The sequence below is a fragment of the Oerskovia gallyi genome, from assembly GCF_014836745.1.
Classification (GTDB): domain Bacteria; phylum Actinomycetota; class Actinomycetes; order Actinomycetales; family Cellulomonadaceae; genus Oerskovia; species Oerskovia paurometabola.
This window is the reverse complement of the sequence record NZ_JACSQE010000005.1, coordinates 67,398-120,525: the sequence shown is the minus strand read 5'-3', so window position 1 is coordinate 120,525 and position 53,128 is coordinate 67,398. Positions and strand designations below refer to the sequence as shown.

At 73.0% G+C, this 53,128-nt stretch carries 44 protein-coding genes; 9 read left to right on the top strand and 35 right to left on the bottom strand.

Annotated features, from left to right (window positions below; all coding sequences use genetic code 11):
* Nucleotides 1-45: 45 nt before the first annotated feature.
* Both H9640_RS07755 and H9640_RS19430 read right to left on the bottom strand, forming a co-directional pair.
* Nucleotides 46-1,689, bottom strand: a complete 1,644-nt coding sequence (locus H9640_RS07755; protein ID WP_191790145.1) for an ABC transporter substrate-binding protein — start codon at nucleotides 1,687-1,689, stop codon at nucleotides 46-48.
* Nucleotides 1,690-1,973: 284 nt separating this feature from the next.
* Nucleotides 1,974-2,897, bottom strand: coding sequence for an HdeD family acid-resistance protein (locus H9640_RS19430; RefSeq protein WP_191790144.1), 924 nt, complete (start codon nucleotides 2,895-2,897; stop codon nucleotides 1,974-1,976).
* A 225-nt stretch (nucleotides 2,898-3,122) separates the two neighbouring features.
* On the opposite strand from H9640_RS19430, the gene H9640_RS07745 reads away from it, so the two are divergent.
* Nucleotides 3,123-5,990, top strand: a complete 2,868-nt coding sequence (locus H9640_RS07745; protein WP_225226861.1) for a lysylphosphatidylglycerol synthase transmembrane domain-containing protein — start codon at nucleotides 3,123-3,125, stop codon at nucleotides 5,988-5,990.
* Nucleotides 5,991-6,014: 24 nt separating this feature from the next.
* Here H9640_RS07745 and H9640_RS07740 read toward each other — a convergent pair whose 3' ends face one another.
* The 11 genes from H9640_RS07740 to pdhA all read right to left on the bottom strand — a co-directional run bounded on the left by H9640_RS07740 (nucleotide 6,015) and on the right by pdhA (nucleotide 19,556).
* Entirely contained in the window at nucleotides 6,015-7,175 is a 1,161-nt protein-coding gene (locus H9640_RS07740) for an acetyl-CoA C-acyltransferase (RefSeq protein ID WP_191790143.1), read from the bottom strand.
* The gene (locus H9640_RS07735; RefSeq protein WP_191790142.1) at nucleotides 7,172-7,888 is read right to left on the bottom strand and encodes a 3-oxoacid CoA-transferase subunit B; all 717 of its coding nucleotides are present in this window, start codon (nucleotides 7,886-7,888) and stop codon (nucleotides 7,172-7,174) included. Before H9640_RS07735 ends, H9640_RS07740 begins: the two co-directional genes overlap by 4 nt.
* Before the next feature lies 1 nt (nucleotide 7,889).
* Nucleotides 7,890-8,570, bottom strand: a complete 681-nt coding sequence (locus H9640_RS07730; RefSeq protein ID WP_404821891.1) for a CoA transferase subunit A — start codon at nucleotides 8,568-8,570, stop codon at nucleotides 7,890-7,892.
* Between the two features lie 116 nt (nucleotides 8,571-8,686).
* Nucleotides 8,687-9,589, bottom strand: coding sequence for an HpcH/HpaI aldolase/citrate lyase family protein (locus H9640_RS07725; protein ID WP_191790140.1), 903 nt, complete (start codon nucleotides 9,587-9,589; stop codon nucleotides 8,687-8,689).
* Nucleotides 9,586-10,140, bottom strand: coding sequence for a MaoC family dehydratase (locus tag H9640_RS07720; protein ID WP_191790139.1), 555 nt, complete (start codon nucleotides 10,138-10,140; stop codon nucleotides 9,586-9,588). Before H9640_RS07720 ends, H9640_RS07725 begins: the two co-directional genes overlap by 4 nt.
* Before the next feature lie 106 nt (nucleotides 10,141-10,246).
* Nucleotides 10,247-11,431 (bottom strand): acyl-CoA dehydrogenase family protein, encoded by a 1,185-nt coding sequence (locus tag H9640_RS07715; protein ID WP_191790138.1) that lies wholly within the window; start codon nucleotides 11,429-11,431, stop codon nucleotides 10,247-10,249.
* Nucleotides 11,428-13,617: an ATP-binding protein gene (locus H9640_RS07710; protein ID WP_191790137.1), complete on the bottom strand. Its 2,190-nt coding sequence runs from the start codon at nucleotides 13,615-13,617 to the stop codon at nucleotides 11,428-11,430. Before H9640_RS07710 ends, H9640_RS07715 begins: the two co-directional genes overlap by 4 nt.
* A 5-nt stretch (nucleotides 13,618-13,622) precedes the next feature.
* Nucleotides 13,623-15,278 carry a carboxyl transferase domain-containing protein gene (locus H9640_RS07705; RefSeq protein WP_191790136.1) on the bottom strand — a complete coding sequence of 552 codons (1,656 nt, stop codon included), beginning with the start codon at nucleotides 15,276-15,278 and terminating at the stop codon, nucleotides 13,623-13,625.
* 17 nt (nucleotides 15,279-15,295) lie between these two features.
* Nucleotides 15,296-17,305 carry a 2-oxo acid dehydrogenase subunit E2 gene (locus tag H9640_RS07700; RefSeq protein WP_191790135.1) on the bottom strand — a complete coding sequence of 670 codons (2,010 nt, stop codon included), beginning with the start codon at nucleotides 17,303-17,305 and terminating at the stop codon, nucleotides 15,296-15,298.
* Nucleotides 17,305-18,336 (bottom strand): alpha-ketoacid dehydrogenase subunit beta, encoded by a 1,032-nt coding sequence (locus H9640_RS07695; protein ID WP_191790134.1) that lies wholly within the window; start codon nucleotides 18,334-18,336, stop codon nucleotides 17,305-17,307. Before H9640_RS07695 ends, H9640_RS07700 begins: the two co-directional genes overlap by 1 nt.
* Nucleotides 18,333-19,556 carry a pyruvate dehydrogenase (acetyl-transferring) E1 component subunit alpha gene (gene pdhA / locus H9640_RS07690; RefSeq protein ID WP_191790133.1) on the bottom strand — a complete coding sequence of 408 codons (1,224 nt, stop codon included), beginning with the start codon at nucleotides 19,554-19,556 and terminating at the stop codon, nucleotides 18,333-18,335. Before pdhA ends, H9640_RS07695 begins: the two co-directional genes overlap by 4 nt.
* Nucleotides 19,557-19,715: 159 nt before the next feature.
* Here pdhA and H9640_RS07685 point away from each other — a divergent pair, with 159 nt between their 5' ends.
* Nucleotides 19,716-20,189, top strand: coding sequence for an Lrp/AsnC family transcriptional regulator (locus H9640_RS07685; protein WP_191790132.1), 474 nt, complete (start codon nucleotides 19,716-19,718; stop codon nucleotides 20,187-20,189).
* Nucleotides 20,190-20,309: 120 nt separating this feature from the next.
* Here H9640_RS07685 and H9640_RS07680 read toward each other — a convergent pair whose 3' ends face one another.
* The 12 genes from H9640_RS07680 to H9640_RS07625 all read right to left on the bottom strand — a co-directional run bounded on the left by H9640_RS07680 (nucleotide 20,310) and on the right by H9640_RS07625 (nucleotide 37,408).
* Nucleotides 20,310-24,362, bottom strand: coding sequence for an SCO7613 C-terminal domain-containing membrane protein (locus H9640_RS07680; protein WP_191790131.1), 4,053 nt, complete (start codon nucleotides 24,360-24,362; stop codon nucleotides 20,310-20,312).
* A 63-nt stretch (nucleotides 24,363-24,425) separates the two neighbouring features.
* Nucleotides 24,426-25,640 carry a YibE/F family protein gene (locus tag H9640_RS07675; RefSeq protein WP_191790130.1) on the bottom strand — a complete coding sequence of 405 codons (1,215 nt, stop codon included), beginning with the start codon at nucleotides 25,638-25,640 and terminating at the stop codon, nucleotides 24,426-24,428.
* 209 nt (nucleotides 25,641-25,849) lie between these two features.
* Nucleotides 25,850-26,131: an HU family DNA-binding protein gene (locus tag H9640_RS07670; protein WP_030150363.1), complete on the bottom strand. Its 282-nt coding sequence runs from the start codon at nucleotides 26,129-26,131 to the stop codon at nucleotides 25,850-25,852.
* Between the two features lie 301 nt (nucleotides 26,132-26,432).
* Nucleotides 26,433-26,738, bottom strand: a complete 306-nt coding sequence (locus H9640_RS07665) for a type B 50S ribosomal protein L31 (RefSeq protein WP_191790129.1) — start codon at nucleotides 26,736-26,738, stop codon at nucleotides 26,433-26,435.
* Between the two features lie 23 nt (nucleotides 26,739-26,761).
* Nucleotides 26,762-27,067, bottom strand: coding sequence for a 30S ribosomal protein S14 (rpsN, locus tag H9640_RS07660; protein ID WP_191790128.1), 306 nt, complete (start codon nucleotides 27,065-27,067; stop codon nucleotides 26,762-26,764).
* A 10-nt stretch (nucleotides 27,068-27,077) separates the two neighbouring features.
* A complete protein-coding gene (rpmG, locus tag H9640_RS07655; RefSeq protein WP_030150366.1) occupies nucleotides 27,078-27,245 on the bottom strand; it encodes a 50S ribosomal protein L33 in 168 nt (55 codons plus the stop codon).
* Nucleotides 27,245-27,481: a 50S ribosomal protein L28 gene (gene rpmB, locus H9640_RS07650; protein WP_191790127.1), complete on the bottom strand. Its 237-nt coding sequence runs from the start codon at nucleotides 27,479-27,481 to the stop codon at nucleotides 27,245-27,247. Before rpmB ends, rpmG begins: the two co-directional genes overlap by 1 nt.
* Nucleotides 27,482-27,771: 290 nt before the next feature.
* Nucleotides 27,772-32,100, bottom strand: coding sequence for an endo-alpha-N-acetylgalactosaminidase family protein (locus H9640_RS07645; RefSeq protein ID WP_191790126.1), 4,329 nt, complete (start codon nucleotides 32,098-32,100; stop codon nucleotides 27,772-27,774).
* Nucleotides 32,101-32,151: 51 nt separating this feature from the next.
* Complete coding sequence (locus tag H9640_RS07640; RefSeq protein WP_318243701.1) at nucleotides 32,152-34,053, bottom strand: glycoside hydrolase family 35 protein; 1,902 nt, start codon at nucleotides 34,051-34,053, stop codon at nucleotides 32,152-32,154.
* Nucleotides 34,050-35,006 (bottom strand): carbohydrate ABC transporter permease, encoded by a 957-nt coding sequence (locus H9640_RS07635; protein ID WP_318243700.1) that lies wholly within the window; start codon nucleotides 35,004-35,006, stop codon nucleotides 34,050-34,052. The genes H9640_RS07640 and H9640_RS07635 overlap by 4 nt, the downstream gene beginning before the upstream one ends.
* Nucleotides 35,003-35,956 carry a carbohydrate ABC transporter permease gene (locus H9640_RS07630; protein ID WP_191790125.1) on the bottom strand — a complete coding sequence of 318 codons (954 nt, stop codon included), beginning with the start codon at nucleotides 35,954-35,956 and terminating at the stop codon, nucleotides 35,003-35,005. The genes H9640_RS07635 and H9640_RS07630 overlap by 4 nt, the downstream gene beginning before the upstream one ends.
* A gap of 144 nt (nucleotides 35,957-36,100) precedes the next feature.
* Nucleotides 36,101-37,408, bottom strand: a complete 1,308-nt coding sequence (locus H9640_RS07625) for an ABC transporter substrate-binding protein (RefSeq protein WP_191790124.1) — start codon at nucleotides 37,406-37,408, stop codon at nucleotides 36,101-36,103.
* A 314-nt stretch (nucleotides 37,409-37,722) separates the two neighbouring features.
* Here H9640_RS07625 and H9640_RS07620 point away from each other — a divergent pair, with 314 nt between their 5' ends.
* The gene (locus H9640_RS07620) at nucleotides 37,723-38,787 is read left to right on the top strand and encodes a LacI family DNA-binding transcriptional regulator (protein ID WP_307824260.1); all 1,065 of its coding nucleotides are present in this window, start codon (nucleotides 37,723-37,725) and stop codon (nucleotides 38,785-38,787) included.
* Nucleotides 38,788-38,927: 140 nt separating this feature from the next.
* Here H9640_RS07620 and H9640_RS07615 read toward each other — a convergent pair whose 3' ends face one another.
* The 6 genes from H9640_RS07615 to H9640_RS07590 form a co-directional block, all read right to left on the bottom strand.
* Nucleotides 38,928-39,941 carry a nucleotidyl transferase AbiEii/AbiGii toxin family protein gene (locus H9640_RS07615; RefSeq protein WP_191790123.1) on the bottom strand — a complete coding sequence of 338 codons (1,014 nt, stop codon included), beginning with the start codon at nucleotides 39,939-39,941 and terminating at the stop codon, nucleotides 38,928-38,930.
* Nucleotides 39,922-40,488, bottom strand: coding sequence for a type IV toxin-antitoxin system AbiEi family antitoxin domain-containing protein (locus tag H9640_RS07610; protein ID WP_191790122.1), 567 nt, complete (start codon nucleotides 40,486-40,488; stop codon nucleotides 39,922-39,924). The genes H9640_RS07615 and H9640_RS07610 overlap by 20 nt, the downstream gene beginning before the upstream one ends.
* 352 nt (nucleotides 40,489-40,840) lie before the next feature.
* Nucleotides 40,841-42,133 (bottom strand): Dyp-type peroxidase, encoded by a 1,293-nt coding sequence (locus H9640_RS07605; protein ID WP_191790121.1) that lies wholly within the window; start codon nucleotides 42,131-42,133, stop codon nucleotides 40,841-40,843.
* A complete protein-coding gene (locus H9640_RS07600) occupies nucleotides 42,126-42,722 on the bottom strand; it encodes a copper chaperone PCu(A)C (protein ID WP_191790120.1) in 597 nt (198 codons plus the stop codon). The genes H9640_RS07605 and H9640_RS07600 overlap by 8 nt, the downstream gene beginning before the upstream one ends.
* Before the next feature lie 146 nt (nucleotides 42,723-42,868).
* On the bottom strand, nucleotides 42,869-43,576 hold the full coding sequence (locus tag H9640_RS07595; RefSeq protein WP_191790119.1) for a copper resistance CopC family protein: 708 nt from the start codon (nucleotides 43,574-43,576) through the stop codon (nucleotides 42,869-42,871).
* A gap of 100 nt (nucleotides 43,577-43,676) precedes the next feature.
* Nucleotides 43,677-44,318: a hypothetical protein gene (locus H9640_RS07590; protein WP_191790118.1), complete on the bottom strand. Its 642-nt coding sequence runs from the start codon at nucleotides 44,316-44,318 to the stop codon at nucleotides 43,677-43,679.
* Nucleotides 44,319-44,424: 106 nt separating this feature from the next.
* Here H9640_RS07590 and H9640_RS07585 point away from each other — a divergent pair, with 106 nt between their 5' ends.
* Nucleotides 44,425-45,663 (top strand): amidohydrolase, encoded by a 1,239-nt coding sequence (locus H9640_RS07585; protein ID WP_191790117.1) that lies wholly within the window; start codon nucleotides 44,425-44,427, stop codon nucleotides 45,661-45,663.
* A gap of 114 nt (nucleotides 45,664-45,777) precedes the next feature.
* Here the strand turns inward: H9640_RS07585 and H9640_RS07580 are convergent, their stop codons facing one another.
* Complete coding sequence (locus H9640_RS07580; RefSeq protein ID WP_191790116.1) at nucleotides 45,778-47,178, bottom strand: glutamate decarboxylase; 1,401 nt, start codon at nucleotides 47,176-47,178, stop codon at nucleotides 45,778-45,780.
* A gap of 352 nt (nucleotides 47,179-47,530) precedes the next feature.
* Here H9640_RS07580 and H9640_RS07575 point away from each other — a divergent pair, with 352 nt between their 5' ends.
* Entirely contained in the window at nucleotides 47,531-48,166 is a 636-nt protein-coding gene (locus H9640_RS07575; RefSeq protein ID WP_191790115.1) for a TetR/AcrR family transcriptional regulator, read from the top strand.
* A 109-nt stretch (nucleotides 48,167-48,275) separates the two neighbouring features.
* Nucleotides 48,276-49,010: a glucose 1-dehydrogenase gene (locus H9640_RS07570; RefSeq protein ID WP_191790114.1), complete on the top strand. Its 735-nt coding sequence runs from the start codon at nucleotides 48,276-48,278 to the stop codon at nucleotides 49,008-49,010.
* A 43-nt stretch (nucleotides 49,011-49,053) separates the two neighbouring features.
* On the opposite strand, the gene H9640_RS07565 is transcribed toward H9640_RS07570, so the two are convergent.
* On the bottom strand, nucleotides 49,054-49,482 hold the full coding sequence (locus H9640_RS07565; RefSeq protein ID WP_191790113.1) for a TraR/DksA family transcriptional regulator: 429 nt from the start codon (nucleotides 49,480-49,482) through the stop codon (nucleotides 49,054-49,056).
* A 112-nt stretch (nucleotides 49,483-49,594) separates the two neighbouring features.
* Between H9640_RS07565 and H9640_RS07560 the strand changes: the two genes are divergently transcribed.
* From H9640_RS07560 to H9640_RS07550, 3 genes are all read left to right on the top strand, one after another.
* Nucleotides 49,595-49,984 (top strand): hypothetical protein, encoded by a 390-nt coding sequence (locus tag H9640_RS07560; RefSeq protein ID WP_318243699.1) that lies wholly within the window; start codon nucleotides 49,595-49,597, stop codon nucleotides 49,982-49,984.
* 138 nt (nucleotides 49,985-50,122) lie between these two features.
* A complete protein-coding gene (locus H9640_RS07555; RefSeq protein WP_191790112.1) occupies nucleotides 50,123-51,049 on the top strand; it encodes a quinone oxidoreductase family protein in 927 nt (308 codons plus the stop codon).
* Nucleotides 51,050-51,104: 55 nt separating this feature from the next.
* Nucleotides 51,105-51,524 (top strand): MmcQ/YjbR family DNA-binding protein, encoded by a 420-nt coding sequence (locus H9640_RS07550; RefSeq protein ID WP_191790111.1) that lies wholly within the window; start codon nucleotides 51,105-51,107, stop codon nucleotides 51,522-51,524.
* 27 nt (nucleotides 51,525-51,551) lie between these two features.
* On the opposite strand, the gene H9640_RS07545 is transcribed toward H9640_RS07550, so the two are convergent.
* Together H9640_RS07545 and H9640_RS07540 are read right to left on the bottom strand one after the other, a co-directional pair.
* Nucleotides 51,552-52,475 carry a hypothetical protein gene (locus H9640_RS07545; protein WP_191790110.1) on the bottom strand — a complete coding sequence of 308 codons (924 nt, stop codon included), beginning with the start codon at nucleotides 52,473-52,475 and terminating at the stop codon, nucleotides 51,552-51,554.
* Nucleotides 52,472-53,026 carry an ankyrin repeat domain-containing protein gene (locus H9640_RS07540; protein ID WP_191790109.1) on the bottom strand — a complete coding sequence of 185 codons (555 nt, stop codon included), beginning with the start codon at nucleotides 53,024-53,026 and terminating at the stop codon, nucleotides 52,472-52,474. The genes H9640_RS07545 and H9640_RS07540 overlap by 4 nt, the downstream gene beginning before the upstream one ends.
* Nucleotides 53,027-53,128: the final 102 nt, after the last annotated feature.

Below are 53,128 nucleotides of genomic sequence, written 5' to 3'. Positions count from 1 at the left end.
GGCCGACGACGATCGTCGGCCGGACCACCCCGAGCGCCTGTGGGGTCAGCCCTTCGAGAGCGCTCCGTAGCGGAACTTGAAGGACGCGTCGAGCGTCTTCTCGGTCCCCTCGACACCGGTGCCCACGACCGCGACCTGCGCGCCCTGGAGGTAGGGGACGGTCGAGAGGTCCTCGGCGACCTTGCCCTGGATCTCCTCGATGAGAGCCGTGCGGGCTGCCGGGTCGGGCGTGGCGGCCTGCTGGAGGATCAGGTCGTTGACCTCCTGGTCGTCGTAGTGGTTCGCGAGGAAGTTCTCCTGGAGGAAGAACGGCGTGAGGTAGTTGTCGGCGTCGGAGTAGTCCGGGAACCAGCCGAGCTGGTACGCGGGGTAGACGTCGGCGGTGCGGTCCTTGGCGTACTGGACCCACTCGGTCGTCTGCAGGTTGACCGTGAACAGGCCGCTCTCCTCGAGCTGGTCCTTGATGAGCGCATACTCCTCACCCGAGGACGGGCCGTAGTGGTCGTTGCTGTACTGCAGGTCGAGCACGACGGGAACCGTGACCCCGGCGGCCTCGAGGGCTGCCTTGGCCTTGTCGGCGTCGGGTCCGCCCTGGCCGTCGCCGTAGAGCTCCTTGAGCGGCTCGACCGCTCCGGTCAGGCCTGCGGGGACGTACGAGTACAGCGGCGTGTAGGTGCCCTTGTAGACCTGGCTCGCGATGGCCTCGCGGTCGATGAGGTCCGCGACGGCCTGGCGCACGGCGAGGGCCTTGGCGGGGTCTGCCCCCTCGGCCTTGGCGCCGTAGGGCTGGGAGTCGAAGTTGAACGTGATGTAGCGGATCTCGCCGCCGGGGCCGTCGACGACCTCGACCTTGTCGTTGCCCCGCAGGTCGTCGATGTCGGTCGCGGACAGGCTGCGGAAGGCGACGTCGATGTTGCCCTCCTGGATGTCCAGCTTCAGGTTCGACGCGTCGGCGTAGTACTTGGTGTTGACCTTGGCGGTCGCGGCCTTGCCGAGCACGCCCTGGTAGTCGGGGTTGGCCTCGTAGGAGATGAGGTTGTTGAAGTCGTACTTCGCGATCGAGTACTGACCGGCGAACGCCTTGCCCGAGACGATGTCGGCGTCGGGTGTCAGCGCGTCGGCCGCGAACACGTCCTCGTCGACGATGGGGCCGGCCGGGCTCGACAGGATCTGCGGGAAGACCTGGTCGTCGGGCGACTTGAGCGTGAAGACGACGGTCGTGTCGTCGGGCGCGGCGACGCTGTCCAGGTTGTAGAGCAGCGAGGCGGGGCCGTTCTCGTCGTTGATCGCGACCTGACGGTCGAACGTGAACTTCACGTCGGAGGACGTGAGGTCGTTGCCGTTGGCGAACTTCAGGCCCGGCTTGAGCTTCACGGTGTACTCGGTGGGGCCGGTGAACTCGGCGGACTCGGCGATGTCCGGCTCGACGTCAGGGCTGCCGTAGGGGGTGTTCAGGAGGAACGGGAACACCTGGTTCATGACCGCGAAGGACCCGTTGTCGTAGGAGCCCGCGGGGTCGAGGGTCGTGACCTTGTCGGTCGTGCCGATGGTCAGCGCGCCGCCGGCGCTCGCGGCGCCGCCGCCGTCGTCGTCGTTCCCGCCGCTGCCGCCGCACGCCGTGAGCGTGAGCGTCACGACGGCGATGCCCGCCGTTGCGGCGAGGAGCCGCTTCCTGGAAACGGTCGTCATCCGTCACACCTCTTCTTCGGGGTCGTCAGGTGGGTGCGCGGTGGCGCTCCCACGACCTGGCGCTGTGACCAAGGTGCGTGATGTCTAACACACCGTTGTTTCGGTCAAGCACCCCCGAAGGGCGAGATGGTGCGGTTCCGGTGATGTTGTTACCGGGTCGTAACCCCATGCTCCACATGGTGAGACAGATCACACGGGTGAAGTTACCCAGGAGTACGTTCCGGTGCGTCACGGCCGTTTCACGGTGCGACGCGTCGTGGTGGCAGCGCTGTCATCCCGGCCTCTCACCGAGGGGGCGTCCCCTGCCCGACGCCGGAGCCCGGCTCGCGCGGCCGGGTCACCTCGTCCGGGTCACCGGCGGGGAGCGGGTCACCGGCGGGGAGCGGGTCACCGGCGGGGAGCGGGTCGCCGGTCGGCGCGTCGCCCGACCCGGCCACCTCGCCCGCGACGTCCCTGCCCGGGGCGAGGTCCGCCGTCGGGCCGGAGGGCGCCCCCGGGACCGGCGCGGGGGCCGCCGCCGCCTCCGCGACCACCGGGGCCGACGGCCCGGCCCCCAGGACCGACCCGCCCGTGACGACGACACCGGCCGCGACCGCCCGGGCACGCAGGTCGGCGAGCTCACGTGCGACCGAACGGACCCCGAAGCCCGAGACCACGTGGATCGCTCCCGCGACGAACGCGTACAACCCGAACACGACGACCGTGAGGCTCAGGACGTCGCCCGCGTCCACCGGGCGCGTGACGAGCAGCAGGCCGAACAGCGCCGACACGATGCCGACCGTGAGCATCCACGGCCACCCCAGGTCCCGGTTGCGCACCAGCCCCGCCGCCCCGACGACCGCCGTGATCCCCAGGACCAGGACCCACACGACCAGGACGTAGTAGAGCGCGGTCGCGCTGAGGTCGGGCCAGAACATGATCGCGACCCCGAAGAGCAGGTCCACGACCGCCTGCGCGAGCCACCACCGCCAGCCCACCTGCTTGCGGTGCACCAGCCCCTGGGCCGCGACGAGGGCCGCGTCGGCGACGAGGAAGATCCCGAACACCCAGCGCAGCGTCTCGAGCGCCTCGAGCGGCTCGATCATGAGCAGCAGGCCCAGGACCACCAGGAGCACGCCGCGCACCACCGGGAGCCACCAGACGTTCTTGAACGCGTTGGGCGGCTCGTGCACGTCGCTGCCGCTCGCCCTGCCCCTGCTCTGCACCACGGGCCCACCACCGTTCGCGTCGTGCGCCCGAGCACCTGGTCGTGGACGTCCGCGACCCTCGTCGTCGCAGGTCAGGTGGGAGCGCTGCCTGCGTTCATCGTGCTGGACGTTGGTCACACTCGCGCGCCGAAGCACCCGGAACACCGGGGCCAAACGGGCAAATCACCCGACCGAAAGTGGCGTAATACCGCGCCTCCCGGGACCCTCAGCCCTAGACTCGCAAGCATGTCTGCGCGCGCTCACGACCCGGCCGGCCCTCCGGCGACGGCCGGGCCGCGCCCGCAGGTGCACGAGGTCGGGGCACGCTCCGGCGTCGAGCATCCCGCGCCGGACCCCCGCTCGTTCCGCTCGTTCCTCACGACCCCGCGCCCCGCCGGCGACGGCACCGACCCGACCGTCATGGTCGTCGACACCCCCGAGTCGCGCGTCCGCCACCCCAGCGACCTCGTAGGGATCGTGCTGTGCGCGCTGGGCGTCGCGCTCGTCATGTTCATGTCCGTGTACGCGCACGGCACCACCGCAGGCGTCGCCGAGGACGTCCAGGGCTTCTCCGACCTCCTCGCGCGGATCCTGTTCATCCCGGTCGCGGTCCTCGAAGGTCTCGTGACCCTCGCGATCCCCACGGCGGTCCTCATCGAGCTGGGGATCCGCAAGCTCGGACGGCAGGTCGTCGAGTCGATCGCCGCCGCCGCGCTGGGCATGATCCTCGGCATCGCCGTGACCTACTCGGTGCTCACGTTCGGGTCCGACGACCTCGTCCAGGGTCTCTCGGTCCGGATCCGGGGCGAGTGGCAGCTCAGCATCCCCGGCTACGTCGCCGCGATCAGCGGGCTCCTCACCGCCGCGGGTCCCCGCACCCGACGCCGGACGGTGGCCTGGTCCTGGAACCTGCTGTTCATCGCGCTCGGCGTCGTCCTGATCACGGCCCAGGTGTCCCTGCCTGGTGCGATCATCACGCTCCTGCTCGGCCGCATCGCGGGAAACACGGTCCGCTGGGTGTCCGGCGTCCGCAGCGAACGCGCCTACGGCCCGCACCTGGTGGACGGCGTCCGCCGGGCCGGCTACTCGCCCACCGCACTCGTGCGCGTCCGCGACGTGTCCCAGCCCGCCGAGCTCGCGGAGGCCGCCGAGGACCCCATCACCGAGGTCAACGCCGACGGCGAGATCACGGGCGAGGTCCACGTCGGCGTCGTCCGGGTCGCCGGGTCCGACGAGGACTCGGCGCTGACCGCCGACGCGCGGATCACGGGCGACCACCTCTCGGGCGCCCTGGGCGAAGGAGTCGTGGAACCTGCCGAGGCACCGTCCGACCCCGCCGCCATCGCCCTCGCCCGGTCCGGGGACAACCGCGTCTACGCGATGTTCACCGAGGACGGGGTGCGCCGCGACGTCGTCGTGCTCGACGGCGACCGGCAGGTGGTCGGCTTCCTCACCCGGCTCTGGCGCTCGCTGCGCCTGCGCGGCATCGAGGGACGCGCCGCCATCTCGCTCAAGGCCGTGGCCGAGCGCACCGCCCTCCTCGCCTACGCGGCGAGGGCCGCGGGCGTCCGCACGCCGCGACTGCTCGGCGTCGCCGAGTCGGACGACTCGATGATCCTGGTCCAGGAGCACGCGGTGGGTGCCGTGTCGCTGCGCGACCTGCCCGACGACGAGGTCACGGACGCCGTCCTCACCGAGGCCTGGCACCAGATCCAGCTCGCGCACGACGCCGGGCTCTCGCACCGCGCGCTGACCTCCGACGTCATGCTCGTGAGCCGCGGCGAACCCGGCGGGGCCGCGACGCACCCCGCCGGGTCGGGACCGGGCACCGGGTCCGCAGCCGTCGACCTGAGCCCCCGGAGCGGCACGGAGATCCCCGACGACTCCGAGGTCAAGGTCTGGCTGACCGGCTGGGAGCAGGGCGACATCGCGTCCTCCGAGCTGTCGCGCCGCATGGACCTCACACAGATGGTCGCGCTCCTCGCGCTGCGCGTGGGTGCCGAGCGCGCCGTGGCCTCGGCCGTGAGCGTGCTGCCGGGCGAGGACATCGCGGCGATCGGCCCGTTGCTCCAGTCGATCGCGCTGCCCGTCAGCACGCGCGAGGAGATGCGCGCCAACAAGGAGCTCTTCAAGGACCTGCGCGCCGCGCTCGTCGAGCGGCTCCCCGAGACCGACGTCGAGCCCCAGCGCATCACGCGCTTCGGGGCGCGGACCATCATCACGCTGACCCTGACGATCGTCGCGGTGACCGTGGTCGTCACGACCATGAACTTCCAGCAGATCACCGCGGCGGTCTCCGAGGCCAACCCCTGGTGGGCGGTCGTCTCGTTCGCGCTGGGCGTCCTCACCTGGTTCGGCGCCGCCCTGACCTTCGTGGCCTTCTCGCCCGTCAAGCTGCCCATGATGCGGGCGACGCTGACCCAGATGGCCGGGTCGTTCGTGGCCCTCGCGGCCCCGGCCGGGATCGGGCCCGCGGCGCTCAACCTGCGCATGCTCACCAAGCGCGGCGTGTCGACGCCCATGGCCGTCGCGACCGTCGCCCTGGTGCAGGTGTCGCAGTTCGTCATCACGATCCTGCTGCTGGTAGTCCTGTCGATGACGGCCCGGTCGGGCGGACTCATCAAGCTGCCCTCGACCACGGTCCTGCTCGCCATCACCGGGGTGGCCCTCGCTGTCATCGCGACGCTGCTCGTCCCTGCGGTGCGGCGCTGGGTGCTCGCCAAGATCCGGCCGACCGTCCAGCAGGTGTGGCCGCGTCTGTCCGAGATGCTCAGCCAGCCGGGCCGACTGGCCCTCGGCTTCGGCGGGAACATCGTCATGACCCTCGGCTACGTGCTCGCGTTCGACGCGGCCCTCGCGGCGTTCGGCCAGGAGCTCGCGCTCGTCGACGTGGCCGTGATCTACCTGGTCGGCAACGCGGCGGGCGCAGCCGTCCCGACACCCGGTGGCCTGGGTGCGATCGAGGGGGCGCTCATCGTCGGCCTGACGGCGGCCGGCATCCCGCCCGCGCTCGCCACGTCGGCGACGTTCCTCTTCCGCCTCGCGACCTACTGGGCCCGCATCCCGATCGGCTGGGGCGCCATGCGCTACCTGCAGCGCAAGGGCGACCTGTAGCAGCTGGTCGTCGGGCGGTAGCCGCTACCCCTGCAGCACCACCGCCGAGCCCTGGCCCCCGCCGCCGCACAGCGCCGCCGCGCCCACGGCGTCGCCGCCGAGCGCCGCGAGCCGCCGCGCGAGGTGACCCACGATCCGCGCGCCCGACGCCCCGATGGGGTGCCCGAGCGCGATGGCACCCCCGTTGGCGTCGACGATCGCGGGATCGACGCCCAGGAGGTCCGTCGACGCGATGGCCACCGCGGCGAAGGCCTCGTTGATCTCGATCGCGGACAGCGTGTCGACCGCGAGGCCGGCGCGCCCGCAGGCCGCACGGATCGCGTTCGCGGGCTGCGCGTGCAGCGAGACGTCGGGCCCGGCGACGAGCGCGTGCCCCAGGAGGCGCGCGCCGGTCAGGCCCCGCCGTGCGGCCTCCTCGTCGCTCACGAGCACGAGGGCCGCGGCGCCGTCGGAGATCTGCGAGGCGTTCCCGGCCGTGATGGTGCCGTCCTCACGGAAGGCGGGGCGCAGCCGCGCCAGGACCTCGACCGTGGTGTCGGCGCGTACGCCGTCGTCCGCGTCGACGAGCCGGCCGCCGCGCCCGGGCGTCTGGAAGGGCGCGATCTCGCCCCGCAGGAAGTCCGCGGCCGCGGCGGCCCGCGCGTGCGACGACGCCGCGAACGCGTCCTGCGCCTCCCGGCCGATCGCGAGCCCCTCGCCGTGCCGCTCGGTGCTGAGCCCCATCGACTCCTGCTCGAACGCGTCGCGCAGCCCGTCGTGCGCGAGCGTGTCCACGAGGGTCACGTCGCCGAACCTCTGGCCCGCGCGCGACCCGACCCACGCGTGCGGCGCGAGGCTCATGGACTCCTGCCCCACGGCCACGACGACGTGCGCCTCGCCCGCGGTGATCAGCCGGTGCGCCTGCACCACGGCCTCCATGCCGGACAGGCACACCGCGTTGAGCGTCATCGCGGGTACGGAGAAGGGCACGCCGGCGCCGACGGCGGCCTGCCGTGCCGGGTTCTGGCCGGCCCCGCCCTGGAGCACCTGCCCGGCGAGGACGAGCTCGACGTCGTCGGGCGTGAGCCTCGCGTCCGCGAGCGCCGCGCCCAGCGCGTGGGCTCCGAGGACCGCGGCGGGCACGGTCGCGAAGGCCCCGTTGAAGCGCACGAACGGGGTGCGCGCGTACCCCACGACGACGGTCATGACTCCTCCTGGTGTCCGGTGCGGGACTGTGTGGGAACTCCGGCAGGGTCGCCCGGTTCTTCCAGCCCGACGACGTAGCTCGCCTCGGTCACGTCCCGCACCTCGTCGAGCGTCACGCCGGGCGCGACGGCGCGCAGCACGAGGTGACGACCTAGGTCGTCGGGACCGGGCAGGACGTCGAAGACCGCGCGGTCCGTGATGATCCGGTCCACCACGCCCTCGCCCGTGAGCGGCAGCGCGCACTCGTGCCGGAGCTTGGGCGACCCGTCACGCGCGACGTGGTCCATGAGCACGACGATCCGGGGCGTGCCCGCGACGAGGTCCATGGCCCCGCCCATGCCCTTGACCAGCCTGCCGGGCACGGTCCAGTTGGCCAGGTCCCCCGTCTCGGAGACCTCCAGGGCCCCGAGGATCGCGATGTCGACGTGACCGCCGCGGATCATGGCGAACGACGTCGCCGAGTCGAAGTAGCTCGCACCGGGCAGGGCCGTGACGGTCTGCTTGCCCGCGTTGATCAGGTCGGCGTCCTCGTCGCCCTCGACCGGGAACGGCCCGATGCCCAGCATCCCGTTCTCGCTCTGCAGCGTGATGGACACGCCGGGCGGCAGGTGGTTCGCGACGAGCGTGGGGATGCCGATCCCGAGGTTCACGTAGTCGCCGTCGTGCAGCTCGGCCGCGGCGATCGCGGCCATCTCGTCCCGGTCCCAGGGCATGTCAGGCGTCCTTTCCTGCGGCTGTCGGCGCGCCGACCGCGACCGCCTGCGGCCGCACCGTGCGCTGCTCGATGTCCTTGACCCGTGGCCGCGCGGGCACGAGCCGGTCGACGAAGATCCCGGGCGTGACGACGACGTCGGGGTCGAGGGGCTCGTCCAGGACGAGCTCGGCCTCGACCACGGTGACGCGCCCGGCGGTCGCGACGAGCGGGTTGAAGTTCCGGGCCGTGAACCGGTACGTGAGGTTGCCCCAGAGGTCGGCGCGGTGCGCGTGCACCAGGGCCAGGTCCGCGACGATGCCGCGCTCCAGGACGTAGCGGCGCCCGTCGAACTCCTCGACGGGCTTGCCCTCGGCGACCGGTGTCCCGACGCCCGTGGCGGTGTAGAACGCGGGGATGCCGGCGCCCCCCGCGCGCAGCCGCTCGGCGAGCGTGCCCTGCGGCACGAACTCGACCTCGAGGTCGCCGTCGAGGTACCGCTGCGCGAACAGCTTGTTCTCGCCCACGTAGGACGACAGGACCTTGTCGACCTGGTCGCTCTCGAGCAGCAGCCCGAGCCCCTTGCCGTCGACGCCCATGTTGTTGGACACCACGGTGAGCCCGCGCACGCCCGAGTCGCGCACGGCCTCGATGAGGTCGGCCGGGATGCCGCACAGACCGAACCCGCCGACCGCGATCGTCATGCCGTCGTGCAGCAGGCCGTCGAGCGCGGTGGCCGCGTCGGGGAGGTGGGTGACGCCCGGCGCGCGCGGGGTCTTCCCGGAGGCCGGGGCGCTCGCCGGCCGGGTTCCGTCGGTCGTCATGTCGGCCTGCTTCCTGTGCGGAGGGACTCGGGTGCTGAGCGGTCGGCGGCTGCGTCGGACGGTGTGGCCGCGGTGGCGGCGTCGGCAGCACCGGCCAGGCGCGCCCGTCGCAGCACGGCCTCGGCGTGCCGCAGCGAGGGGCCGTCGATCATCACGCCGTCGTGCACGAACACGCCGTCGTGTCCGGTGGCCGCGGCGAGCAGCGAACGGGCGGCCGCGACGGCGCCCGGCGGGGGCGCGTACGCGGCCCGGACGACCGGCACGTGCGAGGGGTGGATGCACGCGGTCGCGGCGAAGCCGACGGCTGCGGCGTCGAGCGCCTCGTCGCGCAGGCCGTCGAGGTCGTCGATCGCGAGGTGCACCGCGTCGATCGCGGCGACGCCCGCGGCCCCCGCGGCGAGCAGCACCGCGGAGCGGGCGGCGCGGGCGACGTCCCGGTAGGTCCCGTCGGGGAACCGGCTCGACGTCCCACCGAGCGACGCGACCAGGTCGTCGGCACCCCACATGAGGGCGACGACGCCGGGCCGACGGGCGAGCTCGGGTGCGGCCAGCACGCCCGCGGCCGTCTCGCACAGCGCGACGACGCGCAGCCCGCCCACGTCGAGCGGCAGCCGCTCGTCGGCCTTGGGGACCATGACGGTCCGGTAGGCGGTGCGGGCGAGCACGGCCAGGTCGGCTGCGTGCTCCGGGGTCCCGACCGCGTTGACGCGCACGACGGTCCGCGCCGGGTCGAGGGGTTCGGCGAGGAGCGCGTCGCGCGCCGCGGCCTTGCGGTCCGGCGCGACGGCGTCCTCGAGGTCGAGGATCACGGCGTCGGCACGGTCCGCGGCCTTGCGGTAGCGGTCGGGCCGGTCGGCGGGGCAGAAGAGGAGCGCGGGCCCCAGGTCGAAGGTCGTCACGGTGCACCGCCCTCCTGCCCGACGACGTCGCGCGCCACCGCGTCGGGCCCGCCTTGTGCGGCGGTCGTGGCGAGGGCCGCCTCGTGCGCCGCTCGCGTCCACACGAGCGTCGACCGCACGGCCCGCGCCACGAGCACGCCGTCCTGGTTGTGCCCCCGGTGCTCGAACGTCACGACACCCTGCCCGGGTCGTGAGGCGGACGGCCGCTTCTCGAGCACCACGGTCGAGGAGTACAGGGTGTCGCCGTGGAACACCGGGTGCGGGAACGCGACCTCGGCGAACCCGAGGTTGGCGACGATCGTGCCCTGCGTGAGCTGCGCGACCGAGGCCCCGACGAGCGTCGAGAGCGTGAGCATCGAGTTCACGAGCCGCTGTCCGAAGGGCTGGTCGGCGGCCCACGCCGCGTCGAGGTGGAGCGACTGCGTGTTCATGGTCAGCGTCGTGAAGAGCACGTTGTCGGCCTCGGTCAGCGTGCGCCCCGGGCGGTGGACGTAGCGGACCTCCTCGTCGAGCTCGTCGTAGTAGAGCCCGCGCTGCACGATCTCCCGCATCCTGCACTCCTTCCTGCTGGTCTGCTGTGTGTCCCGGGCTGCCGAGAACGAGGTTGCGGTCGTTCTGGGCAGGTTGCCGGCCTCAACCTCGTTCTCGGCACCCGGCCTAGGCCGTGAGGCCCAGCCCGCGCGCGATGATCATGAGCTGCACCTCGGACGTCCCCTCCCCGATCTCGAGCACCTTGGAGTCCCGGTAGTGGCGAGCCACCGGGTTCTCGTTCAGGAAGCCGTAGCCGCCGAAGATCTGCGCCGCGTCGCGCGCGTTCGCCATGGCCGCCTCGCTGCCCACGAGCTTCGCCATGGACGCCTCGACCTTGAACGGGACGTCGTTCGCGAGCTTCGAGGCCGCGTCGTAGTAGCAGAGCCGCGCCTGGTGGACGCGGGCCGCCATGCGCGAGAGCGTGAACGCGATGTGCTGGTTCGAGCCGATGTCGCGTCCGAAGACGTTGCGCGTCCGCGCGTACCGCAGCGCCTCCTCCAGGCACCCTTGGGCGGCGCCCGTGGCGAGCGCCGCGAACGCGATGCGCCCCTCGTCGAGGGCGTGCAGGAAGTTCGCGTACCCGCGGCCCAGCTCGCCCAGGAGGTTCGCCGTGGGGACCCGGACGTCCTCGAACGTCAGGGGGTGCGTGTCGGACGTGTGCCACCCGACCTTGTCGTACGCCGGCCCGACCGTGAACCCGGCCGTCCCGGACGGCACGAGGATCGACGACAGCTCCTTCTTCACCGTCCCGTCGGCGCGCACCTCTTCCGCGGTGACGGCGGTGACCGTGACGACGCTCGTGATGGGCGTCCCGGAGTTGGTGATGAACTGCTTGCTGCCGTCGATGACCCACACCCCGCCGCCGCCGTCCGGGCCGGGCTCGTGCCGCGCCGTCGTGCGGGTGGCGCCCGCGTCGGAGCCCGCCTCGGCCTCGGTCAGCCCGAATGCCGCGAGGGCCCGCCCCGTGACGAGGTCCGGCAGCCACCGCTCGCGCTGCTCCGCGGTCCCGTGCCGCACGATCGGCATGATCCCGAGCCCCACACCGGCCTCCAGGGTCACCGCGATGCTCTGGTCGACGCGCGCGAGCGCCTCGACCGCGAGGCACAGCGACAGGTAGTCCTTGCCCTGGCCGCCGTGCTCGACGGGGAACGGCAGGCCGAAGAGCCCCAGGTCGCCCATCTCGCGGATGATGTCGAGCGGCAGGCGGCGCTCGGTGTCGTACGTGTACGCCGCGGGCGCGACGACGGTGTCCGCGAACTCGCGCACGGTGTCGCTGAGCTTGCGCTGCTCGTCGGTGAGCTCGGTGTTCATGGCGCTCCTGGGGTGTGGGAGGGGACGGGGACGGCCGGGATGTCGGCCTGGGGGTGCTGCAGGATCGCGGACCCGTCGGCCGGGACGGGGGCGTCGTCGTCGGGCCGTGGTTCGACGCGGGCGACCACCTCGTCGCGCCGCACCAGGTCACCTGGGCGGGCCGTGAGCCGCACGACGCCCGCGTGCGGCGCCGTGAGCGGGTGCTCCATCTTCATGGCCTCGACCACGACGAGGACCGTGCCCGCGGCGACGCTCTCGCCGTCGGTGACGGCGACCGCGACGACCGTGCCGGGCATGCCCGCGCGGACGTCGGGGCTCAGGGGGGCGTCCGGTCGGTCGGACCCGTCAGGGCGGGCGGCGGCGCGTCGCGCGAGGCGCTCGGCGCGCGTCGGGACGGCGACCTGGACCACCCGGCCGTCGCGCGCGAGCCAGACGCTCCCGTCGGGGCCGGTCGCGAGGTGCACGGGCTCGCCCGTGCCGTCCACGACCAACCGCCACGCGTGCCCCGCGACCGGTGTCAGCGAGGCATGCCGGGGCTCGCCGTCGTCCACGTGCACGACGGCGTCGCTCGCGTCCCCCGTCACGGTCACCTCGTGAGGCTCGTCGGCCGGGGCGAGCAGCGCGACCCGGCGCGGGCGGGGCGCGGCGTTGAGCCGCCAGCCGTCGCCGACGCCCCACTGGCCGGTCGCGTGCGGCGTGGCGCCGCGAGCGTCCGACCCCGCGAGCGAGAACAGCGCGACCGCCACGAGGTCGCCCTCGGCCGCGGCCTCCGGCGGGACTCCGCCGTCCGCGACGAACCGCTCGATGAGCCCCGTGTCGAGGTCCCCCGCCCGGACGTCCGGGGACGCGAGGAGCGCCCGCAGGAAGCCGATGTTCGTGTCGACGCCCAGCACGACCGTCTCCCCGAGCAGGCCGTCGAGCCGGTCGAGCGCCTGGGCGCGGTCGGCGCCGTGCGCGACGGCCTTCGCGAGCAGCGGGTCGTAGTCGCCCCCGACGTCCACGCCCTCGGCGAGGCTGCTGTCGAGACGCCACCCGGCGCCGTCGGGCTCGGTGAGCGCGAGGACTTCGCCCGTCGCGGGCAGGAAGCCGCGCGCCGGGGACTCGGCGTAGACGCGGGCCTCGACCGCGTGGCCCACCAGCACGACGTCCTCCTGCGCGAACCCCAACGCCTCTCCCGCTGCGACGCGGAGCTGGGCCTCGACCAGGTCGAGGCCCGTGACCATCTCCGTCACGGGGTGCTCGACCTGCAGGCGCGTGTTCATCTCGATGAAGAAGAACGTCGCCGGGTCGTCGGCAGGCACGAGGAACTCGACCGTCCCGGCGCCCTCGTAGTCGACGCCGCGCGCGACCTCGCACGCGGCCTCCCCGATGCGGGCGCGCGTCGCGGCGTCGAGCAGCGGCGACGGCGCCTCCTCGACGACCTTCTGGTGGCGACGCTGGAGCGAGCACTCGCGCTCCCCCAGGTGCACGACGGCGCCGCGCGAGTCCGCGAGCACCTGCACCTCGATGTGGCGCGGTCGGGCGACGAGGCGCTCGACGAGCAGCGTGCCGTCGCCGAACGACCGGGTCGCGACGCGGCGGGCGCTCGCGAGCGCGGCCGGGAGGTCGTCGGCCGAGGTCACGACCTGCATGCCCTTGCCGCCGCCGCCCGCCGAGGGCTTGACGAGCAGCGGGAAGCCGACGTCGCGCGCAGCCCGGGCGAGGGCCTCGTCGTCGAGCGCCTGGCCGGTCGCGGGGTCACGGCCCGTGCTGCCCGGCACGACCGGGACACCGCGCGCCGCGACGATCTCCTTGGCCGTGATCTTGTCGGCCATGGCCTCGAGCGCCGCGACACTGGGCCCGACGAACACGATGCCCGCGGCCGCGCAGGCCCGCGCGAGCTCGGGGTTCTCGGACAGGAAGCCGTAGCCGGGGTGGATCGCGTTGGCGCCCGTCGCGCGGGCCGCGTCGATGATCGCGGGCACGCTCAGGTACGACCCCGTCGCGGCGGCCGGGCCGATGCGTACCGCGACGTCGGCGAGGGACACGTGGCGCGCGCCGGCGTCGGCGTCGCTGTGGACCGCGACCGAGCGGATGCCGAGGCGGCGCAGCGTCCCGATGATGCGGCACGCGATCTCGCCACGGTTGGCGACGAGGACCGTGCCGAAGGGGCGCGAGCCCGGGGTGGGGGTGCGCAGCGGGAGCATGGCCCTCACATCCTGAAGAGCCCGAAGCGCGGGCCCTCGGTCGGTGCCAGGGGCGTGCGGGCGCACACGTCGAGCGCGAGCCCCAGCACGCGGCGCGTGTCGGCGGGGTCGATGACGCCGTCGTCCCAGAGTCGGGCCGTCGCGTAGTACGGGTCGCCCTGCTCCTCGTAGCGCGAACGGATGTCCTCGCGGAAGGCGGCCTCGTCGTCGGGCGCCCACTGCTCGCCGCGCGCCGCGAGCTGGTCGGCCTTGACCGTCGCGAGCACCGACGCGGCCTGCGGGCCGCCCATGACCGAGATCCGGCTCGCGGGCCACGACCACAGGAAGCGCGGCGAGTACGCGCGCCCGCACATCGAGTAGTTGCCCGCCCCGAACGACCCGCCGACCACGACCGTCAGCTTGGGCACGCGCGTCGTCGCGACGGCCGTGACCATCTTGGCGCCGTCCTTGGCGATGCCCCCGGCCTCGGCGTCGGTGCCGACCATGAACCCCGAGATGTTCTGCAGGAACACGAGCGGGATGCCGCGCTGGTCGCACAGCTCGACGAAGTGCGCGCCCTTGAGCGCCGACGGGCTGAACAGGACCCCGTTGTTCGCGACGATCCCCACGGGGTGCCCGTGCAGGTGCGCGAACCCCGTGACCAGGGTGTCGCCGTACTCGCGCTTGAACTCGTGGAACACGCTGCCGTCGACGAGCCGCGCGACGATCTCGCGCGCGTCGTACGGCGCCTGGACGTCGACCGGCACCGCGCCGTACAGGCTCTCGCCGGGGCCGCCCGGGTCGTCCTGCCCGACGACCGGCGGGGCGCTCTCGTGGACCGCCCACGCGGGCGCCGGGTCGGGCGGGAGCGTCGAGACGATGCGGCGCACGATCGCGAGCGCGTGCTCGTCGTCCTCCGCCAGGTGGTCGGTGACGCCCGAGCGGCGCGCGTGCAGGTCGCCGCCACCCAGCTCCTCGGCCGTGACGACCTCACCGATCGCGGCCTTCACGAGCGGCGGGCCGCCGAGGAAGATCGTGCCCTGGTTCCGCACGATCACCGTCTCGTCGCTCATCGCGGGCACGTACGCGCCGCCCGCGGTGCACGAGCCCAGGACCGCCGCGATCTGCGGGACGCCCGCGGCCGAGAGCCGGGCCTGGTGGTAGAAGATGCGGCCGAAGTGGTCGCGGTCGGGGAAGACCTCGGCCTGGAGCGGCAGGAACGCGCCGCCCGAGTCGACGAGGTAGATGCACGGCAGCCGGTTCTCGAGCGCGATCTCCTGCGCCCGCAGGTGCTTCTTGACCGTGAGCGGGTGGTACGTGCCGCCCTTGACCGTCGCGTCGTTGCACACGACCAGGACCTGGCGCCCCTCGACGACCCCGATCCCCGCGATCACGCCCGCCCCGGGCCACTCGCCGCCCAGCATCCCCTCGGCCGCGAGCGGTGCGATCTCCAGGAACGGGCTGCCCTCGTCGAGCAGGTGCTCGACGCGCTCGCGCGGCAGCAGCTTGCCGCGCGCGACGTGCCGGGCCCGCGACGGCTCGGGGCCGCCGAGCGCGGCGCGGGCCGTGCGCTCGCGCAGCCCGGCGACGAGCGAACGCTGCGCCACGTCGTTGGCACGGGCGTCCGCAGAGAACGGGTCGACCGTCGTCCCCAGGACGTCGCCGACGCCTGGGGAGCGCATGGTCGGCAGGGTCGCGGTCACGAGGGCGCCCCCGTCCGGGACGGACCCTGGTCGCCGGTGGTACCGGGGTCGCCGGGGTCGCCCACCAGGAGCAGCGCGAGCGCCGGGTCCGCGAGCAGCGCCCCGAGCTCGGAAAGGAAACGGGCGCCCTGCTCGCCGTCGACCACGCGGTGGTCGAACGACAGGCTCAGCGTCACGACGTCGCGCAGCGCGACCTGTCCCTCGTGCTCCCAGGGGCGCTTCCGCACGGCCCCGACGCCCAGGATCGCGGCCTCCCCCGGGACCAGGATCGGCGTCCCGGCGTCGACGCCGAACACCCCGACGTTGGTGATCGTGATGGTCCCGCCCGTGAGCCGCTCGGGCGCGGTGCGCCCGCTGCGGGCCGTCGCGGTGAGGTCCGCGAGCGCCTGCGCGAGTCCTGTGAGCCCGAGCGTGTGCGCGTCGGGCACGTGGGGCACGACGAGCCCGCGCTCGGTCGCGACCGCCGTCCCCAGGTGGACGCGCGGGCTGTGGACGATCTCCGCGCCACCGTCGGGCAGGTCCTCCCACCGGCTGTTGAGCGAGGGGTGCCGCGGCAGCACGACGCACAGCGCGCGAGCGACGAGCGCCAGGACCGTGATCCTGGTCCCGCGGGCGAGCGGGTGGGTCCGCAGGCGGTCGAGGAGCTCGGTGCTGGGCGTGACGTCGACCGTGAGGAACACGGTCGCGTGGGGGGCGGTGAAGGCGCTCGCGACCATCGCGGCGGCGGTGTGCTTGCGCACGCCGCGCACGGGGGTGCGGGTCTCATCGTTGTCCGCCCGGCCCGACGGCGCCGCTCCCCTCCTGTCGTCCGGCTCGGCCGGCGCGGCGCTCGTTCCGGGCAGCGGGAACCCTCCGGCGCGCCGGGAGGCCGCGCGGGCCAGCCCGGACTGACCGAGGATGTCGCGCAGCGAGGTCGGTGAGTGGCGGCCCGTGGTCCGGGGCGTGGGCTCGTCGGCAGCGGCAGCGTCCTCGTCGTCGTCGTCCCACTCGTCGGGCGGGCCCGCGGTGCCGAAGCCTCGGGACGCCGGTCCCCTCGACGCGTCGCTCGGGAGGCCGTGGACGCCGTTGCGCTCCCTGCCCGTGCCCGCACGTCGCCCGGACACCGCGCCCTGCCCCGTCCCGGCTGCGGTCCCCTCACGGGACCCGGCCTGCGCACAGCTCACCGCCGCGAGGACGTCCTCGCGGGTCACGAGCCCGCGAGCGCCGGTCCCGACGATCCGTTCGAGGTGGACCCCGAGCTGCTTGGCCAGCCGGCGCACGGGCGGGGTCGAGCGTGGTCGCTCGATGGGGGGCATACCGGTACTCGAGCCCGCTGCCGCGCTCGCACCAGCCCCCGCCCCCGGGCCGGCACCGGCTCCGGCTCCGGCCATGTCGTCGTCGGAAAGCTGCCCGTGCTCGACCCCGTCCGCCGAGATGCGGCCATCTGGGGTGCTGACCCTGTTCTCGACCCCAGTTGGCCGCATCTCGGCAGCGGCCGGAGCCGGGGACCGGCGTGCTCGCCTCGTGGGTCGGCCCGATCGTTCCGGTCGCGCACCGTACCCGACGAGGTTCGGCTGGGGCGCCTCCTCGGCCGCGTCCTGGCCGCCGTGGGCCGCGAGACCGCCGGGCGTGGCGCCGTCGGGCGTGGAGACCACGGCGGACGGGGACGCCGGCGAACGATCGGTGGTGACGCCGTCAGGCGACGGGTTCCCGGCACCGCGGGCCGCACGCCCGCCGCCGGCCGACCGCCCGGCGGTGGGCACTGCGCCCGACACCCCCGCCTCGTCCGGGACCTCGAACGTCACGAGCGGCTCGCCGACGTTGACCGTCTGCCCCGGCTCGGCGTGCAGGACCGTGACGACGCCCGCGTAGGGCGACGGGAGGTCGACCAGGGCCTTGGCCGTCTCGACCTCCGCGATGACCTGGTTGAGCTCGACCCGGTCGCCCGCGGCGACGTGCCAGCTCACCAGGTCGGACTCGGTGAGGCCCTCACCGAGGTCGGGCAGGAGGAACTCGCGCGTGGCCATCACCGTGCCACCCCCTCGAAGGCTGCGTACTCCGACGACGCGTACGCCCCGCGCCCCAGGACGCGGTCCACGCCGTCGAGGATCCGGTCCAGGTCCGGGACCTGGTGCTGCTCGGCCTTGGCCGGGGGGTACGGGACGTCGTGCCCCGTGACGCGCACCGGCGCGGCCTCGAGGTGGTCGAAGCAGCGCTCGGTCGCCGCGGCCGCGACCTCGGCGCCCAGGCCTGCCTGGTGCGGGGCCTCGTGCGTGACGACCAGCCGACCCGTCTTGCGGACCGACGCCGCGACCGTCGCGTGGTCGATCGGCGAGAGCGAACGCAGGTCCACGACCTCGATCGAGACGCCCTCGTCGGCGGCCGCGACCGCGGCGTCCCGGGCCGTCGTCACGAGCGACCCGAACGTCACCAGGGTGACGTCGGTCCCGGGCACGACGACGCGCGCCGCGTCCATGGGGTCGGCCGAGCGCAGGTCCGCCGCCTCGTTGACCTCGCCCTTGAGGTGGTAGCGCCGCTTGGGCTCGAAGAAGACGACCGGGTCGTCGCACGCGATGGCCTGCTGGAGCACGGTGTACGCGTCCTGCGGGTCGGAGACGGTCACGACGCGCAGGCCCGCGGTGTGCGCGAAGTACGCCTCGGGCGACTCCGAGTGGTGCTCGGCCGCCCCCAGGCCGCCGCCCACGGGGATGCGGATCGTGATCGGCAGGCGCACCGCGCCGCCCGTGCGGGCGTGCATCTTGGCGAGCTGGGACACGATCTGGTCGAACGCGACGTACACGAACCCGTCGAACTGGATCTCGCACACGGGTCGGTAGCCGCGGTACGCGAGCCCCACGGCCGTGCCGAGGATGCCCGACTCCGCGAGCGGCGTGTCGAGCACGCGACGGGGGCCGAACTCGGTCTGGAGGCCGTCCGTGACCCGGTACACGCCGCCGAGGCGGCCGACGTCCTCCCCCATGACGACGACCTTGTCGTCGGTCGCGAGCGAGCGGCGCAGGCCTGCGTTGAGGGCCTTGGCGAGCGTCAGCGTGGTCATCGGGCACCGTCCTTCGCGTCGGGAGAGCCGAGGGCGCGGGTGCCCGCGACCTCGGGTGCGGCGGCGCCGGTCGAGGCGGCGCCGTCACCGTCCTCGGACCCCGCAGGGTCGGCGAACCCCTCCAGGTACTGCGCGTACGCGGCCCGCTCGGCCGCGAGCGCCGCGTGCGGCTCGGCGTACACGTGGTCGAAGATCGAGAGCGCCGACGGGTCCTCCAGCCCGATGCACCCGGCACGCAGCTCGGCCGCGGCCCGGTCGGCGGCACCCTGGACGCGCGTCTCCTCGTCCTCGGTCAGCAGGCCGCGGTCCGTGAGGTAAGCCCGGTAGCGGGAGATCGGGTCGCGCCCGGCCCACGTCTCGAGCTCGGCGGGGTCGCGGTACCGCGTGGGGTCGTCGGCCGTGGTGTGCGGGCCCATGCGGTAGGTCACGGCCTCGATGAACGTGGGACCGCCGCCCGTGCGGGCCCGGTCGAGGGCCTCGAGGGTCACGGCGTGCACCGCGAGGACGTCGTTCCCGTCGACGCGCACGCCCGGGAGGCCGAAGCCCGCGGCGCGGTCCACGAGCGGCACGGGCGACTGGAGCGCCACGGGCTCGGAGATGGCCCACTGGTTGTTCTGGCACAGGAACACCACGGGCGACCGGTAGGTCGCGGCGAACACGAACGCCTCGTTGACGTCGCCCTGGCTCATGGCCCCGTCGCCCAGGTAGGCGACCGCTACGGCGTCGGCCCCGTCGTTCTGGATGCCCATCGCGTAGCCCGTCGCGTGCAACGTCTGCGCGCCGATGATGACCTGCGGCGTCGCCATGTTCACGGCGTACGGGTCCCAGCCCGACGCCGTCACGCCGCGCCACACCCGCACGAGGTCCACGAGGGCGACCCCCCGCGTGTACGCCACGGCGTGCTCGCGGTAGCTCGAGAACACGAAGTCGTCGGGACGCAACGCCCGGCCCGAGCCGATCTGCGCGGCCTCCTGCCCCAGCAGCGGGGGCCACAGCGCGAGCTCGCCCTGCCGCTGGAGAGCCGTGGCCTCGGCGTCGATCCGACGCACCACGACCATGTCCTCGTACAGTCGAAGGGCCGACGCGGGGTCTGCGTCGAGTCCTTCCAGCCACCGGTCCTGCTCCGCCGATCCGTGGCGTGCACCGGCCTCGTCGAGCACCTGGACGACGTCCTGTGTCGTCCGCGGCTCGACACGGCTGTCCACCTTGCTGGGCGTCATCGCGTCACCTCGCGTCTGCTCCCGTGCTCGTCGTCGAGCACCCCGCCGCTCACCGTCGAGCACCGGATACCGCGAACGTAACCCCACCCCGCACATGGCTCCAGTCATCGCGAGAAGGCTGCGCGTTCTGCTCCCGGATGTCGGGCTAGGCTGAACACTGTGCGCAGCTACGATGCCGTCGACCTCGATCTCCTCGTCGCGCTCGCGAAGGACCCGCGCGGCACGATCGTCGCGCTGGCCGAGCGCCTGCGGCTCTCACGGAACACGGTGCACGCACGCATGGCCCACCTCGAGGAGGCCGGGGCGTTCCTCGACTTCGACCGGCGCATCAGCCCGGAGTTCCTGGGCCACCCCCTGACCGCGTTCATCGAGGTCGAGGTCAAGCAGAAGGAGCTCAGCCGCATCGTGGCGACGCTCGCGGAGATCCCCGAGGTGCTCCAGGCGCACGGGCGCAGCGGCACCTCCGACCTGCGGGTGCTGGTCGCGTGCCGCACCACGGACCACCTGTTCCGCATCGACGCGGCGATCCTCGCGATCGACGGGGTCGAGCGCACCGAGACGTCGCTCTCGATGGGAGAGCTCATCCCGTACCGGGTGCGGCCCCTGATCGAGCGGGCACGCAAGACCCTCTAGGACTGGCACCAGCCGGCCGGGCCCGGCCGCGAGACGGGTGGTCCTGCACGAGACGGGTGCCTACGCCACCGACGCGAGCACCCGTCTCGTGCCGAACCACCCGTCTCGCGCGGCGGCCCCCTACCGCAGGTCGCGCAGGTACGCCGCAGCGCCGTCGAACGCGGCCATGCGCCGCTCGTAGTACACCGCGATGATGAGGAGCAGCCCGCCCGCGGCCGTCAGGGTGAGCATCCACGGCCCGGCCGAGATGGCCGTGCCGAGCTGGCTCACGAACACCACGAGGATCTCGATCGGCAGCACCACGACGCCCAGCACGAACGGTGCGGCGAGGTGGAACCTCGTCCCGATCAGCACGGCAGCCAGGGCGAGCCCGATCACGAGCACGGCCCGCCACGTGCGGGCGTCGGTGTAGGTCGCGAGGACCGACGGCCCGAGCGTCGCCGCGATACCCACCGCGAGGGTGCGCCACGACCCGGCGTACCCGACGGGCCAGTCGGCGAGACGGGGCCAGGTCACGGCTGACGCAGCGTCCGGCACAACCGCCGCGCCCGGCGTGCCCGGCACCGCACCGGCAGACCCGCCGGCCACCGAGCCCGCTTCCCCCGCTCGGGCGGCGGCCCGCGTCGTCGCCGCGAACGCCAGGTAGCCCGCGACGAGCAGCCCCGCGCCGAGCGGCAGCGAGAAGACCTCGACGCGCAGCTCGCGCGGTCTCCACGCACCGATCGCGGCCGTGAGCGCGAGGAGCCACACGAACCATGTGGGCGGCCACCGCAGGTCCTCGCGCCGCCCGGCCGCCACGGCTCGGCGCACGGTGTGCACCACGAGCACGAGCAGCGCGACCTCGACGAGCCATGCGAGGACGATCACGGTCCAGCTCTCGCCCACGGCCCCGACCGGCCCGACGACGGCGAGCACCAGCGCGGGCGCGGCCCACCACCGACGAAGGGCCGGGTCGAGCGCGGGAGGAGCGGCGCCGTCGGGCCCCTCGACCCCTCGGGGGGTACCGCCCCAGGGCGCGACGGCCGCGACGAGGCGGTCGCCCGCGAGCGCCGCGAGCGCTGCCCCCGCCGCGGACCAGGCGAGCGCGACGAGGTAGACGCGGGTCGGGTCGGCCGCCCCCGCCTGCTGGACCGACTGGAGCGCCGCGACGAGCCCCGCGACGGACGCGAGGATCGCCGCCAGGGCGAGCTGCGACGCCGCGCCCGCCGCCCAGGCCTCGCTCACGCGGGTGCCGCGCGCCGCGAGACGCCGGGCCGTCTCGCCGCCCGCGACGAGGACCAGGCCCAGTGCGAGGACCGCGGGGTTGCGCCACGCGACGTCCTGCGGGACGAGGATCGACACGAGCAGCGACGGCAGGACGAGCAGCCCGAGCCCGCACCCGGCCAGACGCCCGCCGACGGACGAGCGCCGGGCGGCCAGCATCCCGCCGACGACCACGGCCGCGAGCGCGGGCGGCGCCGTGTACGCCTCGACGAGCCCGACGTCGAGCAGGGCGAGCAACGACCACAGGGCGCCGACCCACAGCCCGCCCGCGACCCACCACGCCCAGCGGCGGTCCGGGCGTCCGGCGACGACCGCGGCCCCCGTGCCGAGGACGAGGAGCACGATCGCCGTGGTCTCAGGGCCCGCCGCGACGCGCACCAGGGCGAGCACGACCGTGAGGGACGCGGTCACGAGCACGCTCACCTCGACCGCGCGTCCCGCGTCGAGCACGTGCCGGTCGGGGAGGCCGCGCACGGTCAGGTACGCCTGGGCGGACGGGACACCGACCACGGCCGCGGCGGTCAGGATCGCGACGAGCGGCAGCACCACGGGCGACGCGCTGCCGGGCACGAGCTCGGCGCCGAGGCAGACCAGGACGACCGACGCCGTCGGGAGCAGGAGGCCTGCCGCGGCCACGCGGACCGCTCGCGCCATCTCGGACCGCCGGGTCAGGACGAGCACACCCTCGAGCGCGAGCATGGTCGCCGCGGCGGCGGCGGACCACCAGCTGCGCTCGTCGAGCACGGTCGCGACGCCCAGCAGGAAGGGCACCGACGTCGTGACGAGCACGGCCCACCACGACGGCTGCCCGACCGCGCGGACCCGGGTGACCACGATCGCGACGACCGAGGCCGTGACCGACACGACCGCGACGGCCTCGGTCGTGCCGAGGCCCACCCAGCCGAGCGTCGTCCCGAGGACCAGCAGCGCGTACGCGTAGCCCACCCCCACGAGGAACGGGTGCGCCAGGGCGGGCACCACGCGGCGAGCGACCAGCAGCAAGGCGAGCACGACGGCGCCGCTCAGCACCACGGTCGGGCGCGCCGCCCAGGACACGAGGGCCGCGAGCCCCGTCGCGACGAATCCGCCCGTGAGCGCGGCCGCGGCCCAGGCGCCCAGGGGCCACGGGGCGCGTGGTGCCGAGGCCGGCGTCGCCGTGGCCGGGACGACCGACGCGCCGGTGGCGGGCCCACCACGGCGCGCCCGGGCGAACCGGCCCGCACCCACGAAGAGTGCGAGCGCCAGGACAGCGAGCGCCGCGAAGCTCGTGACCGCCGCCCAGGCCGGGTGCAGCGCCACCCCCAGGGCGAGGACCAGCGCGACCCACGGTGCGGCCTCCCCCGCGGCGTGCACGAGCCCGCTCCGGGCAGGTGCCGACGGCGAGGTCGCCGAGCCGACCGCCGAACCGGCCGCAGGGCCGCAGGTCGCGGCCGTCGACTCCGCCGTCCCCAGGTCCAGGCGGCCGACGCCGAGCATCGCGAGCAGGAGCGCCGCGACGCCGACGAGCGCAGCCGTGGTCGCGGCGTCGTCGAGCGTCCCGGCCACGGCGAGGCGGTCCGTCGTGAACGACCACGTGGTGCCGGTCGGCCGGATCGTCGAGACCGACACGAGCGGGCCCGTCAGCCCGTACGCGGTCGCGGGCAGCGCGGCGAGCCCGAGCACCGCCGACCCGCCGGCCACGAGCGCGGAGCGGGTCCGACCGTCGGCCCGGACCCACGTCGCGACGCCGACCAGGACGCTCCCCGCGAGCAGCGCGGCGACCGGCACGGTCGCCAGCCACACCGGATGGGAGCCGACGCCGAGGAGCGCCCCCGCGAGGACCGTCGCCCCTCCCGTGGCCCACCACCACACGCGCTGCCCGGTGGACCGGGCCAGCACGCAGGCCGTGCCCGCGGCGAGGAGCACGAGCGCCGCCGCGCCGCTCCAGCCCGGGACGCCCGGGAGCGGAGGCACGAGCAGCGCCAGGACGACGGCCGTGGGGAACGCGAGGAAGCGCGCGACCTCGAGCACGGTCTGCTCGAGGGTCAGCGGCGAGCCGAGCCGCTCGCGGGACCACCGCAGGACGGGCAGGTCGAGCACGGTGACGAGCGAGGCGGCCAGGAGGGCGACCGAGAACGCGGCGAAGGTCGAGGCGCTCAGGCCGTGGAACGTGCCCGCGAGGATCACGGGCACGACCGGGCTGAGGATCAGCCCGGCCGCGACCCAGGCCCGCACCCGGACCCGGAGCCCGGCCGCCAGGAGCCCGACGACCACCAGGAGCAGCAGGAGGCCGCGCACGAGCGCGGGGTCCGCGCCGCCGAGCGGGCGTGCGCTGAGGAAGAGCTCGACGTCGACGAGAAGCAGCACGACGCCGAGCGCGCCGATCGACTCGGCCGACGCGGCCATCCCGCGCGTCCGCAGGAACGCGGCCGTCGCGAGCGCGAGAAGCGTCACGACGCCCGTGACGAGCGCACGCACCGCGAGGTCGTCGGCGAGCGTGAAGAAGACGAACACGATCGTGGCGACCGCGAGGAGGCCCGCTCCGGCGCTCGCGAGGATGGGCTGGAGCCCGAGGCTCGACCGCGCAGGGGCGGGGTTCGCGGCGCCGCCCGCTGGGCGCGGGGCCACGGGGCGCGGTGAAGCGGGGCGCGGGACGCCGGTGTGCACGGGCGTCAGGGGGCGCGGGGCCACGGGGTGCGGTGAAGCGGGGCGCGGGACGCCGGCCGACCGCAGCGCGCGCAGCGCCGAGGCACGTCGCTCGAGCGCGAAGGCCGCCTCACGCGACGTCCTCAGCACCTCGACCGCCCACGGGCCCGTCAGGACCAGGCCGCAGTCACCGCAGCGGGTCGACGTCAGGTCGGCTCCGCAGCCCGGGCAGGCGTGCTGGTCACGAAGCCGCGTCGTCGCGACCTCGACCCACTGTTCGCTCATGCGCACATCATGGCGAACTCCCAGGGTCGCCCACAGGGCCGACCCGTGGGGTGTCGGTGCGGATCAGGTGAAGGGCGTGCTCCGGGCCAGCTCCTGGGCCGGTCCGGCAGGCTCGGCGGGCACCCGGGACGGGGCAGGTCCGGTCGGCACAGTCACGGCCGCGATGGCCGTGGTGAGCGGGATCGCGAGCACGAGCCCGATCGACCCGACGAGCGTCCGGACGACCTCCTCCGCGATCTCCCCCGACGTGAGGTTCACGCCGAGCGCCTGGTCGGACAGCCAGACGGCCATGAGCAGCGGCAGGGCCGCTCCGACGTAGGCGAACGCGATGGTGTAGACCGTCGACGCGATGTGGTCGCGCCCGATCCGCATGGCCCGCGTGAAGAGCTCGCGCCGCGACGCCCAGGGCGCGAGCGCGCGCAGCTCCCAGACGGTCGAGGCCTGCGTGATCGTCACGTCGTTGAGCACGCCCATGCCCGCGAGGACGATCCCGCAGATCGCGATGCCCTGCAGGTCGATCGCGGGGGCGTAGGACGGGAGCCACAAAGACTCCTCGGACGTGAGCCCGGTGATGTGCGAGGTCGAGGCGCCCCACCAGGCGAGGACCGCGGTCAGGACGAGCCCGACGAGGGTCCCGACCATCGCGGTCGACGTCCGGGCCGTGAACCCGTGGGCGACGTAGAGCACGACGAACATGACGGCCGACGACGTCACGAGCGCCACGTACAGGGTGTTCTGGCCCGAGAGGAGCGCGGGCAGCGTGAACTGACCGATCGTCACGAGGGCGACGACGAGTCCCGCGAGCGCCGCCAGCCCTCGCAGCCGGGCGACCGCGAGCACGAGCGCGGCGTAGGCGATCGCGAGCACGGCGATCGGGATCCCGCGTTCGAAGTCGAGGAAGGCGTAGGGGGTGCTGCCGTCGCCCTCGGCCTGGGAGATGTAGAGCATCCTGAGACGGTCGCCGACCTCGAAGCCGTGGTGGACGTACTCGGGCGGGGCCACGACCTCGGTCTGCGTGCCGTCGTCGAGGCGCACGGGCACGAGCCCGGTCTCGACCTCGGCCTCCCCCGTCACGACCCCGCGCACCACGTGGGTGCCCTGGGCCGTGAACGGGATCTGGTCGGGCAGGTCGGCCGCGCGGGGCCAGAGCGCGACGAGCCCGACGATCGTCAGGAGCAGTGCCGGGACCAGGATCGCCGCGAGCACGATCCTGACCCGTCGCGTCGCAGGCAGCGCCGGGCCGCTCCCGTGGGAGTGCCCGTGGGGGTGGTGGCTCATGGCGCCCTTCGGATCGGCTGGTCGGGCGCACGCCCAGGACCCACCCACCCTAGAGAATGAGAACGGTTATCGCTGCGAGCGACGCGCCGCGCCCCCGCTCCCCACGGACGACAGAGGCCCGGGTGACCGACGTCGTCGGGCACCCGGGCCTCTGCACGGGTGCGGGGCCACGGCCCCGCGGTGCGGCACGCCTCAGCGCGCCGCGAAGATCACTTGGTGACGGCCTTCTTCAGGAGGCTGCCGGCGCTGATCTTGACACCGAAGCCAGCGGGGATCTGGATCTCCTCGCCGGTGCGGGGGTTGCGGCCCGTGCGAGCGGCACGCTCGACGCGCTCGACGGAGAGAAGGCCGGTGACCTTGACGGCCTCGCCCTTGCCGAGCGACTCGACGAGGACTTCCTGGAACGCGTTGAGGGCGTTCTCGGCCTGAGCCTTGGTGAGGTCGGACTTTGCGGCGATGGCCGAGACGAGCTCAGACTTGTTGAGCGACATGCGGATCCCTTCATCGGTTCACGCCCCGCAGTGGGCACCACGGGACGTTGAGGTCTCAGTTTGCCAGCCCTGAGGCGGGACTTCGTGGACAACACTAAGGAATCTACGGGGTTCTGCGCGCGTTTCCGCGCCGAAACGGTTCCTCTGAGCGCAGAATCTTGTCCGATCCGCGCCGAATGTGACCTACTGGGCGCGTCCTGACCTCCTCCGCGCGCCCTCCCCGACGCGCGACGAGCCGTCCACCCCGCAGGGTGGACGGCTCGTCGAGGGCCTCGGCGCGTCGGCCGGGCGAAGGGCGGGATCAGCGACCGTCGCTCTTCGCCGCGCCACCCGTGGCGCCCTTGCCGTACCGCTGACGGAACTTCTCGACGCGTCCGGCGGTGTCCACGACGCGCGCGGTGCCCGTGTAGAACGGGTGGCTCGCGCTCGAGATGTCGACGTCGACCACCGGGTAGGTGTTGCCGTCCGTCCACTCGATCGTCTTGTCCGGGCGCCCAGGACCGGACGCCGAGCCGCCGGCGAGCGTGGACCTGGTCAGGAAGGCGAAGTCGGCCGAGATGTCGCGGAACACGACCGGCCCGTACTCGGGGTGGATGTCCTTCTTCATGGGTGCTCCTCTACGTGTCTCGACTACCAGCTGGACTTGGTGACGCCCGGGAGCTCGCCGCGGTGCGCCATGTCACGCAGCCTGATGCGGGAGAGCCCGAAGCGCCGGTTGTACGCGCGCGGACGGCCGTCGACGACGTCGCGGTTGCGCAGGCGGGTCGCGCTCGCGTCGCGGGGCTGCTTGCGCAGCTCGGTCACGGCGGCCTCCTTGTCGGCGTCCGGGGCGCTGGGCGACGCGATGATCTTCTTGAGCTCGGCGCGCCTCTCGGCGTACCGGGCGACGATCACCTCGCGCTGCTCGTTGCGCGCGATCTTGGACTTCTTGGCCATGCGGCTCCCCTTACCGTTCCTCACGGAACGCGACGTGTCGTCGCGCCACCGGGTCGTACTTGAGCAGGGTCAGCCGGTCCGGGTCGTTGCGGCGGTTCTTGCGGGTCACGTAGGTGTACCCGGTCCCTGCGGTCGAACGCATCCTGACCACGGGGCGCAGCTCGGTGCGTGCTGCCATCAGACCTTCTCCCCTCGAGCGATGATTCCGGCGACGACCGCGTCGGTCCCTCGACGGTCGATCGTCCTGATCCCCTGGGCGCTCACTCTCAGCCTGACATGCCGGCCCAGGGACGGCACCCAGTGACGCTTGTGCTGGACGTTGGGCTCGACACGACGCCGGGTCCGCACGTGCGAGTGCGAGATCGAGCGGCCGAACCCCGGCGAGGTGCCGAGCACCTGGCAGACGGCGGACATGACGGACTTCCCTTCGGTGGGTCGCAGAGACCCGACCCTAGTTATTGAGAACCGTTCTCGTCAAGAGGTGTGCTCCCGACTGATGAGAACCGTTCTCTGTAGAGGTGGAGCGTCCGCATGCCCGCAGATATTCCCGGGCCCCCCGCACGTCCGGGACCCGTGTCCCGCTCAGCGTGCTCGCCCCGGTCGACCCCGTGCTGCGCGACGCGGGTCCCAGGACGCCCCGGGACTCGTGAAGAGTCCCGGGGCGTCCGGGTCGAGCGGCCCCCCTCAGAGGAGGACCCGAGCGGCTAGCGGCAGCTCGTGGCCTCGAACTGCCTCTCGGTCGTGGTCGTGACCTCCTTGCCGTCGACCGTGGCGGTCGCGGTGAACGTCACCGTCCCCGCCTCGATCGCCTCGCTGCGCGAGTTGAACTTCTGGCTCGCGCTCTTGCCGGGCTGGACGTTGGTGAAGGTCTTGGTGCCGTACGGCGTCGTGACCACCACGTCGACCGGGAAGTCCTCCTCGTTGACAGCGCGCGCCGTGACCTGGGCGCGGGCGCCCGTGCACTGCGAGGTGGCCGTCGTGGTGACCTCGAGCTCGGGCTCGGGCTCGACCGGGTCGGCGCAGGACACCTTGGCGGAGCCCCAGTCGGCGTGGTCGTTGCCGTTGCCGTCGCCGCCGTCCCCGACGACCAGGTCGAGGTAGCGGACCCCCGTGACGGGCACGTCCAGGTCGACGGTCTTGCCGCCGCCCTTGAGCACCTCGGTCTGGGCGAGCTGCGTGCCGTCGCCGAGGACCGTGAACTGCACGGTGCCCTTGGTCGCCTGGACGTCGTCGACGCCCACGGTCGCCGTGAAGGACTCGCACTGCCCGGCGAGGAAGACCCGGACGGTCGACTTCGCGTGCGTGCCCAGGCCCTTCTCGTGGACGACGCCGCGCAGCGAGAGCGGCTTGCCGTCCTTCTCGCCCTGCTCGCCGTTGGACAGGTCGCGCTCGACCGGTCCCCACCCGTTGGTCGTCGAGACGAAGGGCAGGTCGCTGACCCAGTTCTCGCCACCGTTCGGCGGCACGACGACCCACACCGACTGGCCGGCCTCGACCGACCGCTCGCCGACGGGCGCTGCCGTGGTCGTGTACGAGCCGCCCGAGGTGAGCGTGTAGGCGTCGGCCGTGATCTTGCCGTGCGGGGTGACCTGCCACGTCGTGGTCAGGACGCCGCCCGCGGGGAGCGTGGCCGCGGTCGAGGCGTTGGTCGCCTCGACCTCCCAGCCCTCGGGCACGTCGAGCGTCACGGCGACGTCCGCGACGGCCACGGGTTCGTGGACCGTGAGGCGCGTCGTGACGGTGCTCGCGACGTCGGGCTCGAACGCGACAGGTCCCGGGGAGACCGTGAGGGACGCGCAGGCCGGGGTGGCCTCCGCGGGGCCCAGGTCCACGACGCGGAAGTCGTCGAGGATCAGGTCGGACTGGTTGCCGCCCGCGGTGAGCTTGCGCAGCCCCACCCAGGTGTCGCCGCAGCCGCTCGCGACGACGTCCTCGGAGAACGTCGCAGTCGTGCGCTGCTGCCCCAGCGGGGTCGCGTGCGTCTCGACCGACGCCGGGGCGCCGCTCGCGACCGAGTCGTAGCCCGTGACCCACTGGTACTCGCCGCCGTTGCCCGACTGGTAGTCGAAGCTCACGCGGTACTGACGCCCCGCCTCGAGCTTCACGGTGCTGGGCACGGTGCGGTAGACGAGGCCCTTGTTCTCCTCGTGCGCCTTGAGCGACCAGTCGCCGGACAGCGCGTCGTCGACGAGCTTCCCGTTCCAGCCCGCCTGCGTGTACGGGGCGTTGCGCTTGGCGATGTGCGTGCGCGGGTCGGTCACGCCGCCCGCGTCGCCCTTGACGAACGGTCCCCAGCCCTGGGGCACGTTCTCGAAGTCCTCGAACGCGACGACAGTGCCGGTCTCGCCCTCGACGGCCGGGGCCACCGAGCGCGTGGCGCTCACGACGCGCAGGTCGTCGACCCGCACGACGGCGTCTCCCGCCGAGGCGGAGACCGTCAGCGTCGGTCGGGCCGGGCCCGTGACGTCGACGAGCACCTGGACGCGCTGGTAGTAGCGGTTGTTCTTCTCGTCGGCCGCGACGAGGTTCTTGGCGGTCGACCGCTCGACGACGGTGCTCGCGGTCTGCGCGACGCCCTCGCCCGAGACGGACAGCGTGGTCGTGCGGGACTTCCCGGGCTGGACCTCGACCCACGCACTCACGGCGTAGGTGCCGGTCGAGAGCTCACCGAGCTGCTGGCTCAGCGACGAGGCGCCCGCACCGAGCGTCGCGACGCGCTGCCCGTTGGACAGGGTCTCGATGCCCGTGGTGCCGGTCGTCTCGTACGCGTCGAGCGTCGCGGCGTTGAAGCCGGGGTCGACGATGCCGCTCCCGGTGCCCCACGCGACGTCCTCGGCCGAGGGGGTCGTGACGCCCTGCGGGTACAGGACGTAGGGCTGGCCCGCGGTCGCCTCGACCGTGACCTTGCCGCCCGTGACCGGGACGTCCGCGACCTTCTCGCGGCCCGTCGTCGTGAGCTTGTACAGAGTCAGGCTCGTGGCCCCGGAGAACTCGTCCGTGAGGGTCCACGTCGTCGAGCCGCCGGCCGGGTTGTAGTGGTAGAGCTTGCCGCCCTCGGCGGCCTGTCCCTCGAGCCCGGGGGCGTCGGACGCGTTCCACGGCAGGAGGTAGGTGCCGCCCGTGGCGACCACGGCGTCCCCGACGAGGATCTGCCGGTCGGCCGCGGCCTGGCCACGCGCCGAGACGTCACCCGTGAAGTCGATCCGGTCGGTGCCCCAGCGCACGATCTCCTGGTGCTGGAGGAACTTGGTCGGGACGTTGGTCGTCCAGATGTTCTTGTAGAACGCGTTCCAGTCGGTCTGCCCGGTCCAGCCCTCGAACTCGACGAGCCGCGCGTTGCCGAGCAGCGGGTGCGGGTTCCAGGTGTCCTTCTCGGCGTTGTCGATGAAGCGCACGATCTGGGAGTTCAGGCCCTTGTTCGCCGCGCCGCCGTAGTTCTCGTCCGCGGACCAGTGGCTCCACAGCGAGCTCGCCTCGAACTTGTCGGACCACTCGGTCGCGATCTGGAGGTCGTTCGCGCGGGCCGCGTCCGCGAGGGCGCGGGCCTGCCAGCCGAAGTTGTAGTAGACGTCGACGTAGAGGAGGTCCAGGTTGCCCTGGGTCTCGTCGGCGAGCTGGCCGATGCGCGCGGCCAGATCACCGCTGTTCACGTCGCGGCGCTGGTCGATGTAGTACGACTGGCCGAGCCAGTTCCAGCCCTTGGCCGACGGGTCGACGAGCTCGTCGGAGAAGGCGTTCGCCTCGGCGTAGGCCTCGGTCGCGTTGATGTGGACGCCGAAGTCCGCGTTCCAGTCGCCGCCCTGCTCGAGGAGCGTGTTCATGTCCTCGAGGCCGCCCGCGCGCTCGTTGTAGTTGCCGCCGTAGTCGGGGTGCGCGGAGTCGTGGCCCTCGGAGCCGTAGCCCTTGAGCAGCGCCATCTGGCCCAGGCCGTCGGTCGCGAGCGAGATGCGCTTGACGTCGTCGAGCGTACGCAGGAACGGGTGCGTGGCCTGCGAGGCGAAGTTGAACGGGATGTGGGTCACGACGCGGTCGGCGACCTGGTCGGCGCCGAGCGCCTTGGGGGCGGTCGCGCGGAACGCGATCGCGCCGTCCTGCCAGTCGACCTTGTCGTCGGCGTTGGCGTCGGCCGTCACGACGACGGTCGCGTACGGGAGCTCCTCGGTGACCGGCGAGCCCTGGGCCCGGTAGGTCCACGCGCCGCTCCAGACGCCCACGCGCACGCCGCCGTCGGCCGCGCGGGCCTGACGCTGCAGGCGGTTGCCGTCCGCGGCGGCCTTGCCGTTCGCCTCGTCGTAGACGCTGTTGGTCACGATCGTGGCCGACAGCTTGCTGGTGCTGACGATCGCGTACGCGGACCCGACCGGGTTCGCGTTGACGGGGGTCTGCCCCGTGACGGTCGTGAACGTGTCGCCGACCTTGCCACGGTCCGGGCTGATCACGGCCGAGGCGACCACGGCCGACGGGTCGGCCGACGAGACGGAGAGCAGGTCGTGGCCCGGGACCTCGATGGTCCCGACGCGGAAGGCGTCGGTGTCGGTGACGCCCGTGACGCGGAACGTCACGGCGCTGCCGTCGACCTCCAGGCGCGTGTCGATGCTGACGCCCGCGAGGTCGGGGAACGTCAGGCGGTAGTCGCGGCTCGTCTCACCGGGTTCGCCGGGCTCGACCGCGACGGTGCGGTCGGTGCCGTTGAGGCGCACCTTCGCCACGGTCGCGGTGCTGCCCGCGAGCGAGGCCCCCGACGCGCGGTCGGTGTAGCTCAGGACCCGTGGGAAGTCTGCGGCGACCTGGACGTCGAGCTGAGGAGAGCGCAGCGTCGCCGCGCCCTCGACGCTCGCCGCCGCGACCTGCTCGGCCGTCAGGCCCAGGGCCGAGAGCTGGTTGATGCTGCTCGCCGCCGCGGGGAGGGCGGCGACCGGCAGCGCCGCGAACGGCACCACGACCGCGGTGGCGAGCGCCACGAGCCGGCGGGCGCGGCGCGAGCCGCCGCCCGGGAGGGAACCGGCCCGGGGGCCAGGGGAATGTCGAACCATGTGCTGTCTCCTTCGATAGCAGTTCATCGGCCGTCCCCCGACCGACGGGCGTCACAGCTCTTCGACGTACTCCTCGGGCTCGCCGAGGACGGCCTCGTCCTTCAGCTCGAGGTCGGAGCCGACCTCGTGCAGCTCGAGGACCGTGACGGTGTTGCTCCCCGCGCGCAGCAGCGGCGCGGGGACGTAGAGGGTGTGCTGCGGGCCGCGCTCCCAGTAGCGGCCGAGCAGCACGTCGTTGACCCAGACGAACCCCTTGGTCCAGCCGGGCAGGGCGAGGAAGGCGTCGGCGGGTTCGCCGACGTCGAGCGTCGTCCGGGCGATCACGCCCTGCGGCCCGACGGCGTCGGCCCTGTCGGGGTCGGCGGCACCGGGCTCACCGGTGGCCCCGCCCGCCCACAGCCCGTCCACGGGCAGCAGGTCGAGCGGCAGGGACCGCGAGGTCCAACCGTGCACGATGCGCCGCTCGACCAGGACGTCGCCGAGGATGCCCTTGTGCTCGCCGAGCCGGGGCCCGTAGTTGATGCGGCCGAGGTTCTCGACGAGGATCTCGAGCCGGACAGGGACGCCCTGCCCGTGGACCGTGAGCCCGCGGTGCGAGGTCTCGCGCTCCAGGACGCCGACCTCGTGGCCGTCGACGTAGACGGTCGCGCGGTCGTGCAGCCCGAGGATCGAGAGCGTGCTGCTGCCGCGCGGGAGGATCGGCGTGGCCGTGTGGAGCACGAGCCCGGCGTTCTGCCCGAGCTGCTCGAACGTCAGGGGCGACGAAGCGGCGGTCGCGGCACCGAGCGCCCGCAGGGCGGGCAGGAGCGGGCGCGTGCTCACCGGAGGCAGGGCCTGCGCCGGGAGCCGGACGGGAGGCTGGATCCACCGGTCGTCCTGGGTGTCCCCGACGTCGCCCCGGTGCTCGGTGAGCACCTTGCGCAGCGCGAAGAACTTGGGCGTCACGGTGCCGTCCTCGGCGACCGCGGCGTCGGAGTCGTAGCTCGTGACGGTCGGCTGGATCCGCGTGCCGTCGTGGTTGGCCCCTGCGGTCAGCCCGAAGTTCGTGCCGCCGTGCGCCATGTACAGGCTCACGGACCCGCCGAGGTCGAGGAGCTCGCGCACGTCGGACGCGGCGCTGTCGGCGCCGCGCACGTGGTGCGGGTCGCCCCAGTGGTCGAACCAGCCGTTCCAGAACTCGGCGCACACGAACGGCTGCTCGCCGCGGCGGCCCGTGAGCTTGTCGAGCGCCTGCCCCGGACGGCTGCCGAACGTGGCCGCGGCCAGCACGCCCGGGAGCGTGCCGCCGTCGAGCATGAGGTCGGTGGGTCCGTCGGCCGTGAAAAGGAGCTCGTCGATGCCGCGGGCAGCGAGCGCGTCGTGGACCCAGGCCATGTAGGCGTGGTCGTCGCCATAGCTGCCGTACTCGTTCTCGACCTGGACGGCCACGATCGGCCCGCCCCGGCTCGCCTGGAGCGCCGCGAGACGTGGTACCAGCTCGTCGAACCAGGCCGCGACCGCCGCGAGGTACGTCTCGTCGCTGCACCGCAGCCGGATCCCGGGCGTCGCGGTGAGCCACGCGGGCAGGCCGCCGTTGTCCCACTCGGCGCAGATGTACGGGCCGGGGCGCACCACGACGTCGAGCCCCAGGTCGCCCGCGAGCCGCACGAACCGCTCGACGTCGCGCCACCCGGTGAAGTCGAACGAACCGCGCTCGGCCTCGTGCCAGTTCCACGGGACGTAGGTGTCGACCGTGTTGAGGCCCATGGCGCGCACGCGCAGCAGGCGGTCCTCCCACTGGTCGGGGTGCACGCGGAAGTAGTGGATCGAGCCCGAGAGCAGGCGGTGCGGCGCACCGTCCCGCAGGAGGGTCGCGCCGTCGGCGCGGAGCCTGGGCGTGGTCGCGCCGTCGGCGCGCAGGGTCGGTCCGCCGACCGGGCTCGAGGCCTGGTCGGCTGGGTGCTGCTGGTTCACTTGATGGCCCCCGCTGCGAGTCCGGAGCGCCAGAAGCGCTGGAGGGAGAGGAACGCGACGATGAGCGGGACGACCGCCACGAACGCGCCGATGATGACCATGTGCCGTTCGATCTGGCCGGCCTGGACCAGGGCGTTCCAGCTCACCAGCCCGACCGTGACGGGCCGCAGGTTCTCGGAGATGAGGACCTGCGAGGGGAGCAGGAAGTTGTTCCAGATCTCGACGAACTGGAAGAGGAAGATCGTGACGAGCGCGGGGGCCATCATCTTGAGGCTGACCCCGAAGAAGATGCGGCCCTCGCTCGCGCCGTCGAGGCGGGCGGCCTCGATGACCTCGTCGGGCACCGAGCTCGCGGCGAAGATGCGCCCCAGGTAGACGCCGAACGGGCTCACGATGCTGGGCAGGAGCACCGCGAGGTACGTGTTGACGATGCCCGTCGCGGAGAACATGAGGAACAGGGGCAGCGTGAACAGGACCTTGGGGATCAGGACCGCGCCGAGGACCACGCCGAACAGCACGCCCTTGCCGCGGAACTCGTACTTCGCCAGGGCGTAGCCCGTCGAGACCGCGATGAGCGTCCCGAGGCCCGCGCCGACGATCGAGTAGAGCGCGGAGTTGGCCATCCAGACGGCGAAGATCCCGTCCTTGTACGCGAACAGGTCGCCGATGTTGCCGAACAGGTCGAAGTTCGAGAACCACAGGGGGCTGCCCGCGAACGTGTACCCGGCGTCCTTGGTGGCCGCGACGAACAGCCACCACAGCGGGAACAGGAAGTACACGGCGGTGAGCGCGAGGACGGCCGTGACCGCGATGCGGCTCGTGGCCGTGGTCTCGATCGAGTCGCCGCGCAGGCCGCCCGTGCTGCCCTGGCTCCCCTTGGCGTCGGTGCGCCGGCGGCGCCTCCGGTTGCCCGTGGTCTTCTCGGCCCGGGCGGGTGCGGTGCTCGTGGTCACGAGGACCTCCTGGACGTCAGACGGAAGAAGAGGACGGACAGCACGGCCACGCCGACCGCGAGCAGCACCGACTGGGCCGCGGCGTACGGGTAGTTGGCCGACTGGAGCGAGGCCTGCGCGGCCATGATCGGCGTGTAGCTCGCGTCGATCGCCCCGGTGCTCTGCTTGAGCACGAACGGCTCGTTGTAGAGCTGCGCGGAGCCGATGATCGAGAAGATCGTGGTGAGGAGGATCGCGGGCCGCACGAGCGGGATCTTGATGCTCCACGCGGTGCGCCACGGCGAGGCGCCGTCGAGCTTGGCGGCCTCGAGCACCTCGCCCGGGACCCCCTGGAGCGCGGCGTAGATGATGATCATGTTGTAGCCGGTCCAGCCCCACGTCACGACGTTCGCGACGGCCCACAGGGCGAAGTCCTGGCTGAGGAAGTTGACGTCGATCCCGACCAGCCCGAGGAGCTGGTTGAACGGGTTGTTCGTGGGCGAGTAGAGGAACGACCACATGAGCGCCGAGACCACGGTCGGCACCGCGTAGGGCGCGAAGCTCGAGAGGCGGAAGAAGCCCTTGGCCCGCGCCGAGGCCGAGTCGATGAGGAGCGCGATCCCGAGCGCGAGGCCCAGCATCACGGGCACCTGCACGACGCCGAACAGGAGCACGCGGCCGATCGAGGTGATGAACGTCGAGTCGCCCAGCGCGTACGCGTAGTTGAACAGCGGGTCGAAGATCTCCTGCGTGCCGCCCAGCCCGAGCGCGTCGCGCTGGATGCGGAACATGCTCTTGTAGATCGCGAACAGGATGGGCGCGACGTACATCCCGACGAACAGCACCACGAACGGACCGACGAACCAGATCGCGTACCGGCTGGTCCGGCTGCGCGGTCGCTTGGGCGGCGTGGTCGCCGCGCGCTTCGTCTCGACCGGCGGCGGTGCCGCCGACGTCAGGCTCGTGGTCATGGTGGGTTCCTCAGGGGGATGCGTCGTGGTGCCCGACGACGTCACGCGCCCAGGTGCACCGGTGCTCGCAGGTGCGTGGCGTCGTCGGGCCTTGTGCTGCTCGTGCGCGGCGAGAACCGCGCGGGTGGTGCTGGGACCGTCAGGTCACTCGTTGACGGCGATGCCCTGCTGCGTGAGCTCGGAGACCGTGGCCTCGCGGGCGCCCGTGAGCGCGGTCGCGACGGTCGCGCCGCCCTCCTTGGCGTAGGCCTGCTTCATGCCCGTGCCGAGCGTGCCCACGAGGGTCGAGACGCCGGGGCCCCAGGCCCAGTCCTCGTTGACCTGGCCGGACGCGGTCTTGAACACGTCGCTGATGACCTGGCCGCCGAAGTACTCGTCGCCCGTGGCGAGGAGCTCGGACTCCAGGCCCGCGACCGACGCCGGGTAGACGCCGCCACCCTTGACGAGCTCGTCGACCGACGCGGGGTCGGTGCTGATCCAGTTGGCGACGGTCCAGGCCGCCTCCGGGTCGTCGCAGCCCTTGAGGACCGCGGACAGGCTGCCGCCCACGTTGCCGGTCTTGGCGTCGCCCGCCTCCCACTGCGGGAGCTCGGCCACGGCCCAGTCTCCCGACGAGGCCGCGGCGGAGTCCTTGAGGATGCCGGCGAACCAGGCGGCGCCGACGATCGTGGCGATCGAGCCGTCACCGAGGCCTGCGGCCCAGTCGTCGCTCCAGATGCTCGCGCCGATCACGTCGGCGTCGATGAGGCCCTGCCAGTAGTCGGCGACCTCGAGGTTGGCCGGGGAGTCGGGCGTGATGGACCACGCGTCGTCCTTGATCTCGTACCAGGGGGCGCCGGCCTGCCAGGCGAAGCCCGAGTAGTCGTAGTCCTCGTACGTGCCGGTCAGCTTGATGCCCGCGGCCTTGAGCTGCTCGCCCGCGGCCTGGTACTCGGCCCACGTGGTGGGGACGGCGACGCCGTTCGCCTCGAACACGGTCTTGTTGTAGAAGAGCACCATGGGGCCCTGGTCCTGCGGGGCGCCGTAGGTCTTGCCGCCCACGTTGACGCCGGCCCAGCCCGCGGGGGCGTAGAGGTCCTTGTCCTTCGCCGCGAACTCGGTGACGTCCACGACGTTGCCCTCGGCGACGAAGCTGGGGAGCGTCTCGAAGCCGACCTGGGCGATGCACGGGGCGTTGCCCGCGGTGATCGAGTTGCGGATCTTGTCGTAGCCGCCCTTGTTGCCGGGCTCGATCTGCGTGTACTTGATCTTGATGTCGTCGTGCGTGTCGTTGAAGATCTTGGCCGACTCGTCGTAGCCCGCGGCCCAGGTCCAGACCTCGACCTCCTTGACCTTGCCGTCGCCGCCTGCCGAGCCACCGGACGTCGTGTCCGACGAGCAGGCGGTCAGGCCGCCCGCAGCGAGGGTGAGGATCGACGCGACCCCGACTGCCTTGACGATCGATGACTTCATGACTCTCCTTCTGACCACACTGTGCTGAGGATGGAGCGGCGACGGCGCCGCGGTCTGCGTGGAGCACACTCTGGCACACGTTGATATGGATCACAACCCACTCATCACGGTGTGCCGCGAGGTGCGCAAAGCCGTCACTTTCGGCTGCATGTTCTGGCTGTTATGGTCAACACTGATAACAGAAGGATGACGACGACACGGGCCGGAGAGGCTCGCGCTGTTGGCGTCCACTACGCTGCGGTGCACACCCGCGGCCCCGCACACCGAGGTGCCCGACGCTCCACGCCGAGCCCTCATCGCCCGAAGGAGAGCACGTGGAACGACCGTCACCGCCCACGCGGACGGAGCCGGCGCAGGGGAAGACCACGGCCGTTCCCGCCCGGGGCCGCGGCCCCGCGATGGCCGACGTCGCCCGCGTCGCCGGCGTCTCCGCCCAGACCGTCTCCCGGGTCCTGTCGGGGCACCCCAACGTCAACGAGACCACCCGCGACCGGGTGCGCGCCGCCGTCGAGCAGACCGGGTACCGCCGCAACAGCCTCGCGCGCGCGCTCGTGACCGGGCGCAGCAAGACCATCGGCGTCATCACGCACGAGACCGACTTCTACTCGGGCAGCGCCATGATGCTCGGCATGCAGCGCGCGGCCCGCGACGGCGGCTACTTCGTGAGCACCGCGAGCACCGCCTCGCTCTCCCCCGCCTCGATCGCCCAGGCCGTCGACCGCCTCCTCGACCAGGGCGTCGACGGGCTCGTCATCGCCGTCCCCGTGCGCGACGACGAGTCGCTCGGCGACCTCATCCACGGCACCCCGACCGTCGTCGTGGACGGCATGCAGTCGTCGGCGACCGAGGTCGTCGCGGTCGACCAGGTCGCCGCGGGGCGTGTCGCGACCGAGCACCTCCTGGCGCTGGGCCACGAGACCGTGTGGCACCTCGCCGGACCCGCCTCGTGGAACGACGCCAACGGCCGCACCGCCGGGTGGCAGGCCGCGCTGCACGACGCCGGACGCACCGAACCGCCCGTGCTCTACGGCGATTGGAGCCCCGAGTCCGGGTACCGCAACGGCCTGGTCCTGGGCCGTCTGCCCGAGGTCACCGCCGTGTTCGTCGCGAGCGACGAGATGGCGTTCGGGCTGATCCGGGGCCTGACGGAGATGGGCCGGCGAGTCCCCGAAGACGTGTCGGTCGTGGGTATGGACGACATCGCGCTCGCCGAGTACTGCTCGCCCCCGCTCACCACGGTGCGGCAGCCGTTCCACCTGACCGGCCGCCTCGCGGTCGAGCACGTGATCGCGCTCATCGCGGACCCGACGAGCGTGCACGAGCCCGAGGTCGTGCTGCCCGAGCTCGCGGTGCGCCTCAGCACGGCGCCGCCGCGCTGAGCGTCGCGGGCACGGAGCAGGCCCGGCCGACCGAGCGCAGATGGAGAGCACAGCCTGCCATGCCCCCTGTCCGAGACAACATCCTCAGCCTCGCCGCGTGAGGTGGAGGTTGCTGCTGGCGCCGGCACGCCTGCTCTCCCCTACCCTGTTTCACCGTCGTCTTCGTCCTCTTCCTCACGTGCAACGTCATCGTCATCGTCCGCACCTCTGGTCGGCAGCACGGCGGCGTCGATCTGCGCTAGCCACGCGTTGAGCTGTGCGACCGCCTCGTCGAGCCCGATATCGATCTGCGCGTCGGCCGCGGCGCGTTCGAAGTCGGTCGGCCAATGCGGGTGGGCGACCACGACGCATGGCCACGTACGCTCAGCTCGACCAAGAGCCTGGGCATCGCGCGCACGCACGTCGAAGACGTCCATGACGGCTGCACGAACGCCAGCCAGGTTCTCACCGATTTCGGCGAGGTCGCGAAGCAGCAGCAGGTCGACGAGGTCGCGCGCCCGGTCGTTGGTCGCAGTCGGCGGGTCGTGGGGGTCGGTGCAGGCGTGAATTTTCTGCGCGACCTGATAGCGCATCGCGATGCCCACCATCACAACGGGGCCCGGCAGCCCGAGGCCTGCCAGCGTAGGCGGTGCGAACGGTTCAGGCGCGGCTCCAGCGCCCCCTTCATCTGGCGCGATCTCGACCTGGACCCTTCGCCACGTCTTGCCTCTGAGCTCGACGACGACGTCGAAGCGACGCGGTTTGATGACGCGAGTAGGGATCTGGATGACCTCGACGGCGTCTCGCCGTAGCGTCAGCGGGCCCCAGGGCTCGGCGAGCTCGTCATCGAGCTTGACGAGGAAGTCGTCGATGTCACCGCGGATGAGCCCGTCCACGTCCTTCGTCGCACGCGTGGGCGCACTGGGGAGCCGGTGTTGCAGCAGGGTTCCACCCTTGAGCAGGAAGTGCGGCTGACCGGTGGCGTCGAGCGCTCGCTGCAGTGCAGCGATGACAATCGTGGACGCAACGAGCCATGCCAAGCGTCCGCCGCGGCTGCCCAAGCGTCTCTCGGCTTGCTGGAGCCAAGAGTTGAGCATGGCGACCGACGCCGGTTCCTTGGTCTTCTCGGGCAGGTCGGCCAGGCCAAGGGGCACATCAGCGTGCGGGGGTGTCACGGTTCGTCAACTTCCTCTGCAGGGCGGCGCTCTCGCTCGCGGTGATGCGCCCGGTCTCACGAGCCGTCGTGAGGGCCTGGCGGAGAAGATAGGTCGGGGTGCCGGTCTCGATGCACTGCGCGATCGCGGTCGCGGGTTTCACTGTCGGGATCTGTTCGAACCACCCGATATGGCGGGGATCGAGGTCTTGGTGGTGGACCTCGATCCCGTTGGCGCCGGCACGGCGGATTCGGTGGCGTCGGGGAACGGTGACGTGGATCCGGTCGGGGTTGACGTCGCCGAGCCCGTAGAGAGCCAGGGCGGTCTCGTGGGACAGAGCGGCCTCGTCGACACCGGTCCACAGCACTGCCAGGTGAAGATCGTCGTACTCACTGACGGGGACGACGTTCACGCGGTAGACGCCGTGAGCGACCTTCTCCAGGTAGCCGCGCGCGACGAGCTGCTTGAGTGCGTGCGGACTGTGACCTTCACGCAGGGCGTCGGCGCGGCGGATGAACCCGTGGCGGTCGAAGGCCTCTTCGAGCAGGCGGTCGCGGGTGTGCGGCATGTCAAAAGGGTACCGCTAGTGGCACCCTTTTGACATTGCTTGGCAGCGAGGGGTCTTGGTCAGGGATCAGAGGAAGAGCGCCCTCGACCTGCCCCGGACGCGCCGGAGGCGGCCCGTCGCGTGAGCACCCCCCTGCAGGGCTCACGCCACGGGCCGCCTCCGACCCTCACGCCCGTCACGACCCCCATCGACGACCGAGCGTTCACCTGAGCAGAGGGGGGTGGCACCCGTTTGATACATGCTGTCGACGTGACCCCCGTCACATTCTGACATCGAGTGTCACCGGCCGCAGCAGGACGGCCCGCCCGGGGCGCCACGAGCACCCCGCACGAGCCGTCCGTCCGCGCACCCGTCAGCCCAGCAGCGCCTGCCCCAGGAACTCGCCCTCGGCGCACCCCGGCGGCACCGCGAACACCGCCGACCCGATGGGCGTGGTCCACTCGTTGAGCAGGTCCACCTCGTCGAGCCGACGCTGGACCGGCACGAACTGGCGGTCGACGTCGGCCTGGAACGTCACGAACACCAGGCCCGAGCTGCTGAGCGCGCCCGGGTCGGCCGCGACGTCCGGAGCGTCGTCGTAGCTGTACGCGCGGCGGAGGAAACGCTCGGTCGGGTCGTCGGTCCGGGCCCGCCGCACGTGCGCGGCCGGCCCGATCACGGTCAGCCCGTGCGGCCCGACCGCGTCGAGGTCCGGCTCGTCGTGCTCGCGGACGCCCGTGAGCGGAGCCCCGTCCACGAGGCGGCGCCCCATGACGGCCTCGCGCGTGGAACGGTCGACCTCGTCCCACGTGTCGAGCTCCATGCGGATGCGCCGCACGACCATCGACGTGCCGCCCGCGAGCCACCCGTCCGTGCCGTCCGACCACACGAGCGGGGCGTCCGCGACGGGATCCACGTTCCGGGTCCCGTCGATCTGCCCCATGAGGTTGCGCATGGTCCGCCCCGCGGGCTCGCTCCCGACCGACCGCCGGAAGCCCTTCTGCAGCCACCGCACCGACGCGAAGTCGCGCGCCTCGCGCAACAGCATCCGGACCGTGTGGGAGACGGTCACCTCGTCGTCGGCGCAGACCTGGAGCACCAGGTCGCCGTCGTTCCAGCGGTCCTCGAGCCGGTCCACGCCGAACGCGGGCAGGGGGCGGAGCCACGACGGGCGCCGGTCGTCGAGCCCCGCGGCCGTGAAGACCGCAGGCCCGTAGCCGACCGTGACGGTGAGGCGCGCGGGCACCTCGGCGAGCTCGGGCTCGGTGTCGGTCAGACCGGGCCGTCCCTGCGTGAGGCGCGCGACGTCGTCGGTCCAGATCCGCATGAGCCGCACCAGCGCGTCCCGGTCCGTACCGGGTGCGAGCGTCAGCGCGACGAGCGTCAGGTACGCCTGAGGAGGTGTCTCGACGCCCGCCTGCCGCAGGCCGTGGAACGGGACGCGCGCGTCGCCGTGCAGCGAGGTCTCCCCCGTGCCCGACGACGCCGCTCCCGTCGCGGGAGCCGTGGCCCTCCCGGCCCACGCACCTCCCGCACCGGCGACCGCGACCGCCCCGGCGGCGGCCCCGCCGACCAGGAACGCACGCCGCGAGACCCTGGCCTGCGGGACCGGGGAGGTCCTGCCATCCGGGCTAGCGGGGCCGGGCCCGGGGCCGACGTCAGCCATCGTGACTCATGTCGTGATCCTCGCCGTGGCCCTCGTCGTAGCTCTCCTTGGCGCCCGCGAACGTGCGCGCCGGGGCGGTGACGACGAGCGTGGAACCGTCGCTCAGCTCGAGCGTGACCTCGTACTCGGCCCCGGCCTGGACCGGCGCGGACAGCTCCATGAGCATGAGGTGGTCGCCGCCGGGCTCGAGCGCGTGCTCGCCGCCCGCAGGGATCGTCAGGCCGCCCTCCTTCTGGCGCATGACCATGGTGCCCGAGGCGTCGGTCGCCATCTCGTGGATCTCGACGCGAGACAGGTCGGACGTCGCGCCGACGACCGTGACGTCCTGGTCGCCGTCGTTGTGCAGGACGGCGAAGGCCGCGGTCATGCCCGACTCGGCGGCCTTGATCCAGGGGTCGGTCGCGGTCAGCCGGTCGGCCGCGGTGCTCGACGCGGCGTCAGCCGACGCGCTCGGCGACGCCGTGCCCGAAGAGGTGCCGGACGAGGTTCCGGACGGGGTGCCCGAGCAGCCCGCGACCGCGAGGAGGGCGAGCGTCGTGACGGTCGCGCCGAGCAGGGTCGCGCGGCGGGTGGTGGTGCGTGCAGACATGGTGGGTCCTTCGGTCAGGGACCCGGCGTCGGGGCGCGCGGGAGCAGCCCGCGCCGCGGCGCCCCGAGATCCAGGCAGGACCAGGGGCGCCGCGGGGTCGCGGGGACGCCCGGGCGACTTCGTCGCCGGGAAAGAGGTGGGGAGGGTCAGTCCTGCTGCTGCTGGCGGCGACGGACGATCAGCACGGCGACGACCACGACCGCGGCCGCGAGCACCGCGAGCCCGACGAGCAGCGGCACGACCGAGCGCGCCTCGTCGCCGGTCTCGTCGGACGCGTCGGACGTTGCCGCCGTGGTCGCCTCGGTCGTGCCCTCGGTGGCCGACGGCGTCACGACGGCGGGCTCGTCGGTCGCCACGGGCGCGGCCGGCTCGGGAGCCGCCGCGACCGCGAACGAGAACGTGCCCTCGATCGGGTGACCGTCCGAGGAGACGACGCGCCACGCGACCGTGTACGTGTCACCGGTCAGCTCGGCGGGCCACGGGAACGTCGCCGCGGTCCCCTCGATCGTGGGGCTGCCCTGCGCGACCACGGTCCCAGCCGTGTCGGTCACGACGACCTGCGGCTCGACCGCGAGGGGCTCGGTGCTGAACGTCATGGTGAGCGCGGCGGGCGCGGCGTCAAGCTGCGCGCCGTCCGCCGGGTCGGAGCTGATGATGCGGTCGTGCGCCTGGGCCGGGACGGCCCCGCCGATGCCGAGCAGCAGGGCCGCTGCCAGCGTGGCGAGGGCCGCGAGCAGGGCGACCAGGAGGCGGGCAGAGCGGGAGGTCGGGCGCGCGAGGGCGACCGCTCGCCCGCCGCGGTCGGCGACCGTGGACAGGGTGGACAGGTGGGACTGGTTGGTCTGCGAAGACATGGAAGACGCTCTCGATGAGGCGCGGCACGAGCTCGCGCACGGGGGGCACCCGGGGGACGGCCGGCCTCGTCGACGGTCAGCGCGCGAACGCGGACCAGGGTCAGGAAGGAAGGGCGACGGGCCGGGCGAGCAGCGGCGGTCCGCGCGTCGTCGGGGTCCGCAGGTGGACCGTCGCCGCACGGGACGGTGCGGGAGCCGGAGCGAGGAGCCGGAGCGCGACGGGCAGGGCCGGCAGGAGGTCCGCCAGCGGGCCACGGGGCGCGAGCCACGTCAGCAGCAGGCCCAGTGCGCGCTCGCCGTGCGCGACCACCACGGCCACGACCACGGTCGCGAGCACGTGCGCCAGGACCATCCACGCTCCCGCGGGGGTCTCGTGCGGGAGGTGCGCGACGCCGTCGGGCACGGGGGTGCTCGCCGTGCAGGCCGCGAGCGTGCCCGCCACGGCGTGGCCCGCGTGAGCGCCGCCGACCGGCGCGCACGACGCGGGCGCGGAGAAGCTCAGACCGTAGTGCAGCGCCACCTGGCCCGTGCCGAGGATCGCGACCAGCCGACCGAACGTGAGACGGAAGCGGGCCGCGAACGTCGCGCCGGCCATCGTGAACGACGCCAGGGCGAGCAGGATCAGCGGGTGCGGGAGCGTGCCACCGCCCACGCGGTGCGCGAGCGCCGCGAGGGCGAGCACCAGGGCCGCGACGAGACCGGCGCGCGCGACGCGCAACGGACCGGCGACCTGGGTGAGCACGGGGACCACCCTAGCGGGACATGACGCGACGTCGGATCCGAGGGGCGCAGGGCGGTCGGTCGCCCGACGCCCCTCCCGCCCGGCACCCCGCTGAGAGGATGGACGCATGACCACACGCAACAGCATCGCCATCACGAACGGCTACGTCGTCCCCGTCGCCTCCGCACCCCTGGAGAACGCGACCGTCCTCGTCGAGGACGGCGTCATCACGGCCGTCGGCCACGACGTCGTCGTGCCCGACGGTGTCCGCACGGTCGACGCCGGGGGCCGCTGGGTCCTGCCCGGGTTCGTCGAGGCCCACGGCCACATGGGCGTCATGGAGGAGGCCGAGGGCTGGGCCGGCAACGACACCAACGAGATGACCGACCCCAACGGCGCCGCGCTGCGCGCGCTCGACGCCATCAACATCGAGGACGAGGGCTTCCGCGACGCGCTCGTGGGCGGCGTGACCTCGGCCGTCATCAAGCCCGGCTCGGGCAACCCGATCGGCGGGCAGACCGTCGCGATCAAGACCTGGGGCGGTCGGACCGTCGACGAGCAGGTCATCCGCGAGGCCGTGTCCGTGAAGTCGGCGCTGGGCGAGAACCCCAAGCGCGTCTACGGCGACCAGAAGAAGCTCCCGTCCACGCGCCTGGGCGTGGCGAACGTGATCCGCAAGGCGTTCGTCGACGCGCAGAACTACGTCGCCAAGCGTGATGCGGCGCAGGCCAAGGGCGAACCGTTCGACCGCGACCTCGCCAAGGAGACCCTGGGCCGCGTGCTCGCGGGCGAGCTCTACTGGGACCAGCACACGCACCGAGCCGACGACATCGCGACCGCGCTGCGCCTCGCGGACGAGTTCGGCTACAAGCTCGTCATCAACCACGGGACCGACGGCGCCGCGGTCGCCGACGTCCTGGCCGAGCGCGACGTGCCGGTCATCTTCGGCCCGCTGTTCACGTCGCGGACCAAGATCGAGCTGCGCAACCGCGACATCGCCAACCTCGGGGCGCTCGCCCGCGCCGGGGTGCGCGTCGCGATCACGACCGACCACCCCGTGGTGCCCATCAACTTCCTGGTGCACCAGGCGTCGCTCGCGGTCAAGGAGGGCCTGGACCGCGACGTCGCGATCGAGGCGCTCACGACGAACCCGGCCGCGTTCCTGGGCCTCGACGACCGGGTCGGCTCGCTGCGCCCGGGCCTCGACGGCGACGTCGTGATCTGGTCGGGCGACCCGCTGGAGGTGACCTCGCGCGCCGAGAACGTGTTCGTGACCGGCACCGAGGTCTACACGTGGGACCGCGCGGCGGCCGGCGGTCGCGGTGCGGGCACGGTCGTCGAGCGCGGCGAGCGCTTCGCGGACTGACCCGCGGGGTGCCAGGCCCGAGGTAGAACGTGCTGCGCGAGGTAGAGCCCGCCGAGCACTACGTCGCGCAGCACGTTCTACCTCACGTCCCGCAAGGACCTACCCACCCGCACGTCAGTGGTGGAACCCCTTGCTCACGGCCTCGACGGGCATGGGCGACTCGAGCGCGTCGAGGAACGCGACCTCGGTCCGGATGTCGCCGAGCAGGCTGGCCGCCAGGTCGCGGCTCAGCCCGTTGCGCACCACGATGCGCTGGACCGTCAGGTCCTGCAGGTCCACGGGCATGGGGTACGACGGCAGCAGCCACCCCTTGGTCCGCAGCCGCTCGGACAGGTGGTAGAGCGTCCACTTGTCGGTGTAGCCCTCCTTGAGGCTCCACGCGAAGACCGGGATGTCGCTCCCGTCGTTCCACAGGTCGAACGGCGGCATCTTCGCGATCTCGCCCGAGAGGTAGAGCGCGACGTCCTGCGAGGCCTTCTGCACCTTGTAGTAGCCGTCGTAGCCGAGGCGCAGGAACAGGTAGTACTGGAGCAGGACCTGCGAGCCGGGCCGGGAGAAGTTCAGCGCGAACGTCGGCATGTCGCCGCCCAGGTAGCTCACCGAGAAGACGAGGTCCTCGGGCAACGCCGCCGTGTCCCGCCAGACGACCCACCCGAGCCCCGGGTAGACGAGCCCGTACTTGTGGGCCGAGGTGTTGATGGACGCCACACGGTCGACCTGGAAGTCCCAGACGAGGTCCGGCTGGAGGAACGGCGCGATCATGGCCCCCGACGCGCCGTCGACGTGGATCGGGACGTCGAGCCCGGTCGCGGCCTGGATCTCGTCGAGCACGGCCGCGATCTTCTCGACCGGCTCGTAGGCCCCCGTGTAGGTGACCCCGAGGATCGCGACGACCCCGATCGTGTTCTCGTCGACGTACTTCTCGAGCTCGAACCCGTCGAGCACCTTGTGCTCGAGCGAGATGGGGACGTAGCGGGCCTCGACGTCCCAGTAGTTGCAGAACTTCTCCCAGCAGACCTGGACCGCGCTCGACAGCACGAGGTTGGGCTTCTCGGTCGACTTCCCCGCGGCCCGGCGCGCGTGCTGCCAGCGTCGCTTGAGCGCGAGCCCGCCCAGCATGGCGGCCTCGGAGGACCCGATGGTCGAGGTCCCGATCGCGTTCGCCGGGTCCGGGGCGTTCCACAGGTCCGCCAGGATCTTCCAGCACCGCGTCTCGATCGCCGCCGTGGCCGGGTACTCGTCCTTGTCGATCATGTTCTTGTCGGCGGTCTCCGCGTTGAGCCGCTGCGCGTACGGGTCCATCCAGGTGCCGACGAACGTCGCCAGGTTCAGCCGGGCGTTGCCGTCGAGCATCGCCTCGTCGTGCACGATCTGGTAGGCCGTCTCGGGGAAGGACTCCCCCGGCGGCAGGACGTTGCGCGGGAGCTCGGTCGCCTCCCCCGGCCGGGAGAACAACGGGTTCATGGCGACGACGTCGCGCTCCTCGGACTCTGCACCGCGGTTCGATCCGGACATGTTCGTTCCTCTGGCAGGGCGGGGGCGGGTCGGTCGGCACGCCCACCGGGTGGGCCGACGCCGTCGTGCCGCCGCTCCCAGCCCGCTCCCTCCACGGTAGGTCGGCAGTCGGCCGAGCGCCTGGGGAGCCCCGCACGCAGAGTGTGCAGCTCGGGTCGCCCCTGGGGCCCACGGACGACCCGAGGTGCACACCCGGCCGACCGCCGACGAGCCTAAGCGACACGTGTTGCCAAACTAATGGCACGGGCGTACCGTCAAAATGTCAGCACGTTCCGTCGTCCCGACGAGCGGCCGCACCACCCGCCAGGCACCCCGTGCCGGGCACAGCCACCAGGCCCCCGAAGGAGGCGACATGGACCCCCGCACCGAACGCACCACCGCAGCCCTGCGCACCGCAGTCCTCGAGCTCGCCGCCGAGCAGGACATCGACGAGCTCACGGTCTCGCAGGTCTCTGCCCACGCCGGGATCAACCGCGCCACGTTCTACGACTACGCGAGCAACCCCGCGGACCTGCTCACGACCATCCTGCGCACCGAGCTCGACGCGATCCGCAGCGACTTCCTCGCGGCCGCCCGCGGCCTGACCCCCGACCCTGACGCCGGCCCCGAGGCTCGCCAGCGCACCGACCCCCGCCAGCTCGTCGACACCATCACGCAGGCGATCGTCGGCCACGTCGACACGCACACCTCGATCTACGAGCGCGCCCTCGAGGGAGGACTGAGCGCCCCCCTGTTCCGCCTGCTCGCGGAGCACTTCTCCGACACCCTGCGCACGTTCCTCCTGGACCAGCCGCACCTCATGCCCGTGCCGTGCGACGCCGAGCAGACCGAGGTCGAGCAGGCCGCCCGCGCGTACGCCTGCTACGTCGCGCTCGGCTCGGTCGGCGCCCTCGAGGCGTGGCTCGCCACCCCGTCCCCCCGTGACCCGGACTTCTTCCCCCGGATCACCCGCACCTCGCTCGCCCCCTGGTGGACCGCGCCGAACTGACCCGACGCGACCACCCGCCCCGGCGAGCCGCACCGCACACCGCACGCTCCGCCGTCGGGCACCCCACGAGGGTTCCCCGACCCCGGGCACACCGAAAGGAGGCCCCACCATGGGCCGTGTCTACAACAAGGTCGCCATCGTCACCGGAGGAACCGGAGGCATGGGCGTCACCCACGCCAAGGCGCTCGTCGCCGAGGGCGCGAAGGTCGTCGTCGCGGACCTCGACGACGCCAAGGGCGAGGCGCTCGTCGCCGAGCTCGGCGAGAACGCCGCCTACGTCCACCTCGACGTCACCCAGGAGGAGGACTGGGCTGCGGCCGTCGCGTTCACGCTCGAGAAGTTCGGGCGCATCGACGTCCTCGTGAACAACGCGGGCATCGCGAACGCCGCCGGCATCACCGAGTTCACGCCCGCCATGTGGCGCCAGATCATCGACATCAACCTCACGGGCACGTTCCTGGGGATCCACGCGGTCTCGCCCGTCATGGCCCGTGCCGGGCGCGGGTCGATCATCAACATCTCGTCGGTCGAGGGCATGCGCGGCAGCGCGGGCCTGCACGGGTACGTCGCGTCGAAGTTCGGCGTGCGCGGCCTCACCAAGTCGGTGGCCCTGGACCTCGGGCCGTCAGGCGTGCGCGTGAACTCGGTCCACCCGGGCTTCATCAAGACGCCCATGACGGAGAAGATCAGCTCGGACGACCTCCACATCCCCCTGGGTCGCGCGGCCGAGCCCGAGGAGGTCTCGCAGCTCGTGCTGTTCCTCGCGAGCGACGAGTCGAGCTACTCGACCGGTTCGGAGTTCATCGTCGACGGCGGCCTCATCGCGGGCGTGCCGCACAAGTAGGGCAGCACGGCGCGGCCGGACGCGGCGAGGAAGACCTGCGGGTCTACCTCGCCGCGCGGCGCGCCGACGCGCAGGCGATGCACTGCCGGGCCGTCGGGCGCGCCGCGAGACGCGCGTCCCCGACCGGCCGGCCGCACGTCCCGCAGGTCCCGTACGTCCCGGCGTCGAGCCGGGCGAGCGCCGCCTCGGCCTCGGCCGACTGCTGCTCGGCCAGGCGCTGCAGCGCACCGACCTGCGCGCGCTCGAACGCGATCGTCGCGCCGTCGGGGTCGTGCTCGTCGTCGGCGTTCGAGTCCTTGGACGCCTCGACGATCCCGGCAACCTCGCCGCGCAGCGCCTCACGCCGCGCCTGGGCCTCGTCGCGCAGGGCGAGCAACCGCGCCCGCACGACGGCGTCGCGCGCCTCGTGCGCGCGGGTCGCGGCCGGCGATCTGCTCGTCTCCCCGGAGCCGGGGTTGCCGGTGTCGGTCATCGTCAGGTCCAACGCGGGAACCGTGCCCACGCTTCCCGGTGAGTGCTGGGGGCGGCGAACCCGGTGCCCGTCCGCCGCGCGGCCTGTCGGTCCCCCGTGCGACGATCGGCGCGTGCCCGTCTTCGAGTCCTCCGTGGTCGTGCCCGTGGATCCCGCGACCGCTTTCGCGGTCTCGCAGACCACGGGAGACGTCCGTCTGCGCGGGTTCTCGCCCGCACCGGGCCGTGACGTCGGACACCCCGACCCGGCCGCGACCCGGGCGGTGCGGCGCTACGGCTTCACGTGTCGTCCCGCGTGGCTCGCGCCCGTGGCCGAGCGCGTGGGCTCGTGGCTCCTGGACCGCGACGTCCGCCGCAGGATCGACGGTTTCGCGCGTGGTTGTGCGGACCCCGTGGTCGTCGCAGCCGCCCGTGGGCCCGCGTCGCCACCGTCCCCGGACCCCGGTCGCACACCCTCCGGACGGACCGCACCGGCCCCCGGCAACGCCCTGCCCGGCACCTGAATCCGCAGGTCACGGCCGAGGTCACGGTCCGGCATCGCGCATGACAGGACTCGCTCCGGGATGGAAGAGTGAAAGTGCGGTTTCGCGCGAACCGCACAGTTTCCCCCCAGCGCCCCCGCATCTCGAAGAGGTATTCCCATGAGCACCGCGATCTTCTACGACCGCCACGGCGGGGTCGACGTCCTGCGCGTCGGCGACGAGCCCGTGCCGGCCCCCGGTGAGGGCGAGCTCGTCGTCGCGAACCGCGTGGTCGGGGTCAACCCGGCAGACGTCAAGAAGCTCGCCGGGGAGTTCGGTGGCAGCGACGAGCTACCACAGGTGCTCGGGTTCGAGGCCGCGGGGGTCGTCGAGGCGGTCGGCGAGGGGGTCGAGGGCTTCGCGGTGGGCGACGAGGTCGTGTGGAGCGGCACGGGCGCGCAGCGCGAGAGGTCGGTCGTCAAGGCGGCCAAGGCGCGGGTCAAGCCCGCGAACGTGCCGTTCGAGCAGGCCGCGGTGCTCCCGGTCGCTGCGTCCGCGGCGTTCTCGGCGCTGGTCCAGGCGGGCGTCGGGGACAAGGACGTCGTGCTGGTGCACGGCGCGTCGGGTGGCGTGGGTTCGGCCGCGGTGCAGATCGCGAAGGCGCTCGGTGCGCGCGTCGTCGGCACGGCGTCCGAGCGCAACCACGGCTACGTGCGGGGGCTCGGCGCGACGCCCGTGGCATACGGACCGGGCCTCGTGGACGCGGTCCGCGCGCTCCCGGACGGCCTCGCGGACGTGACGGCGGTCGTCGACACGGTCGGCTCCTCGGAGACCGTCGCGCAGACGGTCGAGCTCCTGGGCGCCGACGGGCTGGAGCGTGACGGGAAGCCGCGCGCCGTAACCCTGGTCGAGTCGCAGGCGTCGATCGCCGCGGGCATCGCGTCCAAGGTGTCGCAGAAGGGCGCGCTCGCGGAGGTCCTCGCGCTCGCGGAGGCCGAGCTGCTCACGTCCGAGATCTCGGCACGCTTCCCGCTGGCGGAGGCGGCGCGCGCCGTCGAGCAGGTCGCGGGCGGCCACGTGCGCGGCAAGGTCGTCCTGGAGGTCTGACCCTCCCTGGGGGCGCCCGAGGCGCGCGTGGGTGGGGCGTGGTTCGCTGGGTGTCATGCCGCCCCGCCCCGCAGTGCCCGACGACGCCGCTCTCCTCGTCGAGGTACGTCGCCTCGCGCTCGCGTTCCCCGGTGCGCAGGAGCGGATGTCGCACGGGCGCGTGACGTTCCGCGCGCGGCTCATCTTCGCGGTCTTCAGCGGCATGACGAAGGCGACTGCTTCCGCGCCGGTCCGGCACTACCCGCGCTCGGTGCTCGTGAAGGTCGACCCCGCGGAGCACGCGGCCCTGTCGCAGGACCCACGGTTCTACGTGCCCGCGTACTACGGCCCGGCGGGCTGGCTCGGCCTCGATCTCGACGCCGCCACGGTCGACTGGCAGGAGGTCGCGGAGCTCCTCGACATGTCCTACCGCGAGGTCGCAGGCCCTCGGCTCGTGGCCCGGCTCGACGCCGAGGGGTCGCCGGCCGGGCGGTAGCCGATCCACCCTGACGTCCGGCAGACCTCACATGGTGTAGGCACCGAACGTCCGCGTGAAGGTTCCGGTCGACCGCGTCGTGAGCAGAGCCTCGACGGCGCCGTCCAAGAGGGCGGCCCGTCGGTCGCCGTCGGAGTCGGTGCGCTCGACGAACGGCCGGCCCACGAACGGGTTCTGGTGGTCGTCCGGACCGGGCATCAGCACCCACGCACCTCCCGCGGCGCCGATGAGGACCCTCCCGAGGTACGCGACGTACGCGGCCCGCACCGCGCCCTGCGTTCCCCGCGCCAGGTGTCCGGCGTCGGCGTCCTCGAGCGCGACCTGGGCGAGGACCTCGAGCGACCGCGGCGACAGATCGAGCGACGGGGACCGCTTCACCCCCGCGCGAGACCGGACGACGTCGACGAGCGCGGGGACACGCTGCACCCACGCGTCGAGCTCGGGTGACCCCAGGCGGTCCGCGACGAGGCCCGGCACAGGCTCGCGCACGGGCTCCCAGCCCGGCCCCTCTGCCTCGCGCCGCCGCTCCACGGCGGCAGCCTGGCCGTCCCAGATCCGGGTCAGGACGTTACCTGTGCGCCGGGCGAGGATCGTCGTCATGAGGTGCACCGGGGAGACCGGCATCGGGCTCCCGGTGTCGAACCGGACCACGGGTCGCCCGGTGTAGATGAACGCCGGGTCGTGGTCGATCGACCATCCGCCACCCGCGAGGCGCAGGAACGTCTCCCCGATGTACCGCGTCGAACCGTCGATGAAGTCCGTGTCGTTCTCGTCGATGAACGCCTTCTTGTCGGGCCACCTGTCGAGGATGTACCGCTCGAGCGAGACGAGGGACTCCCGGGTGTACCCGCCGCTCCACTCCCGCGGGGTGATGAAGTCCTCGAACCGCGCCAGACGCGGGTGCATCGCCTCGAGCCAGGACGCGAACAGCTCGTCCTGCTCGAGCGTCATCGACCGTCCAGCGGGGCGGTGTTCGCCTGGGCGTGCGCAAGGCACCGCTCCAGGAGACCAGCGCGGGCCTCGCCGGCCGCCCGGGCGCTCTCGGTGATGCTCCGGCCCTTGTGGCTGGGCGTGGTGACGTCGAGCTCGGGCCGGGCGAACAGGACGTCGTAGAACGGGGCGAGTTCCTCGTCGGAGAACTTGAACGTCCGGGCGAGCGTCTGCAGCGGGGTTCCCCACCGGTCGCCGGTGTCGGCGTTGATGTCGGCGCCTCCCTCGAGCAGGCGTGTGAGCAGCGCGGGCTCGGCAGCGAAGTCGTGCGACGTCGCGCTGAGCAACACGTGCAGCGCGTTGGTGCCGCCAGAGGTCGCGGCCGGGTCGGCGCCGTCGTCCAGCAGGCGGCCGGCGATCGCAGCGCGGGAGGCGGGCTCGGGGTTGCGCAGGGCGTACATGAGCAGCGTCGTGCCCTGCCCGTCGGCCCAGTTCGCCAGGGACAGGTCGTAGTCGGCGAGGAACTCGGACTCGCTCTGTCGCACGCTGCGGTAGACCGCTGGGTAGCTCATGGAGCCATGATCACAGGCGCGTCCGACACGGGTCGAACAGCTACGGCGCAGCGTTGCATCGATGGTGCGCCCTCCGGAAGACGCTGAGTGCGGAGTAGTTTT

Bases quoted from the DNA above. Each gene is read 5' to 3' on its own strand.
- H9640_RS07755 (WP_191790145.1), bottom strand. From the start codon at position 1,689: ATGACGACCGTTTCCAGGAAGCGGCTCCTCGCCGCAACGGCGGGCATC.
- H9640_RS07745 (WP_225226861.1), top strand. From the start codon at position 3,123: ATGTCTGCGCGCGCTCACGACCCGGCCGGCCCTCCGGCGACGGCCGGG.
- H9640_RS07740 (WP_191790143.1), bottom strand. From the start codon at position 7,175: ATGACCGTCGTCGTGGGGTACGCGCGCACCCCGTTCGTGCGCTTCAAC.
- H9640_RS07735 (WP_191790142.1), bottom strand. From the start codon at position 7,888: ATGCCCTGGGACCGGGACGAGATGGCCGCGATCGCCGCGGCCGAGCTG.
- H9640_RS07730 (WP_404821891.1), bottom strand. From the start codon at position 8,570: ATGACGATCGCGGTCGGCGGGTTCGGTCTGTGCGGCATCCCGGCCGAC.
- H9640_RS07720 (WP_191790139.1), bottom strand. From the start codon at position 10,140: ATGCGGGAGATCGTGCAGCGCGGGCTCTACTACGACGAGCTCGACGAG.
- H9640_RS07715 (WP_191790138.1), bottom strand. From the start codon at position 11,431: ATGAACACCGAGCTCACCGACGAGCAGCGCAAGCTCAGCGACACCGTG.
- H9640_RS07710 (WP_191790137.1), bottom strand. From the start codon at position 13,617: ATGCTCCCGCTGCGCACCCCCACCCCGGGCTCGCGCCCCTTCGGCACG.
- H9640_RS07705 (WP_191790136.1), bottom strand. From the start codon at position 15,278: ATGCGCTCCCCAGGCGTCGGCGACGTCCTGGGGACGACGGTCGACCCG.
- H9640_RS07700 (WP_191790135.1), bottom strand. From the start codon at position 17,305: ATGGCCACGCGCGAGTTCCTCCTGCCCGACCTCGGTGAGGGCCTCACC.
- H9640_RS07695 (WP_191790134.1), bottom strand. From the start codon at position 18,336: ATGACCACGCTGACGCTCGCCAAGGCCCTCAACGCAGGCCTGCGCCGC.
- pdhA (WP_191790133.1), bottom strand. From the start codon at position 19,556: ATGACGCCCAGCAAGGTGGACAGCCGTGTCGAGCCGCGGACGACACAG.
- H9640_RS07680 (WP_191790131.1), bottom strand. From the start codon at position 24,362: ATGAGCGAACAGTGGGTCGAGGTCGCGACGACGCGGCTTCGTGACCAG.
- H9640_RS07675 (WP_191790130.1), bottom strand. From the start codon at position 25,640: ATGAGCCACCACCCCCACGGGCACTCCCACGGGAGCGGCCCGGCGCTG.
- H9640_RS07670 (WP_030150363.1), bottom strand. From the start codon at position 26,131: ATGTCGCTCAACAAGTCTGAGCTCGTCTCGGCCATCGCCGCAAAGTCC.
- H9640_RS07665 (WP_191790129.1), bottom strand. From the start codon at position 26,738: ATGAAGAAGGACATCCACCCCGAGTACGGGCCGGTCGTGTTCCGCGAC.
- rpsN (WP_191790128.1), bottom strand. From the start codon at position 27,067: ATGGCCAAGAAGTCCAAGATCGCGCGCAACGAGCAGCGCGAGGTGATC.
- rpmG (WP_030150366.1), bottom strand. From the start codon at position 27,245: ATGGCAGCACGCACCGAGCTGCGCCCCGTGGTCAGGATGCGTTCGACC.
- rpmB (WP_191790127.1), bottom strand. From the start codon at position 27,481: ATGTCCGCCGTCTGCCAGGTGCTCGGCACCTCGCCGGGGTTCGGCCGC.
- H9640_RS07645 (WP_191790126.1), bottom strand. From the start codon at position 32,100: ATGGTTCGACATTCCCCTGGCCCCCGGGCCGGTTCCCTCCCGGGCGGC.
- H9640_RS07630 (WP_191790125.1), bottom strand. From the start codon at position 35,956: ATGACCACGAGCCTGACGTCGGCGGCACCGCCGCCGGTCGAGACGAAG.
- H9640_RS07625 (WP_191790124.1), bottom strand. From the start codon at position 37,408: ATGAAGTCATCGATCGTCAAGGCAGTCGGGGTCGCGTCGATCCTCACC.
- H9640_RS07610 (WP_191790122.1), bottom strand. From the start codon at position 40,488: ATGCCGCACACCCGCGACCGCCTGCTCGAAGAGGCCTTCGACCGCCAC.
- H9640_RS07605 (WP_191790121.1), bottom strand. From the start codon at position 42,133: ATGGCTGACGTCGGCCCCGGGCCCGGCCCCGCTAGCCCGGATGGCAGG.
- H9640_RS07600 (WP_191790120.1), bottom strand. From the start codon at position 42,722: ATGTCTGCACGCACCACCACCCGCCGCGCGACCCTGCTCGGCGCGACC.
- H9640_RS07595 (WP_191790119.1), bottom strand. From the start codon at position 43,576: ATGTCTTCGCAGACCAACCAGTCCCACCTGTCCACCCTGTCCACGGTC.
- H9640_RS07585 (WP_191790117.1), top strand. From the start codon at position 44,425: ATGACCACACGCAACAGCATCGCCATCACGAACGGCTACGTCGTCCCC.
- H9640_RS07580 (WP_191790116.1), bottom strand. From the start codon at position 47,178: ATGTCCGGATCGAACCGCGGTGCAGAGTCCGAGGAGCGCGACGTCGTC.
- H9640_RS07575 (WP_191790115.1), top strand. From the start codon at position 47,531: ATGGACCCCCGCACCGAACGCACCACCGCAGCCCTGCGCACCGCAGTC.
- H9640_RS07570 (WP_191790114.1), top strand. From the start codon at position 48,276: ATGGGCCGTGTCTACAACAAGGTCGCCATCGTCACCGGAGGAACCGGA.
- H9640_RS07565 (WP_191790113.1), bottom strand. From the start codon at position 49,482: ATGACCGACACCGGCAACCCCGGCTCCGGGGAGACGAGCAGATCGCCG.
- H9640_RS07555 (WP_191790112.1), top strand. From the start codon at position 50,123: ATGAGCACCGCGATCTTCTACGACCGCCACGGCGGGGTCGACGTCCTG.
- H9640_RS07550 (WP_191790111.1), top strand. From the start codon at position 51,105: ATGCCGCCCCGCCCCGCAGTGCCCGACGACGCCGCTCTCCTCGTCGAG.
- H9640_RS07545 (WP_191790110.1), bottom strand. From the start codon at position 52,475: ATGACGCTCGAGCAGGACGAGCTGTTCGCGTCCTGGCTCGAGGCGATG.
- H9640_RS07540 (WP_191790109.1), bottom strand. From the start codon at position 53,026: ATGAGCTACCCAGCGGTCTACCGCAGCGTGCGACAGAGCGAGTCCGAG.